This is a genomic window from Myxococcota bacterium, from assembly GCA_041389495.1.
Lineage (GTDB): Bacteria > Myxococcota_A > UBA9160 > UBA9160 > UBA4427 > JAWKRT01.
Genome location: JAWKRT010000001.1, coordinates 1,254,648 through 1,312,318, shown reverse-complemented (window position 1 = coordinate 1,312,318; position 57,671 = coordinate 1,254,648). Strand labels below are relative to the sequence as shown.

At 74.7% G+C, this 57,671-nt stretch carries 48 protein-coding genes and 1 pseudogene (2 of these 49 cut by a window edge); 16 read left to right on the top strand and 33 right to left on the bottom strand.

The features are described from left to right. From R3E88_05820 to R3E88_05810, 3 genes are all read left to right on the top strand, one after another. Nucleotides 1–248, top strand: partial view of a DUF3604 domain-containing protein gene (locus R3E88_05820; GenBank protein ID MEZ4215976.1) — the 3' portion only. 1,933 nt of this gene lie to the left of the window's left edge; only the last 248 of its 2,181 coding nucleotides appear in the window; its start codon lies off the left edge, out of view; its stop codon occupies nucleotides 246–248. A gap of 1 nt (nucleotide 249) precedes the next feature. After that, nucleotides 250–1,722 carry an alanine/glycine:cation symporter family protein gene (locus tag R3E88_05815; protein MEZ4215975.1) on the top strand — a complete coding sequence of 491 codons (1,473 nt, stop codon included), beginning with the start codon at nucleotides 250–252 and terminating at the stop codon, nucleotides 1,720–1,722. Between the two features lie 89 nt (nucleotides 1,723–1,811). Further along, nucleotides 1,812–2,717, top strand: a complete 906-nt coding sequence (locus tag R3E88_05810) for a hypothetical protein (GenBank protein MEZ4215974.1) — start codon at nucleotides 1,812–1,814, stop codon at nucleotides 2,715–2,717. Here the strand turns inward: R3E88_05810 and R3E88_05805 are convergent. Genes R3E88_05805 through R3E88_05780 form a run of 6 tightly spaced genes read right to left on the bottom strand, consistent with a single transcriptional unit; the run spans nucleotide 2,714 to nucleotide 9,161 of the window. Continuing rightward, the gene (locus R3E88_05805; GenBank protein ID MEZ4215973.1) at nucleotides 2,714–3,484 is read right to left on the bottom strand and encodes an HAD-IB family hydrolase; all 771 of its coding nucleotides are present in this window, start codon (nucleotides 3,482–3,484) and stop codon (nucleotides 2,714–2,716) included. The genes R3E88_05810 and R3E88_05805 overlap by 4 nt on opposite strands. A 25-nt stretch (nucleotides 3,485–3,509) precedes the next feature. Continuing rightward, nucleotides 3,510–4,613 (bottom strand): rod shape-determining protein RodA, encoded by a 1,104-nt coding sequence (gene rodA / locus R3E88_05800; protein ID MEZ4215972.1) that lies wholly within the window; start codon nucleotides 4,611–4,613, stop codon nucleotides 3,510–3,512. 14 nt (nucleotides 4,614–4,627) lie between these two features. Further along, complete coding sequence (gene mrdA / locus R3E88_05795; GenBank protein MEZ4215971.1) at nucleotides 4,628–6,628, bottom strand: penicillin-binding protein 2; 2,001 nt, start codon at nucleotides 6,626–6,628, stop codon at nucleotides 4,628–4,630. Beyond that, nucleotides 6,625–7,158 (bottom strand): rod shape-determining protein MreD, encoded by a 534-nt coding sequence (mreD, locus tag R3E88_05790; GenBank protein MEZ4215970.1) that lies wholly within the window; start codon nucleotides 7,156–7,158, stop codon nucleotides 6,625–6,627. Before mreD ends, mrdA begins: the two co-directional genes overlap by 4 nt. Further along, a complete protein-coding gene (mreC, locus tag R3E88_05785) occupies nucleotides 7,155–8,108 on the bottom strand; it encodes a rod shape-determining protein MreC (protein MEZ4215969.1) in 954 nt (317 codons plus the stop codon). Before mreC ends, mreD begins: the two co-directional genes overlap by 4 nt. Before the next feature lie 12 nt (nucleotides 8,109–8,120). Next, entirely contained in the window at nucleotides 8,121–9,161 is a 1,041-nt protein-coding gene (locus tag R3E88_05780) for a rod shape-determining protein (GenBank protein ID MEZ4215968.1), read from the bottom strand. A gap of 296 nt (nucleotides 9,162–9,457) precedes the next feature. Between R3E88_05780 and R3E88_05775 the strand changes: the two genes are divergently transcribed. Next, complete coding sequence (locus R3E88_05775) at nucleotides 9,458–10,975, top strand: SurA N-terminal domain-containing protein (protein ID MEZ4215967.1); 1,518 nt, start codon at nucleotides 9,458–9,460, stop codon at nucleotides 10,973–10,975. On the opposite strand, the gene R3E88_05770 is transcribed toward R3E88_05775, so the two are convergent. The 4 genes from R3E88_05770 to lexA all read right to left on the bottom strand — a co-directional run bounded on the left by R3E88_05770 (nucleotide 10,947) and on the right by lexA (nucleotide 16,009). Beyond that, nucleotides 10,947–13,676 (bottom strand): MMPL family transporter, encoded by a 2,730-nt coding sequence (locus tag R3E88_05770; protein MEZ4215966.1) that lies wholly within the window; start codon nucleotides 13,674–13,676, stop codon nucleotides 10,947–10,949. The two genes, R3E88_05775 and R3E88_05770, sit on opposite strands and share 29 nt — an antisense overlap. A gap of 117 nt (nucleotides 13,677–13,793) precedes the next feature. Then, nucleotides 13,794–14,708: an MBL fold metallo-hydrolase gene (locus R3E88_05765; GenBank protein ID MEZ4215965.1), complete on the bottom strand. Its 915-nt coding sequence runs from the start codon at nucleotides 14,706–14,708 to the stop codon at nucleotides 13,794–13,796. A gap of 1 nt (nucleotide 14,709) precedes the next feature. After that, nucleotides 14,710–15,297, bottom strand: a complete 588-nt coding sequence (folE, locus tag R3E88_05760; GenBank protein ID MEZ4215964.1) for a GTP cyclohydrolase I FolE — start codon at nucleotides 15,295–15,297, stop codon at nucleotides 14,710–14,712. A 100-nt stretch (nucleotides 15,298–15,397) separates the two neighbouring features. Continuing rightward, nucleotides 15,398–16,009, bottom strand: a complete 612-nt coding sequence (gene lexA, locus R3E88_05755; GenBank protein ID MEZ4215963.1) for a transcriptional repressor LexA — start codon at nucleotides 16,007–16,009, stop codon at nucleotides 15,398–15,400. 402 nt (nucleotides 16,010–16,411) lie between these two features. Here lexA and groES point away from each other — a divergent pair, with 402 nt between their 5' ends. From groES to R3E88_05735, 4 genes are all read left to right on the top strand, one after another. Beyond that, nucleotides 16,412–16,699 carry a co-chaperone GroES gene (gene groES, locus R3E88_05750; GenBank protein MEZ4215962.1) on the top strand — a complete coding sequence of 96 codons (288 nt, stop codon included), beginning with the start codon at nucleotides 16,412–16,414 and terminating at the stop codon, nucleotides 16,697–16,699. A 14-nt stretch (nucleotides 16,700–16,713) separates the two neighbouring features. Next, nucleotides 16,714–18,348: a chaperonin GroEL gene (gene groL / locus R3E88_05745; protein ID MEZ4215961.1), complete on the top strand. Its 1,635-nt coding sequence runs from the start codon at nucleotides 16,714–16,716 to the stop codon at nucleotides 18,346–18,348. A gap of 314 nt (nucleotides 18,349–18,662) precedes the next feature. Continuing rightward, nucleotides 18,663–19,994, top strand: coding sequence for a HAMP domain-containing sensor histidine kinase (locus R3E88_05740; GenBank protein MEZ4215960.1), 1,332 nt, complete (start codon nucleotides 18,663–18,665; stop codon nucleotides 19,992–19,994). Next, the gene (locus tag R3E88_05735) at nucleotides 19,991–20,515 is read left to right on the top strand and encodes a response regulator (protein MEZ4215959.1); all 525 of its coding nucleotides are present in this window, start codon (nucleotides 19,991–19,993) and stop codon (nucleotides 20,513–20,515) included. The genes R3E88_05740 and R3E88_05735 overlap by 4 nt, the downstream gene beginning before the upstream one ends. Here the strand turns inward: R3E88_05735 and R3E88_05730 are convergent. The 6 genes from R3E88_05730 to R3E88_05705 all read right to left on the bottom strand — a co-directional run bounded on the left by R3E88_05730 (nucleotide 20,494) and on the right by R3E88_05705 (nucleotide 26,124). Next, the gene (locus R3E88_05730) at nucleotides 20,494–21,471 is read right to left on the bottom strand and encodes an FAD:protein FMN transferase (GenBank protein MEZ4215958.1); all 978 of its coding nucleotides are present in this window, start codon (nucleotides 21,469–21,471) and stop codon (nucleotides 20,494–20,496) included. The two genes, R3E88_05735 and R3E88_05730, sit on opposite strands and share 22 nt — an antisense overlap. Further along, nucleotides 21,471–24,107: a DUF3570 domain-containing protein gene (locus tag R3E88_05725; protein MEZ4215957.1), complete on the bottom strand. Its 2,637-nt coding sequence runs from the start codon at nucleotides 24,105–24,107 to the stop codon at nucleotides 21,471–21,473. The genes R3E88_05730 and R3E88_05725 overlap by 1 nt, the downstream gene beginning before the upstream one ends. Continuing rightward, entirely contained in the window at nucleotides 24,092–24,349 is a 258-nt protein-coding gene (locus R3E88_05720; GenBank protein ID MEZ4215956.1) for a DUF4266 domain-containing protein, read from the bottom strand. Before R3E88_05720 ends, R3E88_05725 begins: the two co-directional genes overlap by 16 nt. Beyond that, entirely contained in the window at nucleotides 24,346–24,987 is a 642-nt protein-coding gene (locus R3E88_05715; GenBank protein ID MEZ4215955.1) for a TlpA disulfide reductase family protein, read from the bottom strand. Before R3E88_05715 ends, R3E88_05720 begins: the two co-directional genes overlap by 4 nt. 121 nt (nucleotides 24,988–25,108) lie before the next feature. Then, nucleotides 25,109–25,603, bottom strand: a complete 495-nt coding sequence (locus tag R3E88_05710) for a hypothetical protein (GenBank protein MEZ4215954.1) — start codon at nucleotides 25,601–25,603, stop codon at nucleotides 25,109–25,111. Next, on the bottom strand, nucleotides 25,600–26,124 hold the full coding sequence (locus R3E88_05705; GenBank protein ID MEZ4215953.1) for a hypothetical protein: 525 nt from the start codon (nucleotides 26,122–26,124) through the stop codon (nucleotides 25,600–25,602). The genes R3E88_05710 and R3E88_05705 overlap by 4 nt, the downstream gene beginning before the upstream one ends. Before the next feature lie 250 nt (nucleotides 26,125–26,374). Here R3E88_05705 and R3E88_05700 point away from each other — a divergent pair, with 250 nt between their 5' ends. The 7 genes from R3E88_05700 to R3E88_05670 all read left to right on the top strand — a co-directional run bounded on the left by R3E88_05700 (nucleotide 26,375) and on the right by R3E88_05670 (nucleotide 35,589). Further along, the gene (locus R3E88_05700; GenBank protein MEZ4215952.1) at nucleotides 26,375–27,214 is read left to right on the top strand and encodes a PEP-CTERM sorting domain-containing protein; all 840 of its coding nucleotides are present in this window, start codon (nucleotides 26,375–26,377) and stop codon (nucleotides 27,212–27,214) included. 65 nt (nucleotides 27,215–27,279) lie between these two features. Continuing rightward, nucleotides 27,280–29,661, top strand: a complete 2,382-nt coding sequence (locus tag R3E88_05695; protein MEZ4215951.1) for a cytochrome c peroxidase — start codon at nucleotides 27,280–27,282, stop codon at nucleotides 29,659–29,661. A 115-nt stretch (nucleotides 29,662–29,776) separates the two neighbouring features. After that, nucleotides 29,777–30,538 carry a hypothetical protein gene (locus tag R3E88_05690; GenBank protein MEZ4215950.1) on the top strand — a complete coding sequence of 254 codons (762 nt, stop codon included), beginning with the start codon at nucleotides 29,777–29,779 and terminating at the stop codon, nucleotides 30,536–30,538. Between the two features lie 72 nt (nucleotides 30,539–30,610). After that, nucleotides 30,611–31,351, top strand: coding sequence for an AAA family ATPase (locus R3E88_05685; GenBank protein MEZ4215949.1), 741 nt, complete (start codon nucleotides 30,611–30,613; stop codon nucleotides 31,349–31,351). A 2-nt stretch (nucleotides 31,352–31,353) separates the two neighbouring features. Continuing rightward, nucleotides 31,354–32,682 carry a hypothetical protein gene (locus R3E88_05680; GenBank protein MEZ4215948.1) on the top strand — a complete coding sequence of 443 codons (1,329 nt, stop codon included), beginning with the start codon at nucleotides 31,354–31,356 and terminating at the stop codon, nucleotides 32,680–32,682. Nucleotides 32,683–32,934: 252 nt separating this feature from the next. Further along, nucleotides 32,935–34,038: a PEP-CTERM sorting domain-containing protein gene (locus R3E88_05675; GenBank protein MEZ4215947.1), complete on the top strand. Its 1,104-nt coding sequence runs from the start codon at nucleotides 32,935–32,937 to the stop codon at nucleotides 34,036–34,038. A gap of 183 nt (nucleotides 34,039–34,221) precedes the next feature. Beyond that, complete coding sequence (locus R3E88_05670; GenBank protein ID MEZ4215946.1) at nucleotides 34,222–35,589, top strand: response regulator; 1,368 nt, start codon at nucleotides 34,222–34,224, stop codon at nucleotides 35,587–35,589. Nucleotides 35,590–35,619: 30 nt separating this feature from the next. Here the strand turns inward: R3E88_05670 and R3E88_05665 are convergent, their stop codons facing one another. From R3E88_05665 to hemW, 17 genes and pseudogenes are all read right to left on the bottom strand, one after another. Continuing rightward, nucleotides 35,620–36,408 (bottom strand): alpha/beta fold hydrolase, encoded by a 789-nt coding sequence (locus R3E88_05665; GenBank protein ID MEZ4215945.1) that lies wholly within the window; start codon nucleotides 36,406–36,408, stop codon nucleotides 35,620–35,622. Beyond that, nucleotides 36,405–37,814, bottom strand: coding sequence for a nickel pincer cofactor biosynthesis protein LarC (gene larC, locus R3E88_05660; GenBank protein MEZ4215944.1), 1,410 nt, complete (start codon nucleotides 37,812–37,814; stop codon nucleotides 36,405–36,407). The genes R3E88_05665 and larC overlap by 4 nt, the downstream gene beginning before the upstream one ends. Then, nucleotides 37,786–38,535 (bottom strand): nickel pincer cofactor biosynthesis protein LarB, encoded by a 750-nt coding sequence (gene larB, locus R3E88_05655; GenBank protein MEZ4215943.1) that lies wholly within the window; start codon nucleotides 38,533–38,535, stop codon nucleotides 37,786–37,788. The genes larC and larB overlap by 29 nt, the downstream gene beginning before the upstream one ends. Before the next feature lie 36 nt (nucleotides 38,536–38,571). Further along, entirely contained in the window at nucleotides 38,572–39,120 is a 549-nt protein-coding gene (locus tag R3E88_05650; GenBank protein MEZ4215942.1) for a chemotaxis protein CheC, read from the bottom strand. Continuing rightward, nucleotides 39,117–40,259, bottom strand: coding sequence for a chemotaxis protein CheW (locus R3E88_05645; protein MEZ4215941.1), 1,143 nt, complete (start codon nucleotides 40,257–40,259; stop codon nucleotides 39,117–39,119). Before R3E88_05645 ends, R3E88_05650 begins: the two co-directional genes overlap by 4 nt. Before the next feature lie 95 nt (nucleotides 40,260–40,354). Further along, nucleotides 40,355–40,771 carry an Hpt domain-containing protein gene (locus R3E88_05640; protein ID MEZ4215940.1) on the bottom strand — a complete coding sequence of 139 codons (417 nt, stop codon included), beginning with the start codon at nucleotides 40,769–40,771 and terminating at the stop codon, nucleotides 40,355–40,357. 19 nt (nucleotides 40,772–40,790) lie between these two features. After that, nucleotides 40,791–41,165: a response regulator gene (locus tag R3E88_05635; GenBank protein MEZ4215939.1), complete on the bottom strand. Its 375-nt coding sequence runs from the start codon at nucleotides 41,163–41,165 to the stop codon at nucleotides 40,791–40,793. A 29-nt stretch (nucleotides 41,166–41,194) separates the two neighbouring features. Continuing rightward, entirely contained in the window at nucleotides 41,195–41,713 is a 519-nt protein-coding gene (locus tag R3E88_05630; protein ID MEZ4215938.1) for a chemotaxis protein CheW, read from the bottom strand. Next, entirely contained in the window at nucleotides 41,710–43,017 is a 1,308-nt protein-coding gene (locus R3E88_05625) for a methyl-accepting chemotaxis protein (GenBank protein ID MEZ4215937.1), read from the bottom strand. Before R3E88_05625 ends, R3E88_05630 begins: the two co-directional genes overlap by 4 nt. A 70-nt stretch (nucleotides 43,018–43,087) precedes the next feature. Beyond that, nucleotides 43,088–44,092, bottom strand: a complete 1,005-nt coding sequence (gene thiL, locus R3E88_05620; protein ID MEZ4215936.1) for a thiamine-phosphate kinase — start codon at nucleotides 44,090–44,092, stop codon at nucleotides 43,088–43,090. A 75-nt stretch (nucleotides 44,093–44,167) separates the two neighbouring features. Beyond that, nucleotides 44,168–46,600, bottom strand: a complete 2,433-nt coding sequence (lon, locus tag R3E88_05615; GenBank protein ID MEZ4215935.1) for an endopeptidase La — start codon at nucleotides 46,598–46,600, stop codon at nucleotides 44,168–44,170. A 196-nt stretch (nucleotides 46,601–46,796) separates the two neighbouring features. Then, nucleotides 46,797–48,926 carry a penicillin-binding protein activator gene (locus R3E88_05610; protein ID MEZ4215934.1) on the bottom strand — a complete coding sequence of 710 codons (2,130 nt, stop codon included), beginning with the start codon at nucleotides 48,924–48,926 and terminating at the stop codon, nucleotides 46,797–46,799. 6 nt (nucleotides 48,927–48,932) lie between these two features. Continuing rightward, entirely contained in the window at nucleotides 48,933–50,099 is a 1,167-nt protein-coding gene (dnaJ, locus tag R3E88_05605; protein MEZ4215933.1) for a molecular chaperone DnaJ, read from the bottom strand. Nucleotides 50,100–50,294: 195 nt separating this feature from the next. Beyond that, nucleotides 50,295–52,091, bottom strand: a pseudogene (gene dnaK, locus R3E88_05600) (molecular chaperone DnaK). A gap of 56 nt (nucleotides 52,092–52,147) precedes the next feature. Continuing rightward, nucleotides 52,148–52,828, bottom strand: a complete 681-nt coding sequence (grpE, locus tag R3E88_05595; GenBank protein MEZ4215932.1) for a nucleotide exchange factor GrpE — start codon at nucleotides 52,826–52,828, stop codon at nucleotides 52,148–52,150. Between the two features lie 41 nt (nucleotides 52,829–52,869). Beyond that, nucleotides 52,870–53,958, bottom strand: a complete 1,089-nt coding sequence (gene hrcA, locus R3E88_05590) for a heat-inducible transcriptional repressor HrcA (protein ID MEZ4215931.1) — start codon at nucleotides 53,956–53,958, stop codon at nucleotides 52,870–52,872. A 166-nt stretch (nucleotides 53,959–54,124) separates the two neighbouring features. Further along, on the bottom strand, nucleotides 54,125–55,312 hold the full coding sequence (hemW, locus tag R3E88_05585) for a radical SAM family heme chaperone HemW (GenBank protein ID MEZ4215930.1): 1,188 nt from the start codon (nucleotides 55,310–55,312) through the stop codon (nucleotides 54,125–54,127). An 80-nt stretch (nucleotides 55,313–55,392) separates the two neighbouring features. Here hemW and R3E88_05580 point away from each other — a divergent pair, with 80 nt between their 5' ends. After that, nucleotides 55,393–57,671 carry the 5' portion of a pitrilysin family protein gene (locus R3E88_05580; GenBank protein ID MEZ4215929.1) on the top strand. It continues 316 nt past the right edge of the window, so only the first 2,279 of its 2,595 coding nucleotides appear in the window; it begins with the start codon at nucleotides 55,393–55,395; the stop codon falls past the right edge of the window.

Sequence of the window (57,671 nt, the reverse complement as noted above, 5' to 3'; positions counted from 1 at the left end):
CGTTCGCAGCCGACGGGCGCGACGCGCTCTACTACGCGCGCGCGATCGAGGCGCCGTCGATGGCGCTCAACGGCGCGCCGCTCGAGACCGAGCTCGACGCGAACGGCGAGCCGAGCGCGATCCGGCCGTGCACGCAGGCGCGCGTCGACGAGGGAGGCTGCCCGTCGCCCGTCGGCGAGCGCGCCTGGTCGTCGCCGATCTTCGTCGACTTCGCGCGCGAGGCAGCGCCGGCGCCCGGCGACGCCTGACGTGAGCGACGTCGACGCCGCGATCGACGCCGCGCTGCGGCCCTTCGCCGACGCGCTGTCGGCGTTCGTCTTCTACGCCGTTCCCGTGCTCGGGACGGACGTGCCGCTCGTCGTCGTGTGGCTCGTCGTCGCCGCCGTGTTCGCGACGGTGTACCTGCGCTTCGTGTGCGTGACGGGCTTCGCCGAGGCGCTGCGGCTCGTGACGGGGCGCGGCGCGACGCACGGCGACGACCCGTCCGGCGAGGTGTCGCACTTCCAGGCGCTCGCGACGGCGGTCTCGGGAACGGTCGGCGTCGGGAACATCGCGGGCGTCGCGGTCGCGATCTCGGCGGGCGGCCCGGGCGCCGCGTTCTGGATGGCGCTCGCGGGCGTGCTCGGCATGTCGTCGAAGTTCGCCGAGTGCACGCTCGGCGTGCTCTACCGCACCGAGCACGCGGACGGCTCGGTGTCGGGCGGCCCGATGTACTACCTCGAGCGCGGGCTCGGCGCGCGCGGCTTCCCGCGCCTCGGTCGCGCGCTCGGGCGCTTCTACGCCGCGGGCATCGTCGTCGGCTGCCTCGGCATCGGCAACATGTTCCAGTCGAACCAGGCCTACGTGCAGCTCGTCGGCGTGACGGGCGGCGACGCGAGCTGGTTCGCGCAGCGCGGCTGGCTCGTGGGACTCGTCCTCGCCGCGATCGTCGGGGCCGTGGTGTTCGGCGGCATCCGCTCGATCGCGCGCGTCACCGCGCGCGTCGTCCCCGCGATGGCCGCGTTCTATCTCGCGTTCGGCTTCGCGGCGCTCGCGATGAACGCCGAGGCCCTGCCCTGGGCGCTCGGCGCCATCCTCGACGGCGCGTTCACGAGCGAGGGCGTGGCGGGCGGCGCGCTCGGCGCGGTCGTCGTGGGCTTCCAGCGCGCCGTCTTCTCGAACGAGGCGGGGCTCGGCTCCGCGACGATCGCGCACGCCGCCGTGCGCACCGCGCGCCCCGTCACCGAGGGATTCGTCGCGCTCCTCGAGCCCTTCATCGACACCGTCGTGATCTGCTCGACGACGGCGCTCGTCGTGATCACGACCGAGTACTACGACCCGACGTTCGCCGACGGACTCGACGGCATCGCGATCACGTCGCGCGCGTTCGAGCGCAACTTCGCCGGCGCGCCGTACCTGATCGCGATCGCCGCCTCGCTGTTCGCGCTCTCGACGATGATCTCGTGGGCGTACTACGGACAGAAGGGCTGGGGCTACCTGCTCGGCGGCCTCGAGGGGCGCATCCGGCCCGGCGCCGAGCGCGTCTTCCAGGCCGTCTTCTGCCTGTTCGTCGCGCTCGGCTGCACGATCCGCCTCGATGCGGTGCTCGACTTCTCGGACGCGCTCGTCTTCGTGATCTGCATCCCCAACATCGTGGCGCTCTACGTGCTCGCGCCCGAGGTGCGGCGCGAGCTCGAGGCCTATCGCGCGCACCGCCGGAGCCCGGGCCCGCCGGCGCGGTGACGCCCCCCACGGCTCCGCCGCGCGCATCCACTATGCTCGGCGGCGCGGGGTGCGAGATGGGCGTGCGGCGCGATCGGGAAGATCGGGGCGTGGGGTGCGAGCGGAGCGCGCGGCGCATCGCGCGCCGTCCGGCTCGCGGGCCGGGCCGGACGCGCGCCGGCGCCATCGCCTGCGCGGTCGCGGCACTCGCCGCGCTCGCGGCCGCGCCCGCCGCCGCCGACGAGGTGACCGACGCCTACCTCGCCTCGCGCGCGGCCCTCGACGCGGGCGACCTCGACGCCGCCACGCGCCACGCGGAGCGCGCGCTGCGGCTCGGAAGGGCGCAGCGCGCCGACGACGACCCGGAGCTCGCGGCGCTCGGCATGAACGCGGGGCAGCTGCTGCTCGGCGGCGGCCAGACGCTCGAGGCCGTCGACGCGTTCCGCACGGCCGTGCGCGCGTACGAGCGCATCCACGGGAAGGACGCCATCGAGCTCTCCGGGCCGCTGCGCGCGCTCGCCGTCGCGCAGTCGCGCAACGGCGAGACGAGCGCCGCGCGGCTCACGCACGAGCGGCGCGTCGCCCTCGTCGCCGCCTCCGCGGGCGACCCGTCCGTCGCGCTCGCCGACGCCCTGCGCGACGCGGCCACGGCGGAGCGCGACGCGCGGCAGGGCCGGCGCGCGCGCAAGCTGCTCGAGCGCGCGATCGCCTCGTACGAGGCCGCCGGCGAGCAGGGCGAGCTGCTCGCGCGCGCGAAGATCGAGCTCGGCTTCGTCGAGCTCATGAACGCGCCGACCTCGATCGCGACGCGCAAGCGCGCCGAGACCTCGATCCGCGACGGGCTGTGGCTGCTCGAGCACGCCTTCCCGCTCGGGAGCGACGAGCTGGTCGAGGTGTACGAGCAGATCGAGCGGCGCCTCGAGCGGGCGCACGTGACGGGCGGGAGCTCGAAGCTGGCGGCGCTCGTCGAGAAGCGCCTCGAGCGCCACCGCGTCGCGCGCGCGCGTCGACGCTAGGCGCGCGCCGCCCCGCGCGACGCGCGCGCCTCCGGCGGAGCGAAGATGCGGATCGGCCAGCGCCGGCGCACGGCCGTGCGGTAGAGCATCGGGTCGGGGTTCACCGCGACCGGGTGCGCGACGAGCTCGAGCAGCGGCAGGTCGGTGATCGAGTCCGAGTAGAACCAGCTGCGCGCGAGGTCGACGTCGTGCGACGCGATGAACGCGCGCAGCCAGTGGATCTTGCCGTCCTCGAAGCAGACCGGCTCGACGACGCGCCCGGTGAGCACGCCGCCCTCGGCTTCGAGCACCGTGAACAGCGCGTGCTCGATCCCGAGGTGGCGGGCGAGCGGCTCGACCGCGTAGCGCGTCGCGCCCGACACGATCACGACGACGTGGCCGCTCTCCTGGTGGTGGCGCACGAGCGCGGCCGCATCCGGGTAGACGAGCGACTCGATGTGCGCCTGGAAGAGCTCGCGCGCCTCGGCCTCGAGCTCGGCCTCGTCGCGCCCCGCGAAGTCCTTCGCCATCGAGCGGACCCACGTGGGCAGGTCGAGCACGCCGGCCTTGTAGCGGAGGTAGGCGCCGAGCCCGGCCGCGAGCTCCCAGGCCGTGATCTCGCCGCGCTCGTAGCGGTGCTTCATGTACACCGACCCCGAGTTCTCGGCGATCAGCGTCTTGTCCATGTCGAAGAACGCGCCGACGCGCGGAACGGGCGCGCGCCGCGCGGCGCGCTCCGCATCGGGGGCGCTCGTCGCGCTCGTCGTCGGGCCGGGGTCTTCGATCACGGCGCGAGGGTAGCGGGCCGGCGGCTCAGAAGACGTAGCGCCGCATCGAGATCGAGAGCAGGAGGCCGAGGCTGATGCAGGCGGAGACCATCGCCGAGCCCCCGTAGCTGAAGAGCGGGAGGGGCACGCCGATCACCGGGGCGAGCCCGAGCACCATGGCCACGTTGATCACGGCGGGCCAGAAGAGCGCCCCGACGACGCCCACCGCGAGCATCGCGCCGAAGCCGTCGCGCGAGTTGCGCGCGATCCACAGCCCCCACAGCAGCATCGCGAGGTAGAGCCCGAGCACGGCCGTGCTGCCCGTGAAGCCCCACTCCTCGGCGAGCACGGAGTAGGCGAAGTCGGTGTGCTGCGTGGGGAGGAAGCGCAGCTGCGTCTGCGTGCCCTCCATCCAGCCCTTGCCGGTGAGCCCGCCCGAGCCGACCGCGATGCGCGACTGCATCGCCTGGTAGCCCGACGACAGCGGGTCGCGCGAGGGGTCGACGAAGTCGAGGATGCGCTTCTGCTGGTAGTCCTTGAGCCCGAACGTCCACAGCGCGGCGAGCGCGACGAGCCCGACTGCGGCGACGCCCGACCACGCGCGCAGCCGCACGCGCACGAGCGGCACGTACGTGAGCGCGACGAGCAGCGTGAGCACGGCGACGCCCATGTCCTTCTGCAGCAGGATCAGCCCGACCGGGATCGCGGCGAGCAGCGCGGGCGGGCCGAGCTGGCGCAGCTGCGTGATCTCGCTCGGCGGGTTGCGGTGGAACCAGCGCGCGATCGCGATCACCATCGCGATCTTCGCGAGCTCGGACGGCTGGAAGCGGCCGCCGAAGAGCCAGGCGCGCGCGCCGCGCGTCTCGTCGGCGAGCGCGAGCGTCGCCGCGAGCAGCGCGACGACGCCGCCGTAGATCGCGGGCGCGAAGCGCTCGACGTGCCGGTAGTCGATCGCGACGATCACTGCGATCACGAGCGCGCCGACTCCGACGGCGGAGATCTGCCTCCGCACCGTGGCGCTCAGCAGCACGTCGCTCCCGGCGTGCGACGCGGACGTGAGGTTCACGAGCCCGCACGCGACGAGCGTGGCGACGAAGGCGAGCAGCACCCAGTCGAAGTTCTGCACGGTGCGCCGATCGATGCCCAGCACGGCGTCGTCCCCCCTCAGCCCGCGCGCGGACGCGGCGCGTCCGCACGCGCTGCGCGCACGTCGTCCGCGGCGGGCGCGGTGCCCGCCGCGCGCGCCGCGGTCGCGGCCGGCGCCGGTGCGGGCACGGGCGCATCCGGCGTCGCCGCGGGCGCGAAGCGCTTGGCGTAGTAGGCGGCGAGCACCTTCTGCGCGATCGGCGCCGCGACGCCGCCCCCGCTCCCGCCGTGCTCGGCCAGCACGGCGACCGCGATCTCGGGCGCGTCGGCCGGCGCGAACGCCGCGAACCACGCGTGGTCGCGGTACTCGATCGGGACGTCCTCGTCGTTCTCGTACTGCTCGACGACCGCGAGGCTCACGACCTGCGTGGTGCCCGTCTTCCCCGCGACCTTCATGCCGGGCACGCGCGCGCGCGCGCCGGTGCCGCGCGGCGCCTCGACCACGCGCGTCAGCCCCGCGCGCACGCGCGCGAGGTGCTCGGGCGAGACCGCGACGCGCTGCGGCGCGGGGTGCTCCGGCTCCTCGACGAGGCGCCCGTCCCACGTCTCGAGCCGGTCGATCAGACGCGGCGCGTAGAGGTCGCCGCCGTTGGCGATCGCCGCGTACGCGAGCGCGAGCTGGAGCGGCGTGAGGAGGTTGTAGCCCTGCCCGATCGCCGCCGAGACCGTCTCGCCGCCGATCCACTCCTGGCCGCGCGCCTCGAGCTTCCACTTCTGGTCGGGCACGATGCCCGCGCTCTCGCCGGCGATCGCGATGCCCGTGCGGCGGCCGAGCCCGAAGCTGCGCGCCACCTCGGCCAGGCGATCGATGCCGAGCTCGACGCCGACCGCGTAGAAGAACACGTCGCACGACTGCTCGAGCGCGCGCTCGAGATCGACCTCGCCGTGGCCGCCGCGCTTCCAGCAGCGATAGGTGCGCCGGCCGAGCCGGTAGGCGCCCGTGCAGTACTCGGTGCGGCCCGGCGCGATCGTCCCGTTCTGGAGCGCGGCCGCCGCGACGATCGCCTTGTACGTCGAGCCCGGCGCGTACTGCCCCGAGACGGCGCGATTCTGCAGCGGGCGCCAGCGGTCGGTCGTGAGCCGCTTCCACGTCGCCGAGTCGACGCCGCCCGCGAAGTCGTTCGGGTCGTAGCTCGGCGCGGACGCGATCGCGAGCACGTCGCCCGAGCGCACGTCGACGGCGACGACGGCGCCCATGCGGTCGGGCTTCGCCGGGTCGTCGCTGCGGAACGCCTCCTCGGCCGCGCGCTGCAGGTCGAGGTCGAGCGTCAGCACGACGCGGCCGCCCTTCTCGGGCAGCACCTCGTCGAGCCGCTCGACCTCGCGCCCCTGCACGTCGACGACGACGTTGCGTCCGCCGGGGCGGCCGCGCAGGTGGCGGTCGAGGCGCGCCTCGAGCCCCGCCTGCCCGACGACGTCGCCCGCCCGGTAGTCCGAGAACGCCTCGTCGCGGAGCTGGTCGGCGCCGATCTCGCCGATCTGCCCGAGCACGTGCGCGGCGCGCGCGCCCTCGAGGTAGTGGCGGCGCGGATGCTCCTCGACGATCACGCCCGGCATCGCGAAGCGGTGCGTCTCGACGCGCGCGCGCTGCGCCTCGCTGACGTCGTCGTCGAGCACGATCGGCTGGAAGCGCTCGCGGCCGCGCCGCGCGGCGACGAGCTTCTCGAGCTCCGGCTCCTGCTGCGCGACGAGCGAGCTCACCGCGCGCAGCGTGCGCTCGCGGTCGCGCAGCTCGTTCGGGATGACGGCGATGTCGAAGGCCGTGCGCGACGCGACGATCGCGCGCCCTTCGCGATCGACGATCTCGCCGCGCGGCGCCTCGAGGCGCACGAGCCGCACCGAGTTGCGCTCCGAGCGATAGCGGAGGTCGGCGCCCTCGATCACCTGCAGCTGGAAGAGCCGCATCGCGAAGACGGAGAACACGAGCGCCATGCCGAGCCCGAGCACGATGACGCGGCGCGCGAGGAAGGCCTCGTCGCCGCCGCCGAGCCGGCCGTCGTGCCCCGCGCTCCCGATCACCGCGCGCCCCGCGCTTCGAGCCGCACCGTGCGGCGCGACGGATCGTCGTCGCCCGACCACGCGGCCAGCCACTCGACGAGCGCGGCGACGGGCGGCGCGAAGAGCGCGTTGACGACCGCGTGCACGAGCGTGCGTCCGACCGCGCCGACCTCGGGCGACGAGCTGGTGAAGAACGCGAGCACGGCCTGCAGGGCGGCCGCGTAGGCGACGGTGAGCCCGGCCGCGAACACGGCCAGCGGCAGCGCGCCGCGCAGGTGGATCTGGCGGCCCGTCACGCGCGCGGCCGCGAACGTCAGGAGGCGCAGCAGCGCGTGCTGTCCGAGCAGCGAGCTCGACAGCACGTCGGTCGCGTAGCCGAGCGCCGCGGCCATCGCGAAGCCGCTCGGGAGCGGCGCCCAGTGCAGGCCGAGCGCGACCACGACGAGCAGGCCGAGATCCGGACAGAAGGGATAGGGCACGACGAGCACGGCCGCGCTCTGCACGATCAGCGCGAGCAGGCCCGCCGCGAGCAGGACGGCGACGCGCCTCACGGCGCGGGCGGCTCCGCGACCGCCTGCGCCATCTCGCGCTCGACCTCGCGCGACGCGGCCGCGGCGTCGACGGGCTCCGGGTCGGCGTCGCCGAGCGCGCCGAACAGCAGGTCCATCGTCGCGCTGCGCCGCAGCACGACGAAGACCTGCTCGAGCCGGCCGAAGTCGACCGAGGGCACGAGCACGGCGGTCTGCAGCAGGCGGCCGCCGGCGTCGCTCACCGAGCGCACGACGCCGATGCGGAGCCCCTTCGGATACACGCCGCCCATGCCCGACGTGATCACGACGTCGCCTTCGCGCACGTCGCTCCCGCGCACGACGAACTCGAACTCGAGCTCGCCCGTGCCGCGCCCGCGCACGATGCCGCGCGCGCGGCTCCGCTGCACGATGCCGTCGATCGCGCTCTGGCGGTCGAGCAGCAGCATCGTCTTCGACGCGCGCTTCGACGTCGCGGTCACGAGGCCGACGACGCCCTGGTCGGTGATGACGGGGTTGCCGCTGCGCACGCCGTGCTCGCCGCCGCGGTCGAGCAGCACGCTGCGGAACCACGGCGACACGTCGAGCCCGACGATCTCGCTCGGCAGCAGCGGCGCCTCGAACTCGTCGCGCATCGAGGCGATGCGCTGCAGGTTCCCGCTCGCGACGAGCGCCTCGCGGAACTGCAGGTTCGCCTCCTCGAGCTCGGCGATGCGACCGCGCAGCTCGCCGTTCTCGTCGCGCACGCCGACGAGGTCGACATAACGCGCCCACGCGCCCTTCGCGGTGTCGACCGGCGCGAGCAGCACCTTCTGCACGGGAACGGTGATCTCGAGGACGATCGCCTGCCACCACGGGAGGTCGCGCGCGTCGTCGCGGATCGCGCGACGGTCCGAGACCATCGTCAGCACGGCGAGCAGCGCCAGCGCTCCGAACGCGATGGGCGCACCGAGCCGACGCCAGAGATCGGGCATGGGGATCCCCCGCTACTGCGAGCGGATCGTGACTTCCTTCAGCAGGCGCAGCTCGTCGAGGCAGCGCCCGGTGCCCGTGGCGACCGCGGTGAGCGGATCCTCGGCGAGCATGACCGGGAGGCCCGTCGTCTCGCGCAGCAGGATGTCGAGGTTGCGCAGGAGCGAGCCGCCGCCCGTCAGCACGATGCCCTTGTCGACGATGTCGGCGGAGAGCTCGGGCGGCGTGCGCTCGAGGGCGGCCTTCACGCTCTCGACGATCGCGCTGATCGGCTCGGCGAGCGCGTCGAGCACCTCCTCGGACTTGATCTCGAGCGTCTTCGGCACGCCGGCCACGATGTCGCGGCCCTTCACTTCCATCGACTGCGGCTCGCCGGTCGGATAGGCGGTGCCGATCTCCATCTTGATGAGCTCGGCCGTGCGCTCGCCGATCAGCAGGTTGTGGGTGCGCTTCACGTACTGGATGATCGCGTCGTCCATCTTGTCGCCGCCGACGCGCGTCGAGTTCGAGTACACGATGCCCGAGAGCGAGATCACGGCGACCTCGGTCGTGCCGCCGCCGATGTCGATGATCATGTTGCCGGAGGGCTCGGTGACGGGGAGGCCGGCGCCGATCGCGGCCGCCATCGGCTCCTCGATCAGGTAGACCTCGCGCGCACCCGCGAGCATCGCGCTCTCGCGCACGGCGCGCTTCTCGACCTCGGTGATGCCGGACGGAACGGCGACGACGATGCGCGGCCGCACCATGCGCGTGCGGTCGTGCACGCGCTTGATGAAGTACTCGATCATCGCGGCGGTGACTTCGAAGTCCGCGATCACGCCGTCCTTCATCGGGCGGATCGCGACGATGTTGGCCGGCGTGCGGCCTAGCATCTCCTTCGCCTGCTTGCCGACGGCCTTCACCTTGCCGGGGCCGCGGCCTTCCTTCTCGACGGCGACGACGCTCGGCTCCGAGACGACGATGCCGCGTCCCTTGACGTACACGAGCGTGTTGGCCGTTCCGAGATCGATCGCGAGGTCGCTGGAGAACCAGCCGAGCACGGTATCGAGGATCACGTTCGCCCCCCCTCCGAGGCGTGGTGTCGCGCGGCTCCGCAAGCCGCCGGGCGACTCCGCCGGGCGCTCGCCGGAAAGCGGGTAAGTCCGCGAATTCCCGACGCGTTTGACGCCCTCTGCGACGCGCGAGAGCCTACCAGTCGGGTTATGCGCGAGCAAGCGTTCCGGTTGCCCGCCGCGCACCCGCTCCGTACCTTGCGCGCCCTCCGCACTCCCCGCGCGCGCGCGGCGTCGGCATTCCGTCGCTTCGCGCGGCGCACCGGCGCGCGGGATGAGCGTTCCATGAGGAGGGAGCCGTGCTCGATGCGATTCGCCGAGGCCAGCGCTGGCTGACGGCGCTGCTGGTCGGCGGCGTCGGCTTCGTGTTCGTCGTGGTGTTCGGCAACCAGGGGCCGGGCAACGTGTCGACCTCGAGCGCGACGTCGATCGTCGAGCTGGGCGACTTCGTCGTCGACGCCGCCGAGTTCGATCTCGAGCGCGAGTCGCAGGCGCGCCGCCTGCGCGACCAGCTCGGCGAGCAGTTCGACGAGCGCGCCGCCGGCGCCTTCCTCGACCAGCAGGTGCTGCGCGTGATCGTCGAGCGCACGGTGCTCGCGCAGTCGGCGCACGAGCTGGGCCTCGAGGTGCCCAAGGCGGAGATCCAGCGCTACCTGCGCGACACCTACCGCAGCCCGGACGGGACGGTGGACGAGGAGGCGATCGTCCGCGGCATCGAGCGCGTGTACGGGACGCAGCGTCTCTTCCTCCAGGCGATCGAGCGCGACCTGCTCGCGCAGAAGATGCTCCGCCTGCTCGCCAGCCAGATCACCGTCAGCGAGCCCGAGCTCGAGGCGGTGGCGCGCCAGCTCGCCGAGGAGGCGCGCATCGCCTACGTGGCGCTGTCGACCGAGACGCTCCCGGCCGGCGAGGAGCCGAGCGACGAGGCGGTCGAGGCCTGGCGCGCCGACCACGAGGCGGAGCTGCGCGCCCGCTACGAGGCCGCCCTCGGCCAGTACACGACCGCAGACCGGGTCCGCGCCCGCCACATCCTCTTCCGGCTCGACCGCACCGCCGACGCCGCCGCCGTCGAGACGGCGCGCGAGGAGGCCGAGCAGGCGCGCGAGCGCATCCTCGCGGGCGCGCCGTTCGCCGACGTGGCGCGCGAGGTCTCCGAGGACGACGCCACGCGCGACGCGGGCGGCGAGCTCGGCTCGCTCTCGCGCGCCGAGATGGCGGGCGCCGTCGCGGATGCGGCCTTCGACCTCGAGCCTGGCACGCCGTCCGAGGTGCTCCGCGGCGATCGCGGCTTCCACATCGTGCTCGTCGAGGAGAAGCTCGCGGGCGGCACGCGCCCGTTCGAGGACGTGGCGCCCGAGCTCGCGCGCGACGGCGCGCGCGCCTCGATCGCCCGCGAGCGCGCGCAGCGCCTCGCCACCGAGCTCTCCGAGGCCGTGCGCGGCGGCGCCTCCCTCGAGGCCGCGGCGCGCGAGCGCGAGCTGACGCTCGGGCGCACGGCGTCGCTGCGCCGGCGCCCCGACGGCTTCATTCCCGACCTCGGCGCCGCGCCGGAGGTCATGGCCGCGGCCTTCGCGCTCCCGCCCGGCACGAGCTCGCCGCGCATCTTCGAGCTGGGCAACCGGCTCGTGCTGCTGCAGGTCTTGTCGCGCACGACGCCCTCGGAGGCGGAGCTCGCCGCGCAGGCGAGCTCCATCCGCAGCGCGGCCCTCGACCAGAAGCGCACCGATGCGATCGCGACCTGGGTGCGCGAGGCACAGACGCGCTACGAGGCCGAGGGGGAGCTGCGCCTCAACGCCGCGCTCGTGATGGGCTCGTAGGGTCGGGCTCCCCGGCTCGGGTGCGGGTGCGGGCGCGCCGTCGCGCGCGCACGGCGAGGAGCGCCGGCAGCACGACGAGGTTGGCCGCGAGCGTGAGCGCCATGCCCGCCGCGAGCAGCGCGCCGAGGCCCGCGAGCCCGCGGTGCGACGAGAGCGCGAGCGTCCCGAAGCTCACGAGCGTGGTCGCCGTGCTGTAGAGCACGGCGCGCGCGGTCGTCGTCGCGAGCAGCTCCCCGGGCGCGACGCTGCGCGCGCGCTCGACGACGTGCACGCCCGCGTCGACGCCCGCCCCGAGCATCAGCGGGATCACGACGACGTTGAAGAAGCTGAACGGGACGTCGAGCGCGACCATCGCCGCCGCCGTCGCGAGTGCGGCGAGCGCGAGCGGCGCGAGCACGAGCGCGACGTCGCCGGCGCGCCGCCAGACGAGCCCGAGCACGAGCGCGATCGCGACGACCGCCGCGGCGACGGCTTCGGCGAACGCGAGCTGCGTCGTGCGCCCGAACGCGACGAGATTGACGGCCACGCCGGTCGCGGAGGGGTCGACCGCGCGCACCGCGTCGACGAAGCGCGCCATCGCGTCGGAGTCCGAGAGGTCCTCGCGCGGGAACGTCTGCAGGCGCAGCTCGCCGTCGTCCGCGCGCATGCGGCGCACGAGGCGCGGCGGGAGCTGCGCCTCCTCGACGGGGCCGACGGCCAGGCTCGCGCGCAGCCGCTCGACGTGCGCGGGCAGCGACGACAGCAGCAGGCGCTCGAGCTCGCGCAGCGCGGGGGCCGGGTCGTCGCTCGCCGCCGCGCGCGCGAGGAAGTCGTCGAGCAGGTGCCGCAGCCGCGAGACGCTCGCCTCGAGGCCGCGCGCCGCGTCCGCGCCGCGCGCGGCGCCGAGCTCGCTGCGCGCGAGCGCATCGCGGAGCGCGCGCAGCGCAGCGACCTCCGCCTCGGGCGCGACGGGCGCGCGCGGCGCGCGCGCGCGCACCGGCGGCACGTCGAACAGGAGCGAGAGGTCGTCGAGGATCGCGAGCTTCTCGTCCTGGTCGTCCGGAACCCAGTCGTGGAGCCCGACGACGCGCGCGACCTCCGGCCGCGCGCGCAGGCGCTCCGCGAGCGCGCGCGCCGCCGCCTCGTCCGGCGCGATCGAGTTGACGAGCCACGGCGACGCGCCGTCCGCGTCGGCGAGCAGGTCCTCGAACGCCTGCACCGACTCCGTCGAGGGATCGCGCATCGCGACGATGTTGGGCTCGAAGCGCGCGCGCGGCGCGAGCGCGAGACCGGCGGCGCCGACGGCGACGGCGACGGCGAGCACCGCCGCGCGGCGCCGCTCGATCGCGCGGCCGAGCGCGAGCGCCGCCTGCTCGACCGCACCGCCCGGCCCGGGACCGAAGCGCGCGATCGCGAGCGGCCCCGCGAGCAGCGCGGGCAGGAGCGTCAGCGTGAGGAAGAGCAGCACGAGCAGCCCGACGCCCGTGATCCAGCCGAACTCGGCGACGCCGCGGTAGTCCGTCGGCAGGAACGCGAAGAAGCCGATCGACGTCGTCACTCCGCACAGCACGAGCGCGGGGCCGGTGTCGGCCGCGCTCGCGCGCATCGCGGGCGCGTGCTCGAGCCCCTCGCGCCGGAAGTGCGCGTAGCGCGTGCCGAGGTGGATCGCGTAGTCGACACCGAGCCCGAGGAAGAGCACGCCCGCGCTCAGCGAGATGACGTTGAGGCGCCCGACCGTGAGCGCGGCGAGCGCGCCGGCGATCGCGAGCCCCGCCGCGAGCGTCGCGCACGCGGCGACGACGAGGCGCGCCGACCCGAGCGCGAGCCGCAGCAGCACGGCGACCACCGCGAAGCACGCCACGCTCGCGACCCCGAGGTCGACGAGCAGCCCGAGCGTCTCCTCGTGCGCGAGCGCCGGGTTCCCCGTCACGCGCACGCGCGTCGGTGCCGGGACGTCGCGCGCGCGATCGCGCACGGCCGCGAGCGGCGCGGCGGCGGGGAGGAGCGCGGCGAAGTCGAGCACCGGCTGCGCGACGACGACCTGGCGCGTCGCGAGGTCGATCGAGGCGCCCTCGAGCAGCACGTCCTCCCACGACAGCGCGACGGGGTGCTCGGCGAAGACGTCGACGGTGGCATCGCCGACGCGGTCGAGCACGGCGGTCCACTGGCGCGCGTCGACGCCCGCCGCGTCGAGCTCGGCGAGGCCCCGCTCGATGAGGCGCGACAGCGTCGCGAGCGTCGGCGACGCGGCGAGCTCGGCCACGACGGGCTGGAGCCGGGCCATGCGGTCCGCGAACACGTCGAGCTCGTCGACCGTGCGGTAGAGGAGCGCGTGGCGCTCGAAGAACGGGTCCGCGCCCGGCACGTAGGCGTCGGTGAAGTGCGCTGCGTCGGCGCGCAGGCTCGCGGCGAGCTCGCGCGCGACCTCGCGCGCGAGCGCGGCGTTCGGTGCGTCGACGACGACGAAGAGCGCGTTCTCGAGGTCGGGGAAGAGCCGCGCGAAGCGCTCGTGGTGGACGCGCGCGGGGAGGCGCTCGGGGAAGAGGCGGATCGTGTCGGTGTCGATCCGCAGGCGCCCGCTCGCGCACACGACGAGCGAAGCGGCGACCGCCGCGCCGACGAGCGCGAGCACGAGGCGCCGCGAGCGCCCGGCCGCATCGACCCAGCGCGCGATCGCGCGGCCGAGGCGGCTCGTCTGCTCGTCGTCGGCTCCCGCCGTCACCGCCGCCTCGCGCCCCCCGCCGCCGCCGCGCCGCGACCGTCGCGCGTCCCGCGCCGCGCGACGACCCCGAGCGCCCGACGCGCGGGCCGCGCGCGTCGAACGAGCGCGCGCGGGCGGCTACCCGGCGGGAGGGATCTCCTCGATGCCGGCCGCACGGATCGCTCCGAGGTCGTGCGCGACGACGACGACCACGTCGCTGCGCGCGTCGAGCGCGCCGAGGAAGCGGCGGAGCGCGCCGAGCCGGGTGCGATCCTCGGGCGTGATCAGCAGGCTGTACCAGAGCGGCTTCGGGACGTCGCCCACCAGGCTCGCGCGGTCGTTCGCGACGTCGCCCGCGAAGATCCAGCGCACGCCCGCGACGTTCGCGACGAAGGCCGTGCTCCCCGGCGTGTGCCCGGCGACGGCGAACGCGGCGAGCCCCGGGAAGCCGTCGACCGGCGCGAGCGGAGCGGCGTCGGTGCGCAGGCGCACGCGCTCGACGCAGCCGGCGCGCTCGAGGTCGGCGCGCCCGGGTGCCGTTCCGTAGTTCCCGCGCTCGGCCTGGTCGGCGGTCTGGAAGACGCGCAGCGGCGCGGCGCGACCGGCGCAGAGCCCGGGCAGGCCGCCCGTGTGGTCCTGGTGGAGGTGCGTGAACGCGACGCCCGCGACGCGCGCCGCGTCGTCGCCGAGGAGCGCGGCGAGCTCGCCGTGGGGCTCCATCGCGGCCGCGCCCATCGCGAGCCGCGTGAGTCGCCCGAACGCGATCGCGCCCTCGGGCGTCATGCCCGCGTCGATCGCGAACAGCCGACCGTCGGGCCACTCGAGCACGAAGCCGCCGAAGGTCCCGACGACGCCGGGCACGAGGCCGGCCTGCGTCGCGGTGTTCGCGTAGCGGACGCGGACGGGGCCGGCGTCGCCGCCGTCGACCGCGAGGATCGCCGCCGGCGCGGGCAGCGCGGGCGCGACGCGGCGGATCTCCCAGTGCGCCTCGCCGAGCAGCGCGGCGACCGCGAGCAGCGCGAGCCCGGCCGCGATCGCCACCGCGCGCGCCACGCTAGGCGTAGGCGTCCTTGCGGTGGCCGATCAGGTTCATGAACTCGGCGCGCGTCTTCGGATCGGTCTGGAACTCGCCGCGCATCGAGCTCGTGATGGCGTAGCTGCTCTGCTTCTGCACGCCGCGCATCACCATGCACAGGTGCTTGCTCTCGACGACGACCGCGACGCCCTTCGGCCGCAGCACGTCCTCGAGCGTCTGCGCCACCTGCATCGTGAGCCGCTCCTGCACCTGGAGGCGCCGCGAGAACATCTCGACGAGGCGCGGGATCTTCGAGAGGCCGACGACCTTGCCGTTCGGGATGTAGCCGACGTGCACGTGCCCGAAGAACGGAACCATGTGGTGCTCGCACAGGCTGTAGAACTCGATGTCGCGCACCATCACCATCTCGTCGTAGTCGACGTCGAAGAGCGCGTTGTTCAGGATCTCGACGGGGTCGCCCGCGTAGCCGTTCGTCAGGAAGCGGTAGGCCTTCGCGACGCGGCTCGGCGTCTTCAGCAGGCCGTCGCGCGCGGGGTCCTCCCCGAGCTCCTTCAGGATGGATTCGACGTGGGACTCGATCGGGTCCGGCGCGGACGGCTCGCTCATCGCTGCGGCTTCCTCGGCTGGCCCCCGGGAGCGGGGCTGGGGCGCTCTGGCGCAGCACCCTAGCAGGCCGGACGGACGCGGAGCGGACGCTCCGCGCGCCTCAGTAGCTGCGCAGCAGGCCGCGCAGGACGCCGCGGATCTCGACGTCGGCGGCGGCGACCTCGATCGGGGCCATGTCGGCGTTCGCCGGCACGAGGCGGACGCGATCCCCGCGGCGGTAGAAGCGCTTGAGCGTCGCCTCGCTCCCGCCCACGAGCGCCACGACCGTCTCGCCGTTGCGCGCCTCGCTGCGGCTCTCGACCACGACCAGATCGCCGTCGGCGATCATGTCCTCGATCATCGAGTCGCCCCGCACGCGCAGCACGAAGCGCTCGCCCGGGCGGCCCGCCATGTCGGCCGGCACGGCCACCCGGTCGTCGCCCTCGATCGCCTCGATCGGGCGCCCCGCGGCGACGACGCCGAGGAGCGGGAGGTCGGCCACCCCGCCGTCGGCCACCGTGTCGGCGCCCACGGGCTCGACCGAGCGCGACCGGTTCCACGCCTTCTGGAGCAGGCCCTTCTCGACGAGGTGCTGCACGTGCTTGTGGACGGTGGCGACGGAGCGGAGCCCGAAGTGCGAGCCGATCTCCTCGAGGCTCGGCGAGTAGCCGTGCTCGCGCACGAACCCGCGCACGAACTCGTAGATCTCGCGCTGGCGGCGCGTGAGGGCCATGGGCGGGGCCTCCTGCTCTCGGGCGGCTTCGGTGCTCGCGGCGCGGCGACGGCCGGCGCGCGAGCTCGGCGTCCTCTCCTTCCCCTTCCCAGTCCTTCTTTGGGAGACGGGGGAGACGCCACCTTCGCCCGAGTTTCGCCGGACTCTCGCGAAGCGACGGCGAAAGTGCAAGCGCCCTCGCGAGCGGCGCCGGATCGACGCGCGATCGAACGCGACGCGTGAATTTTTCGATCGCCTCGGTTGACGCTCCGGGGGCAGTGACGAATGCTCCGCGCCGCTTTGGCACTCCCGACGTGCGAGTGCCAGGGCGGGAGGAGCCGAGCGCTCCTCCGAACCACAGACCGGACACAACGGGTCGGCGAGCGCGCATCGCGCGGTCTCGCGCCAGGAGGAATCGGACTCATGAAGATCCGTCCGCTCCACGATCGCATCCTCGTGAAGCGCGTCGAGGAAGAGGCGAAGACGTCGGGGGGCATCATCATCCCCGACTCGGCCAAGGAGAAGCCCCAGGAGGGCAAGGTCGTCGCCGTCGGCGGCGGCAAGATCGGCGAGGACGGCAAGGTCACGCCGCTCGACGTCAAGAAGGGCGACAAGATCCTGTTCAGCAAGTACTCGGGCACCGAGGTCAACCTCGACGGCGTCGAGCACCTGATCATGCGCGAGGACGATGTCCTCGCCGTCATCGAGTAGAGGAGCCCCCCACGATGGCCAAGGAAATCAAGTTCGACCAGGACGCCCGCGCGAAGATCCTGCGCGGCGTCGACGCGCTCGCGAACGCGGTGCGCGTCACCCTCGGTCCGAAGGGCCGCAACGTCATCATCGAGAAGAGCTTCGGCTCGCCGACGGTCACCAAGGACGGCGTCACCGTCGCCAAGGAGATCGAGCTCGAGGACAAGTTCGAGAACATGGGCGCCCAGATGGTGAAGGAGGTCGCGAGCAAGACCTCCGACGTCGCGGGCGACGGCACGACGACGGCCACGGTGCTCGCGCAGGCGATCTACGCCGAGGGCAGCAAGCTCGTCGTCGCGGGCATGAACCCGATGGACCTCAAGCGCGGCATCGACAAGGCGGTCGACGCCCTCATCGGCGAGCTCGGCAAGCTCTCGAAGCCCACGCGCGACTCGAACGAGATCGCGCAGGTCGGCACCATCTCCGCCAACAGCGACGAGACGATCGGCAAGATCCTCGCGGACGCGATGGAGAAGGTCGGCCGCGAGGGCGTCATCACGGTCGAGGAGGGCAAGAGCCTCGAGACCGAGCTCGACGTCGTCGAGGGCATGCAGTTCGACCGCGGCTACCTGTCGCCCTACTTCGTGACCGACCCCGAGGCGATGGAGGCCCACCTCGAGGAGCCGCTGATCCTCCTGCACGAGAAGAAGATCAGCAACATGAAGGACCTGCTGCCCCTGCTCGAGCAGGTGGCGCGCCAGGGCCGGCCGCTCCTCATCGTCGCCGAGGACATCGAGGGCGAGGCGCTCGCGACGCTCGTCGTCAACAAGATCCGCGGCACGCTCCAGGTCGCCGCGGTGAAGGCGCCGGGCTTCGGCGATCGCCGCAAGGCGATGCTCCAGGACATGGCGGTCCTCTCGGGCGGCCAGGTCATCGCCGAGGAGCTCGGCCTCAAGCTCGAGAACGTGACGCTGAAGGATCTCGGCAAGGCCAAGCGGATCCAGATCGACAAGGACAACACGACGATCATCGACGGCGCCGGCTCGAAGAAGGACATCGAGGGCCGCTGCCAGGAGATCCGCAACCAGATCGAGACCACGACCTCCGACTACGACCGCGAGAAGCTCCAGGAGCGCCTCGCCAAGCTGGTCGGCGGCGTCGCCGTGGTGAAGGTCGGTGCGGCCACCGAGACCGAGATGAAGGAGAAGAAGGCGCGCGTCGAGGACGCGCTCCACGCCACGCGAGCGGCCGTCGAGGAGGGCATCGTCCCCGGCGGCGGCGTCGCGCTCCTTCGCGCGCAGAAGGCGCTCGACGGCATCAAGACCGAGAACGAGGACCAGGAGGCGGGCGTCAACATCGTGCGCCGCGCGATCGAGTCCCCGCTCCGCCGCATCGCGGAGAACGCGGGCATCGAGGGCTCCCTGGTCGTCGACAAGGTCAAGGGGCAGAAGGGCGCGTGGGGCTTCAACGCGCGCACCGAGGAGTACTGCGACCTCCTCAAGGCCGGCGTCATCGACCCGACCAAGGTGGTGCGCACGGCGCTCCAGAACGCCGCGTCGGTGGCGTCGATGCTGCTGACGACCGAGGCCATGATCGCCGAGAAGCCCGAGCCGAAGGGCGGACACGGCATGCCCGACATGGGCGGCATGGGCGGCATGCCGCCGATGTAGGCGGCGCGCCCGTCGCACCGCGCGGCCCCTGGCCGCGCGGACCGACTCGCGGCGGCCCCCGGAGCCACGGCTCCGGGGGCCGTTTGCATTCCGGCGCCCGACGCGGTCGCGCGACGCGGTTGCAGGCGCGCGACGCGGTTCCGGGCGTCCGACGCGGTCACGGGTGCGCGACGGCGTCGGCGCGCCGCGCGCGCGCCTAGCAAGGCGCAGGGCCGCTGGGCGCGCGCCGCGCGCGTCCGGCGCGCGGCGACACAGCTTCTCCGCCGCGCCGCCTTGCCGCACCGGCCGCGCGCGCGCCGGCTACCATCGGCCCGATGCGCGCCACGCCCTCGCCCTCCCCGCTCGGCGACCCGCGGATCGTCCTCCCCTGGCTGGTCGGGCTGCGCTGGGTCGCGGCCGCCGGCCAGGCCGTGGGCCTCCTCGCGCTCGACCGGCTCGCGCCGACGCCGCAGGTCGCGCGCGTGCTCTGGGCCGTGCTCGTCGTGACGGCCGGAAGCAACGTCGCGCTCGCCCTCGCCGCGCGCCGCGCGCGCCGCGTCTCCGAGGCCGCGATCGCGGGCGTCCTGATCCTCGACGTCGCGATCCTCACGGCCGCGCTCGCCGCGACCGGCGGGCCCGAGAACCCGTTCGCGATCCTGTACGTCGTGCACATCGCGATGGCGGTCGCGACGGGGGGCGGCGCGGCGTCGTGGGCCGTCGTCGCGTGCGCGGTGCTGGGATACGCGGCGCTCTTCGCGTGGCACGCCGAGACGCACCTGTGGCACCGCGAGATCGCGCTTCCCTTCGCGTTCCCGGGCCCCGCCGCGTCCGCGATCCGTATCCATCTCGCCGGCATGTGGGCCGCGACGGCTGCCGCGGCGGTGTCGATCACCTACTTCATGCGCCAGATCCTGCGCGCGGCGGCGTCGCACCGCGCGTCGCTGCGCGACGCGGAGCGGCGCCTCGAGCGCACGCGGCACCTCGCGTCGCTCGCGACGCTCGCGGCGGGCGCCGCGCACGAGCTGAGCTCGCCGCTCGGCGCGGTCGCCGTGCTCGCGCGCGAGCTCGAGCGCGACGCGGACGCGAGCGACATCGCGAGCGTGCGCGCGGACGCCCTCGAGATCCGCGAGGCGGTCGAGCACTGTCGCGCGATCCTCGACCGCATGCGCGCCGACGCCGCCGAGGAGCTGCGCCCCGTCGGCGGTGGCGCGACGGTCGATGCGCTCGAGGCCCTCGTCGATCGCGAGCTCGGTGCGGCGGGCGAGCGCGTCGTCTGGCGCGCCGCGCCCGAGACGACCGTCGACGCGAGCCTCCCGCACCTCGCGCAGCTCGTGCTGCCGCTCGTGCGCAACGCGCTGCAGGCGTCGGACGGCGAGAGGGTCGACGTGCACCTCGCGGCCTCGACGGCGGGGCTGCGCGTCGAGGTCACCGACCGCGGCGTCGGCATGACGCCCGAGGAGCTCGAACGCGCGGTCGAGCCCTTCTACACGACGAAGCCGCCCGGCGCGGGAATGGGGCTCGGCCTGCACCTCGTGCGCATCGTGGCCGAGGCGCTCGGCGGACGGCTCGCGCTGCGCTCCGAGCCGGGCCGCGGCACGACGGCGGTGCTCGAGCTTCCGCCGGCGGGCGCCGCCGGCGCGGTCGGCCCGGAGGCGCGCGCGCGATGAGGCGGCTGCTCGTGCTCGAGGACGACGAGCGGCTGCGCGGCGCGCTCGTGCGCGCGCTCGCGAAGCGCGGCTACGAGGTCGAGCAGGCGGCCGAGCTCGCCGCGCTCGCGAGCGTCGACGGCGCGCGGCTCGACGGCGCGATCGTCGACCTCGCCCTTCCCGACGGCTCGGGCATCGATGCGATCCGCGCGCTCTCCGCCGCGAACCCGGCGCTGCGCATCGTCGTGCTGACGGGGTACGGGAGCATCGCGTCGGCCGTCGACGCCGTGCGCGGCGGCGCGGTCGACTACCTGACGAAGCCCGCGGACGTCGACCAGATCCTCGCCGTCCTCGACCCGGGTGCGGCGGCCCGCGAGCCCGCGCGCGCGCTCGCGCCGCCGAGCCTCGGCCGCGTCGAGTGGGAGCACATCCAGCGCGTGCTGCACGATTGCGACGGCAACGTCACGCGCGCCGCGAAGGCGCTCGGCATCCACCGCCGCACGCTGCAGCGCAAGCTCGCCTACCGGCCTCCCGAGCGCTGAGCGCGCGCCGCGCACGCGCGCTGCGGCGGCGCGTTCGCGAGCGCGCCGCCGACCTCTCCGTCGACGTCGGTCCACGCGTGCGCGAGGCCCGACGCGGCGAGCCAGGCCGGCCCGTCGGCGTCGGCGAGCATGCCGATCGTGGCGACGCTGCCCGCCACGACGCACAGGTCGGCGACGACGCTCACCGAGGCCATGCGCGCGACCGGCCAGCCGCTGCGCGGATCGAGGATGTGGCCGTAGCGAACGCCGTCGACCTCGAGGCAGCGCTCGTAGTCGCCGCTCGTCGCGAGCGCGCCGGCACGCAGGGCGACCGTCGCCAGCACGGCGTCGCGATCGCGCGGGTGGCGGATGCCGATGCGCCACGGCGCGCCGTCGGGGCGCGCGCCGCCGACCGCGACGTCGCCGCCGAGGTTGACCATCGCGCTCGCGACGCCGCGCGCGCGCAGGAGCTGCGCGAGCACGCGATCGACCGCGTACTCCTTCACGATGCCGCCGAAGTCGATCTCCATGCCCGCGACCGGGAACGCGAGCCGCGGCCGGCGCCAGTCGACGCGGTCCCAGCCGACGCGCGGCAGCAGCGCCTCGATGCACGCCGCGTCGGGCAGCGCGCCGCGATCGAAGCGCCACGCGCGGCGGAGCACGCCCGAGGTGACGTCGAAGCGCCCGTCGCTCTGCGCGAAGCAGGCCTGCGCGTAGTCGAGCAGCGTCGCCGTCTCGTCGTCGACGTCGACGGCGCCTCCGGCCGCGGCCGCGCGGTTGATCGCGGCGACGATGCTGTCGGGCCGGTAGCGGGAATAGCGCGCCTCGAGCAGCTCGACGTCGGCGCGCGCGGCGACGAGCGCCGCGCGCGCGGCCTCGGGACGGCGCGCGAAGACCTGGATCTCGCACGGCGAGCCCATCGCGCGGAACGCCGCGCGGTGCAGGTCGGACGGACGCGCGCGGCCGGCGATCGCCATCAGAACTGCGCGCTCCAGGCGACCGAGAGCTCGCCCCTGCGGTCGAGCTGATAGCCGTTCACGTGCGTGGCGACCGGGTGCATCCACTCGATGCGCAGCGTCTGGCCGGCGAGCAGCCCGCTCGGCGCGCGCGCCGCGAGCCCGGCGCCCACGTCCCAGAAGCGCCCGCCGTAGTTGGCCGGGAAGTCCATCGGCCCCGCGTCGTCGTGGAGCCGATCGTAGGCGCCGCGGATGTCGCCCTGCGCGCGGAACGCCGCGCGCGCGGAGGCCGAGAGCCACGACGTGAGCGGGTGGCTCGCCCACGCGGTCGCCTCGACGACGTCGCCGAGCGCGTAGCCGACGGCGTTCTCGTCCTCGAGCCGCACGACGCCGCGCAGCTGCGCGCCGAGCGCCGCGCGGCCGAGCGCGCTCGTGTACGTGACGCTCGGCAGGAGGTCCCACGTCCCGCTGCCGAGCTGCATGGCGTAGTGGACGAGCCCGCGGTCGAGCTGGTGCGTGCGGCGCAGCTCCTGCCGCACGCTCCCGAGCGGGATGCCGACGCCGAGGCCCGCGTGCACGTGGTGCGCGCCCGCGTCGAGCACGCGCACGAGCGCGAGCAGGTCGGCGTCGCCGAGGCCGCCCGTCGCGTGCCCGTGCGAGCCGTGCGGGTCGGGCGCGCCGCCCGCGAGGTTGCGCAGCTCCATCTCCTTGCCGACGAAGCGCGGCATCAGCGCGAGCGTGAGCCAGGACGTCGGCGCCGCCATGAGCTCGAGCATCACGCCCGTCATCGACATGCGGTCGGGCGCGATGCGACAGGCGCCCGGCCCGCATCCGCCCGCGACCACCTCGGCATCCGTCGGCTCGCGCGACCCGCGCAGCAGATCGCCGCCGCGGCGGACGTGCATCGTGCGCAGCCCGACCATCACGTCGCCGGCGTCGTCGAGCATGTGCGCCGCCATCACGCCGGCCGGAAGCGCGAGCGCGTGCGACGCGGCGTGCATCGCGCCGTGCACGTCGCCGCCGGTATCGACGCCGTCGAGCACACCGCGCAGGACGCTCCCGTCGAACGCGAGCGAGAGGCCGAACATCCAGGCGTCGAAGTCGGCGAAGGACGCCTCTCCGCCGCCGCCGAGCTTCCAGTCGCCGCGGTGCGCGTAGTAGGCGGCGTCGCCGACGAGGCGGACGCCGCGTGCGAGCGCGAGCTCGGCGCTCGCGCCGGCCGAGAGCGTCCCGTAGCCCGAGAGGCGGAAATCGGTCGAGTAGTGGCGCGGGAGCAGCGCGGGATCGAACGGGACGATCGCGAGCACGTTGCCCGTCCCGGGCTCGAGCACGACGGTGCGGTAGGCCTGCTGCGACACGAGCCACGTCGTGTAGAAGTCGGCCTCGCCCTGCGTCGCATAACGAACGCGCGGCGTGACGGTGAGCCACGCGCCGAGCGGCTGCGCGAGGCTCGCCTCGAGCGCGTGCGAGCGCACGCCCCAGTCGTCCGCGTAGAAGCGATAGGCGAGCCGCGCCGACGCGTCGAGCGCGGCCACGTGCTGGACGAGCCGCGCGCTCAGGCTCGCGCGGTTGCGCTCGCGCGGGACGCGCTCGAGCAGCGCGCGCACCTGCGCGTAGGACGTGCCGGGCGGCGCGAGCGCCTGCTGCGCCGGGTCGACGAACGCCACCTGCGCGACGCGGTAGGGGCTCGCGAGGTAGCCGGACGCGCGCACCCACGCGGCCTCGAACTCGACGAACGCCGAGCGCGTCAGCACGCGCGAGAGCCCGAGGTGCACGCCGACGTCGTGCCGCTCGTCGCGCAGCGTGCGAAAGCCCGTCGACGCCTCGATGTCGATCGCGTCGGCGAAGGCCGACGTGTCGATGTACGGCTGCGCGTCGTGGTCGAGCCGCGCGCGGATCGCGCCGTTCGTGTAGCTCGCGCCGGCGACGAGCGTCGTCGCCTTGCGATCGAACGAGATGCGGCCCTCGGCCGCGATCGAGAGCGCGCGGTAGTCGGGCTCGAGCGACGCGCTCCCGCCCACCTCGAGCTGCGCCGCGTCCCACTCGTAGCCGAGCTTCGCGCCGAAGGCGTGGCGCGTCTCCGGCGACGCCGTCGACAGCGTGTGCACGAGCCGCTCGTCGACGCCGAGCACCGTTCCGAACGGGTCGACGTCGAGCGGACGCATGCGAGCGTCGAGGAAGAGGTCGCCGTTGATCATCGGCGAAGCGCTGCCCAGCGCGTCGAGCCGGGGCCGGTTGCCGCCGACGACGCGCGGCGCCGTCGTCACCGGCGTCGCGCCCGACCACGTGTCCTGCAGGTAGTCGAGCGCGAGCCGCACGCGATCGCCGAGCAGCCAGCGCCAGCGCGCCGAGATCGTCTCCGCGCGCAGCGGGTCGATGCGCGTGTCGACGCCCGCCGTGTCGCGTTCGCCCTCCTGGTAGCGCCCGAACTGCACCTCGAAGCCATCGTCGCCCGCCGCGCGCGTCGCGGTCGCGAGGCTCGGGAGCGCGAGCGCGGCGAACGTGAGCGCGCGGACCGCCGGGCTCGGCTCGACGCCGCGCCGCGGCGGCGCGGGCGCGGCGCGGCGTGCGCGCGGCCTCGACGCGCGCGAGCGCGCGCGTCGCGCGCAGCCACCACGCCCGCACGCGGGCGCAGGCGCGCCTAATAACAGCCACACCCTCCCCCTTCGGCCGCCTCGGTCTCCATGGCGGCCTCGCGGGTGGCGTGGACGTGGTCGCGGTAGGCGCGCGCGGCGGGAGCGGGGTCGGGGCTCATCTGCGGGAGTGCGAGCTGCCCGCGCTCCCACGGCGCGACCGACGCGCAGCCCGCGAGCGCGGCGGATGCGCACGCCGCGGCGGCGACGAGTGCGATGCGCCCACGCGGTGCGCCGCTCGCCGAGCGCGGGCGGCGCGGCGTCACGGGGCCACTCCGCCGTCGCGCCGCGGCGCGGCGTCGTCGCGCAGCAGGGCCTCGACGAGCGCGAGCGACGCGCGCATCTCGTCGGGCCGGAAGCCGCGGTGCACGGCGCGCACGACGCCCGCGCGGTCGATCACGTACGACTCGGGCATGCCGACGAGGTCGAACGCGCGCGCGCACGCGTCGCCCTCGGCGTCGCGCGCGAGCGCGAACGAGACGGGATGGGCCGCTGCGAAGCGCAGCGCGAGCTCGAGCCGTTCGTCGAGCCCGATGCCGAGCACCACGAGCCCCCGGTCGCGATGGGCGCGTTGGAACGAGTCGAGCAGCGGGAAGGCCTCGGCGCACGCCGGGCACCACGACGCCCAGAAGTCGACCCAGACGACGCGCCCGCGCAGGTCCGAGAGCCGCAGCTCGCCGGTTGCGGCGTCGGCAACGCCCGCGGCACCCGCGGCGCCGGCGACGCCTCCGGCGCCGGCGACGCCTCCGGCGTCGGGGGCGATCGCGACGAGCGCGCAGTCGGGCGCGACGTCGCCGACGTCGGCGGCGCGCGCGCCCGCGAGCGGTGCGGACGCGAGCGCGAGCAGGGCGCCGAACGCGAGCCGGGCGCCGAACGCGCGCGCGCGACGGCGCGTCGCGCGCATCGCGCTGCGGCGGGCGGTGGTGCGGCGGGGGTTCGGCGGGTGCGCGGACAAGCCGCGCGTGTAGCACGGCGATCGCGCGCCCGGGGCGCGGCAAGTTGCCGCGCCGCGCGCGGGCCGAGGCCTACTGGCTCTGCAGCGTCGTGAGCAGGCTGCCGGTGTGGACCCCTCCGCCGTCGGGGGCCGTCGTGCAGTGGTACTCGAGCGTGTAGAACTTGGCGCCGCTGCCCGACTTCGCGACGAGCACGTCGTAGGCGCCGCCGCTCTCGTTCACCGCGACGTCCGGGCTCGGGACGGCGTCGGCCGTCGCGTCGTCGCTCGCCGTCGCGAGCGACGACGCGCGCCGCACGTGGACGCTCACGAGCGGCAGCGCGCCCGGCGACGCATCGAGGATCGAGACGACGAGCGAGGCAGGCGCGCCGCTCCCGTCGTCGAAGCACGTGACCTGGTGATAGTCGGTGGCGGAGGCCGATGCGCCGAGCGTGCCCGGCTGCGAATGCGCGCCGGCCGCCGACGCACCGAATGCCGCGAGCGCCGCGAGCGCCGCGCCGAGCACGCCGCGCATGCGGCTGCACGGCCGCGCGAGCCCGCGGCTCGTCGCGCGCTGCGCGCCGCTCACGATCGCCTCCGCAGGCGCGCGGCGCCCGCCGACCCCAACAGGGCCGCCGCGCCGAGCCAGGCCGCTGCACCGAGCGCGGGAACGGCCGGCGGCGGCGCGAAGCCGTCGACGTCGGTGCCCGTCGCGACACCGCCGCCCCCCGCGCCCGTCCGACACTCGACGGTGAGCGCGAACGTCTCCTCGCCGGCGCCGGTCTTGTCGACGAACACCGCGTAGTCGCCCGCGCCGCCGTCGAGCGCGACGAGCGGCCCGGGCGCGCCGTCCGCATCGACGGGGTCGGTCGAGTTCGTCGCCGCGAGCCCCTTCACGACCTGCACGCTCACGAACGGCGCGACCGCGGGGCCTTCGTCGCTCACCTGCGCGACGAGCGACGCCGGCGCGCCGTTCCCGTCGTCGTAGCAGGTGACGGTGTACAGGGCGGACGCCGACGGCGCGGTGGCGAGCACGCCGCCGCCGGTGACGGCGCGCGCGGAGGGCGCGAGCAGCGCGGTGGCGAACGCCGCGATCGACGCCCCTGTCACCACGCGCGCCACTCGCGCCGCCCGCACGGCGAGCGCGCGCGGCGGAGCCGTCCCTTCCCGTTCCCCGATCCGTCCTCGTTGCCGCGCGGTCGACACGCGCGCAGCTTCGCAGCCCCGCCGCGCGCTCGCAGGCGGGTGCGACAAATCACCGCCCCGACGCGGCGCGCCGCTCTGCGATGGTCCCGCCGCCCGCCGCCGTCGCGGGCACGTCACGGGGACGCGTCACGGGCACGGCAGGGAGACACGGGCGATGGAAGCAGCAACGGGTGCAGCAACGGGTGTGGACAGGAGCGCGGCGCGCGCGATCGGCCTCGCGGTCGCGGTCGCGATCGGCGTCACGACGGGCGCGGCCGAGAGCCGCGCGATCGGCGCGATCGCGTTCTCGACGTGGGACGGTGGTGGCGCGAACGCGGTCGTGGGCGTCGGCGGCACGGCGACGGCGAGCGGCCAGGGCGCGCTCGCGGCGTCGATGGCGAACAACCCGGCGCTGAACGGCTCGGCGTGGGCGCACACGGGCGCGTGGTGGAGCGTCTACCTCGACGCCGCCCCCACGGTCTCGATCTCCGTCACCGCGCGCGACGCCCTGCAGCTCGCGCCCGGCCTCGCCGTGTGGGCGAGCGGCGCGAACGAGTTCGACGGCGGCACGACGGCCTTCGGCGGCGAGACGTCGACCGCGGGCTTCGGCACGCCGCACTCGTTCAACGCGTACGGCGCGCTCGGCGACGCGGGGACGCTCTGGATGCAGGACGGCCAGGGCGGCAACATGCTCGAGCTCCTCGGCTATGCGATCTCGGGCCCGTCCGTCGTCGGCGCGACGGGCTGGGGCGAGACGATCCTGAACGGCGCGCACGATCTGACGCCCGACGACCTGTTCGCGACGTCGGTCGGCGGCAGCACGGGCGCGGGCTTCGCCGAGCTCGTGCTCTCGGACGTGCAGGCGGGCTGGTACTCGATCTACGTCGGCGGAACGGACGCCGCGCTCTCGGGCGGCCTCTTCGACCTGCAGGTCGCCGTCGTGCCCGAGCCCTCGACCGCGCTGCTCGTGGGCGTCGGCCTGCTCGGGCTTCGCGTCGCGCGGAAGCGCGGGTGACCGGCGGCGCGCGCACGCCCACCGCCGCGCGAGGGGCGGCGCGCGCGGCCGCCCCTCGCGCGCGAATGCGCGGCGCGGCCGCGCGCACAGTCGCGTTCGCGCGCACATTCGCGTTCGCGCGCACAGTCGCGTTCGCGCGCGCATTCGCGTTCGCGGGCGCGATTGCCTTCGCGAGCGCGCTCGCGCCGCTCGCGGCCGCCGCGCACTTCGGCCCGCTCCCCGTCTCGCTCCAGGGCGTACCCGTGCCGGAGGTGCCGGGCCTCGTCGACGGCGCCGACCCGATCGTCGTCGACGCCGACGCCGCGGTCGCGCTCGGCAAGGCGCTCTTCTGGGACGTGAACGTCGGAAGCGACGGCATCGCATGCGCGTCGTGCCACTTCCACGCGGGCGCCGACGGGCGCGTGAAGAACGCACTGTCGCCGAGCGGCAAGGACCCGGGTGTGCCCGCGCCGTTCTTCGAGGCGTCGCCCGGCGGCGCGCCGCGCGGCCCGAACTACCGGCTCACGCCGGCCGACTTCCCGTTCCACCAGCGCAGCGACCCGTTCAACCCGGTCGCGCCCGTGACGTACGCCTCCGACGACGTCGCGTCGTCGTCGGGATCGTTCGGCGGCGCGTTCGAAGCGGTGACGCCCGGCGTCTCCGACGACGCCTGCGCGCGACAGCCCGACGCGCAGTTCCAGGTGAGCGGCGTCGGCACGCGCCGCGCGATGGCGCGCAATGCGCCGACCGTGATCAACGCCGTGTTCTCCTACCGGCAGTTCTGGGATGGCGCGGCGAGCCACGTCTTCAACGGGAGCAGCGCGTGGGGCGACCGCGACGCGAACGCCGGCGTCTGGGTCGAGACGAGCCCCGGCGTCGTCGCGAAGCAGCGGCTCGACCTCGTGAACGCGTCGCTCGCCTCGCAGGCGCTCGGGCCGCCCGTGAGCCCCATCGAGATGGGCTGCGAAGCGCGCACGCTCGCCGACGTCGGGCGCAAGCTCGCGCCGATGGCGCCGCTCGCCGTGCAGAAGGTGCACTGGAGCGACTCGGTGCTCGCGCCGCTCGCGCACAGCACGCCCGGCCACCTGCGCGAAGGCCTCGCGACGACCTACGGCGCGCTGATCCAGCAGGCCTTCGCGCCCCGCTACTGGGCGTACGCGGGCGCGCCCGCGTTCGGGCAGCCGAGCGGAACGGACCCGACGCCCTACACCCAGCTCGAGGCGAACTTCCCGATGTTCTTCGGGCTCGCCCTCCAGATGTACGAGTCGACGCTCGTGTCCGACGCGTCGCCGTTCGACCTGAGCGCGCGCGATGCGAACGGCGTTCCGATCGACCTGAGCCCCTCCGCGCAGCAGGGCATGGACACGTTCCGCACCGCGCACTGCAACCTGTGCCACATCGGGCCGGTCTTCACGTCGCAGGCGATCGCGACGAACGCGGCCCTCGTCGCCGCCGACCCGCTCGCGTTCGGCAACGAGACGTTCGCCGTCAGCACGAGCACGAACGTCGTCACCCGGATGTCCGTCGTCGGCGGCTTCGGCTTCATCGACACGGGCTTCGCGAGCAACGGCGTCACGCCGAACGACGCCGACCCGGGCGTCGGCGGCCTCGACCCGTTCGGCTTCCCGCTCTCGTTCGCGGCGCAGTACCTCGAGCACCTCGCGGGCCACCCGGCGGGCGTCGTCGACCGCGAGGTCGACGACGTGCGCCCGTGCGACCTCGACCTCCCGATCGCGCGCGACGTCGCGACGGCGCATCCGGCCTACTTCACGCAGGTCGAGGGCGTCGTGGCGCAGTCGCAGGGGACGGCGGGCTGCTTCGACCCGACGGGCGCCTTCGTGCCGACGCCCGCGGCGGCGGCGGCCGAGCTGCAGAGCCCGACGAACACGAAGATGCGGAGCGCGGCGCCGAACTCGTTCAAGATCCCGACGCTGCGCAACGTCGAGCTCACGGGCCCCTACATGCACGACGGCAGCATGGCGACGCTCGAGCAGGTGATCGAGTTCTACACGCGCGGCGGCAACTTCGAGACCGACGGCAAGCACTTCGGCAGCGTGTTCCCGCAGGTCGCGCTGCGCTTCGACCCGGCGCTGCGGCAGGGCCTGATCGACTTCCTCGAGAGCCTGACCGACGAGCGGGTGCGCTTCGAGCGCGCGCCCTTCGACCACCCCGAGATCTGGATCCCGGCCGGGCACCGGGGCGACGAGATCGCCGTGAATGCCGGCCACCCGCTCGACGCGAGCCTCGCGCAGGACGAGTACGTGTACGTGCCGCCCGTCGGCGCGGACGGCCGCGCGACGCCGCTCCCGACGTTCGAGGAGCTGCTCGCGCCCGGCCACGCGGCGCCTGCCGCCGGCCCGTTCGCGACGGGCGCGCTCGCACTCGCGCTCGGCGCCGCGGGCTCGCTCGCGGCGCGGCGGCGCGGCGCGCCGCGCCGCCCTCCCGGGGACGCCCCTCCTCCTCGTTAGTCGCTCGCTCCCGCGGGACACGGGTTCGCAGCGAATGCGCTCGCACGGCGCACGGCGGTCATACTGGCCGCCCACCCGAGCCGCGCCCCGCGCGCACCGAGGAGCCCCGAACCCGATGCCCCGCGTCGCCCCGTTCGTCTACTTCCGAAAGTACCGAGACCAGGTTCGTGTCGCGCAGCACGTCGACGGAACCGCCCTGCTGCACCTCGTGGCCGCCTTCGGCGCGCACGGCTACGCGTTCGGCCCGCCGCAGCTCAACCATCCGAAGCCCGACTTCAACGGGCCCGTGCGCGAGCACGCGGCACGGCCGCTGGCTTCGGACGACGTCATCGTGAGCGCGACGCGCGTCGAGCTCGGCGAGGACAACGGCTGCCGCAAGCGCGTCCTGCGCGGGAACACGACGCTCGAGTCGCACATCGAGCGCGCGTGGTCGCGCGTGCTCCTCGTCTCCGACCGCCGTCAGATCGCCACCCGTCCGTCCGTCGAGCGCTACTTCGAGGCGGGGCGCGCGAGCCGGCGCAACGTCGAGTTCTTCGTCGCGGACCACGCGCGCTACAAGGCGTTCCCGTCCGACGGCCGTGCGCGCGTGCCGTCGCCGGCGCCGACGGCCGGCTACCTGCTGCGCGTGCGCGAGCTCTTTCCCGGAGGACCGGGCTATTGCGGCGCCTTCGGCATGAACTCGTCGACCGGGCTCGTCTGGAGCGCGCTCCTCCTGACGCGCTTCCCCGAGCTCGTCGAGAAGGAGGGCTTCTTCATGGCCGAGATGCGCGGGACGATCCCCGACCGCCCGTTCGACCTCTCGTTCGTCGAAGACTGGGACTGCGAGATCGTCCTGAAGGCGCCGGCCGAACCGCCCCTCGAGGCGCACGCCGGATAGTTCGCAGCGAAGATCCACCACGCGCGCCCGAACCTAACGTCTCCTCCGAACCCCTTCACAGGAGGAGAGGCCATGGCAGACCAGCGCGAGACGAAGGATCGGGAGGAGGAGCTCCGCCACACCGCCGGCAGGGGCTGGGAGGACGCGGACGTCGCGCTCGCGAGCGCGCACTTCGGGAGGATCTACCTGTTCGGTCCGCCCGGCGTCGGGAAGACGCGCGCGGCGTACCACCGCGGGCGCATCGAGCGCGGGCTCTACGCGGTGACGCTGACGCAGGAGCTGCCGTCGGCGGAGCTCCGCGGCACGTACCTGCCGCGCGGCGAAGCGTTCGAGTGGCACGACGGCCCCGTCGTGCGCGCGATGCGCGAGGGGGCGCGACTCGTGCTCAACGAGATCGCGCACGCCTCGGAGGATGCGCTCGCGTTCCTCCACCCGGTGCTCGAGCTGGAGGACACCGCGCGCCTCACGCTGCCGTCGGGCGAAACGGTCGCACCCGCGCCGGGCTTCCACGTCGTCGTGACCGACAACGGCCCGCCCGAAGCGCTCCCGCCCGCGCTGCGCGATCGCTTCGACGCGCGCATCGAGCTGCCGGACCCGCACCCGGACGCCGTCGCGTCCCTCTCCGAGCCGCTGCGCGAGCCGGCGCGGCGCGCCGCGCTGCTCGACGAGGAGCGCCGCGTGAGCCTGCGCGCATGGCACGTGCTCGACCGCGTGCGCGTCGAGCTCGGACTCGAACGCGCGTGCCGCATCGTCTTCGGCGCCGAGCGCGGCGCCGAGATCTTCGACTCGCTCGTGCTCGCGGGGGTGGAGTAGCCATGGCGCGCAAGCTCGACCCGAACCGCTACCTGCCCTACCCCGAGATCGTCGAAGCGCGCGCCGACCGCCGTCCGTACCGCGTCTTCGACTCGCGCGCGACCGAGAACGCCGCCTCCGGTGCGGTCGACAAGCGACGGCGCCAGATGCTCGTCCCGCTCGAAGGCGAGGGGCGCGCGACGCGCCGTCACGAGCTCGGCCACGTGCGCTACTCGCCGCTGCGGCCTCCGAAGGTCGACTTCGACCGCCGCGTGCACGCGGCCGTCGAGGACGCGCGCGTGAACCTCGCGCTCGCGGGGCGCGGCGTCGCTCTCGACCTCTCCGAGGACGACGAGCTGCACGTCGCCTTCCTGCTCGCGCGCGACCAGAAGGAGCGCGACGACCTCGCCGTGTGGCTGCGGCCGATCGCATCGATCGGGACGAGCGTCGAGCCCGCACTCGCGGCGATGCTCGCGCGCTGGCCGCACGGCGACGGGCCGCGCGTCGTCGCGGAGATGCAACGGATCCGCGCGCGCCTCGAGCGCGCGCGGATCCGTTGCCGCGGCGAGGCCGCGCCCGAGCGAAGCGGACGCGAGCTGGCGCGCGAGCTCGCGCTCCGGCTGCGCGCGGAGGGGGTGCTCGACGCGCGCCTGCAGTCGAGCAGCCACTTCGAGCTCGACTGCGCGACCTGTCGGATCGCGAGGGAGGCCGAGGAGGGCGCGCCGGCGCGGCGCGCGCGCGGGCGCGAGCGGGACGAGTACGTCGCGCCCGGTCGCCTGCGCGTCACGCGCGCATTCCTCACCCGCGCGCGCGGCGGCGACGCGGCCCCGCGCGACTGGCGCGCGGCGACCGAGGGCAGCGTCCTCCGCTACCCGCACCGCTTCGCGATCGACCGCGCGATCTTCCGCGCGCGCGCCCGGCGCGCGCGCGGAACGATCCTGATCGACACGAGCGGGAGCATGCGGCTGTCGCGCGACGGGCTCGACCGCCTGGTCGCGAGCACGCGCGCGGGCCTGCGCATCGCGGTGTACGCCGGCGAGGGCGACCAGGGCGAGCTCCGCGTCGTCGCCGACGGCGGCCTGCGCGCACCCGACTCCGCACTCGGCGGCCTCGGTCGCGGCAACGTCGTCGATCTGCCCGCGCTCGAATGGCTCGCGCGCCAGCCGAAGCCGCGCATCTGGATCTCGGACGGCGGCGTGACCGGCGTCGGAGACGTCTTCTCGCGGGAGCTGCGGAACGCCTGCGAGCGCGTGCGCGCGCGGGCCGGGATCCGGCGAGTCGACACGCTCGACGAGGCGGCGGCGCTGCTCGCGGGGGCGCGCGCGGTGCGATCGGAGCACCGCCACCGCTAGCCGGCGCGCGCGACGCCTCGCCGCTTCGGCGCGCCGCGAGGTGCGCCGGGGAGCTCCACGCGGCGCGGACTGCGGCCGCGGCGCGTGGAGTTCCGCAGCGACCGCGGAAGCTCACGCGGCGCGCATCCCGATCGCGCGCCGCGCGCGCCACCGCGCCGGCGGTGCCTGGCATGCCGATTGCTCTTCCGCGGTCCAAGCGGAGACGAGCGGTCCCCCGAGCCTTCGCTCGGCGCGGCACCGAAGGAGCACGGAATGGAGCGGAGCAGGGTGGGGATCGCGCTTGCGGCGGCGGCCGGGTGGGTCGTCGCCGTCGTGTCTGCGGGCGGCGCGCAGGCACAGGTGTACGGAAGCCTCGCGAACTTCGACGTCGTCAACGACACGGGCTACGAGGCGCACGGCTTCGAGATCGAGATCGACGACCCCTCGTACGACCGTTCGAAGATCTACAGCGTCTTCGGCCTCGACCGGAACTTCGGCGTGCCGCCGGAGTCGGTCGAACGCTACGGCGCGCCGACCATCGAGGAGACGCCCGGCGTCGGCGTGAAGGTCCGCTACGAGGCGGCGTTCGCGGGCGGCCAGTGGAGCGTCGGAACGCCGACCGGGCCCTACGCCAATCCCGGCGACAGCTGCTGGCCGCGCGGCAATCCGCTCTACACGTCCGGGACGCTCACGTGCGACCACTTCGGTGTCGCGACCTACGGCCTGCCGGCGCGCGTCGTCTACTCGTGGCTCGTCGACACCGCGCCGGGAGGCCAGTCCGGCGTGCTGACACCGATCGTCGCGGAGGTGCCCGCGGTCCGGTACGCCTATCAACCGCAACCTCCCGCGCCGGGCGAGCCCCAGGCGCCGGAGCCCGTCGAGGTCGAGATCGAGGCGCACGACGAGCCGGGCCTTCCGTTCGGACCCGCCTACTGGGTGAAGGTGTACCTGCGCCACGCGGACCACGTGGTCGAGCTCGAGGACCTGATGGTCGACAACGCGGAGGTGCCCGGGGAGAGCGAGGTCGAGATCGAGTGGGAGCTCTTCCAGTCCGGCGGCGACCAGGATCGGCTGCAGGACCAGATCCTCCGCGAGCCCGAGGACGCATCGCTCGTCCTGCGCTTCGAGTTCTACGAGTACGCGGGCGCGCTGAAGCCCGACGGCGAGGCCGACTGCAGCGGCAAGAACGGGCAGCACGGCCCCGACGACTGCGGCGGCCTCGGCGACTACGTCGGCGCCCAGATGGCGGCCTTCGCGGCCGCCCTGCCGCCGGCGGCCGTCGCCGTCCCCGCCCTTCCGAGCTGGGCGCAGGCGTTCGGAACGGTGGCGCTCGGCGCGGGCGCCGCGCGCGCGAGGAGGCGGCGCGGGCGCGCGTGAGCGCGCGCGGCGAGCCGGCCGCCGGCCGGGCGCCACGCGAGGCAAACGCGAGGGGGGCGTGACCTCGATCACGCGCGCGCGACGGGGCGATCAAGCGGCCCGTTCGCCCGGCCGAAGCCTCGGGACACGCCGGTCGGCCTCCGCCGACCGGCGTTCGCGCGACGACGGGAGCAGGGCTCGCCCATGGCCGACCAGTCGGGAGGGACGCGGCGCGCGACGCCGCCGGAAGCCTGGTGCCGACGCCTCGCGGCGATGGGCATCGAGGCGCGCGTGATGCGCGGCGGGCGCGCCGCGCTCGCGAGCATGCCCCTCGACGACCGTCCGTTCCCCGCGCTCGAGCGCAGCGTGCGCTTCGAGCGCGTGCTGTTCGCGACGGTCGGCATGCACCAGATCAAGTGCCTGAAGCCGGAGGCGCTGTTCGCACTCCCGCTCGTCGACGTGCGCGGCTGCACGAGTGCGGGCGACATCGAGGAGCGCATCCGCGCCGCCTGGCGCGCGCGGCAGGACGAGCTCGGCCGCACCTGGGAGCGCCTGCGCGCGATCGGCGCGCGCGCGAGCGCCCGCGACCCCGACAGCGTCGTGCGCATCCCGATCGAGGGCGAGGGCGAGTGGGTCGCCGCGCGCGCGATCGGTCGCGGGCGCATCGTGCTGCCGAGCCGCGGCCCGCTCGAGGGCATCGCGCTCGCGTCGCCCGAGGAGCGCGTGCTCGAGCTCGAGGACCTCCCGACGACCGAGTCGGAGCTGCAGATCGCGATCACCAACCGGCTCGAGCACCTCGCGCGCGACGCCGAGAACGCGACGACGCGCTCGCGCGAGCGCGCGGTCGCGGGCGTGTCCTCGCTCGAGGTGCCGCGCATCGCGGTGCGCAGCCGCCGCATCCTGCTCGTCGGGCCGCGCCTCGCGAAGGACCGCGCCGCGCACGACTCGCTCGTCCTGCGCGGCTACAGCGTGCTGCGCGCGCGCGACGCGACCGAGGCGCTGCGACTCTTCGCGCGCACGAGCCCCGAGCTCGTCGTCACCGACGCCGACCTCGGCCGCGCCGACGGCGTCGAGCTCGTTCCGCAGCTCGCGCAGCTCGCGGGCGTCGACCACATGCCGGTGATCGTCGTCGACGCCGAGAGCCACGCGGGCCGGCGCGCCGCCGCCAAGGCCGTGGGCGCGGTCGGCTACATCGTCGGGCGACTCGACGTCGCGAGCATCGCCGACCGCCTCGCGCGCATGCTCGACGCGCCGAAGCGGCGCCGGTTCACGCGCTATGCGCAGCCGGTCGCCGTGCGCATCGCCGGCGCGCGCCACCCGGCCACGGCCACCGCGCTCTCGCGCGGCGGCCTGTACGTCGCGACCGACGAGGATCTGCCCGCGCAGAGCCTGCAGCGCTGCGAGCTCGTGCTCGCGGCGACGGGGCGCCGCGTCGAGGTCGAGGCCGAGGTGCTCTACCGCCTCGGCAACGGCGGACGCGAGCGGCGCGGGGTGGGCATGCGCTTCGACCGCTTCGGCGCCGACGGCGAGGCCGCCTACCTCGACTACCTGCGCGACGTCGCCTCGGCCTGACGCGCGCGCGCCGCGGCCCGGCGGCGGCGCCTAGCGCGCGGACTCCCGGAACCGGCCGAAGAAGCCGGCCACGTCGCGCGCGAGCGCCGGGCCGTCGACGTCCACCGGAACGACGTGCGCCGAGTGCGCATAGCGTCGCTCGACGACCTCGGCGCTCCCCACCCCGGCGGCGATCGCCACCGCGTCCTCGGGCGACGCCGTGCGATCGAGCGCGCCGTGGCCGACGAAGAGCGGCGCGCGCACGCGCGGCAGCAGCGCGCGCACGCGCTTCTGCAGCTTCACGAGCTCGTGCGCGCTCGCGAGCGGCATCATCTTCGTTCCCGGGTGACGCGCGCGCGCCGCCGGATCCGCGATGTCGGACCCGTCGCGCTTCGGGAGCATCGGCTTGACGAAGCGCCCGACCGCGATCGCGAGCACGCGCCCGGCGGTGAAGCGAAGCGGGACGCCGACGACCGCTGCCGCCGACGGCGTCGTCTCGCTCGCGAGGACGAGCGCGAGCAGTCCGCCGAGCGACATCCCGACGACGAACACCTGCCCGTGCGCGGCCGCGAGCTGCGCGTACTCGCTGCGCACGCACTCGAGCCAGTCCGCATACGCGCAGCGCGCGAGCTCCTCGGCGGGCCGCCCGTGCCCGGGGAGGAGCGGGCCGCGCGCGCGGAAGCCGCGCGCGACGAGCGCCTCGGCGACCGGCCGCACCTCGTAGGGCGTGCCCGTGAGGCCGTGGATGCAGAGCACGGCGGGCGGCGGGTCGCCCGCGCCCGCGCGCTCCGCGGGCGCGAGGTCGAACGGCGACGCGTCGACCGCCGCCGCCTCGCTCACGCGAGCGCCTCGCGCGCGGCGTCCTCCGCCGCGCGCACGATCTCGCGCAACGGCGCGCGCGCCCGCGCCGCCGCCCGCTTGCAGTCGTCGTACTCCGCCGACACGGACGTCGCCCCGTCGAGGTCGCGCACGACCTTCACGCGGATGCGTCCGAACGGCGTCGCGACGGCGAGCTCCCGCCGGTCGAGCACGAGGCGATCCCACTCGCTCGTGCGGACGCCGATCGCACTCGAGTGCGCGAAGAGGGCGCGCGCGACGGCGACGCGCTCCGACGGCCGCGCGAGCGCGCGCACGAGGAAGCCCGGGCGGTTCTTCTTCATCTGCACGTGCTCGAGCCCGACGTCGAGCGCACCGGCCTCGAACAGGCGCTCCATCAGGTACTCGAAGTGCTCGGGGACGAGGTCGTCGACGTTCGTCTCGAGCACCGCGATGCGGTCGCGGCCCGCGCCCGCGACGCGGCCGAGCACGGCGCGCAGCACGTTGGGCATCGGGCCGGGGCGGTCGCGTCCCGCGCCGTGCCCGATCGCCTCGATCGTCATCGCCGGCAGCGGCCCGTACTCGTCGACGCACCCGCGGAGGAGGGCCGCGCCGGTCGGCGTCACCGTCTCCCACGCGACGTGCGCGGGCTCGGTCGGCACGCCGCGCAGGAGCTCGAGCGTCGCGGGCGCGGGGAGCGGGAGGCGGCCGTGCGCGGTCTCGACGCGCCCCGCGCCGAGTGCGACGGGCGAGCAGGTCACCGTCGCCACGTCGAGGAGCGCGAGCGCCGCCACCGCCGCCGTGACGTCGACGATCGCGTCGACGGCGCCCACCTCGTGGAAGTGCACGTCGTCGACGTCGACGCCGTGGACGGTCGCCTCCGCGCGCGCCAGCCGCTCGAACACGTCGAGCGCGCGCTCGCGCACCGGGCGCGCGAGCTTCGCGCGGCGCAGGAGCGCGCGGATCTGCGCGAAGCTCCGGCCGCGGCCGTGATCGTCGTCGTGCGCGTGGCCGTGCGCGTGGTCGTGGTCGTGCGCGTGGTCGTGATCGTGGGCGTGGTCGTGATCGTGGCCGTCGCGATCGCGCCCGGGATCGCGGTCGCCGCCGCGGCGCCGCGATGCGGGGCGCGCGGGCGCGTTGCCCGAGACGTAGCGCGCACGGCCGCCCTTCCCTCTCGGCGCCGCGGCGACGAGCACGTCGAGGTAGCGCGCGGCGATCGCACCGCGGCGCACGCGCGAGACCCGCAGCTTGAAGTCGAGCCCGAGGCCGGCGAGCTCCGCTTCGAGCTCGCGCCGCGCGAGGCCCGCATCGAGCAGGGCGGCGACGAACATGTTCCCCGCGACGCCCGAGAACGCGTCGAGGTGCAGGATGCGCGCGCCGTCGGCGCGCGCGGCGCGGCGGCTAGAGCCGGTTGACGAGCGTCGCGACATGCGCGGCTCCGAATCCGTTGTCGATGTTGACGACGGCGACGTTCGAGGCGCAGCTCGTGAGCATGCCGAGCAGCGCGGCGACGCCGCCGAGCGAGGCGCCGTAGCCGATGCTCGTGGGCACCGCGATGACGGGCTTGTCGACGAGCCCGCCGACCACGCTCGGCAGCGCGCCCTCCATGCCCGCGACGACGATCAGCACGCGCGCCTCGCGCAGCGTCGCGTGCGCGGCGAGGAGCCGGTGGAGCCCGGCGACGCCGACGTCCTGCACCAGCGCGACCTCGTTCCCGAAGCAGCGGGCGACGGCCGCGGCCTCGGCCGCGACGGGCGCGTCCGAGGTGCCGGCCGAGACCACGGCGATCGTGCCCTTGCCGACGATCGGCACCTCGTCGGGCCCGAACCACAGGAGGCGCGCGACCGCGTCGTGCCGGCCGTGCGGAAGCGCCGCGCGCACGGCGCGCGCGACGTCCTCCTCGACGCGCGTCACGAGCACATGGTGCCCCTCGCGCTCGAGCGCGCCGACGATGTCGATGATCTGTGCGGGCGTCTTGCCGAGGCCGAACACGACCTCGGGGAGCCCCTGCCGGAGCGCGCGGTGCGTGTCGACGCGGGCGAACTCGGTGTCGACGAACGGCAGGCGCGCCAGCCGTTCGAGCGCGTCGTCGACGCTCACGTCGCCGCGGCGCAGGCGGTCGAGCAGGTCGCGCAATCGGTCGGGGTGCACGGGGCGGGACGGTATCGCAGTGCCGGCCGCGCGCCGCTACCGCGTCGGAGCGAGCACGAGGAGCGCGCCGAGCTCGCCGCCCGGCTCCCCCAGCTCGCACGAATAACGAGGCGCGTCAGGGCGCGCGCGTTCGCCGAGGAACGCCTCGATCTCGCCCGCGGCGCCCTCCGCGAACAGCATCGGCACCGACGGAAGGAGCCGCTCGCCGAGCGCATCCGCGATGCCCGACGCGACGTGCGATGCCAGGATGTTCGCGACCTCGGTGAGCGTCGCCTCGACCGCGAGCGGCCCGAGCGCCTTCGGGCTCTCGCCCATCATGCGTTCGACGAGTGCGTCGCGATGCTCGGCGCGGAAGAGCAGCGCCACGCACGCGTCGAGGCAGCCCTCGAGCTCGAACAGGACGCCCGCGTCCCACGCCGCGTCGATCGGCCGCCGCGCGTCCGGCGACGCGACCGCGACGTCGCCCATCTCGATCGCGCGATCGGCGAGCAGCGTGAAGGCGCTCTCCGCGTTCTCGAAGCCGATGCGCGCGGTCTCGCGCAGCCGCGTCGCGTTCGCGTCGTCGTGGGTCGCCGCGCGCGTCATGCGAGGTGGTTCAGGTCGAGCAGGAAGGCGGGCGTCCCGTCTCCCAGCACGGTGAGCCCCGCGAGCAGGCGAACGCTCGCCAGCAGCGCGGGAATCGGCTTCACGTAGATCTCCTGCTGCCCGCAGAAGCGGTCGACCCGCAGCGCGACGCGCTCGCCGCGCACCTCGGTGATGACGAGCTGCGCGACGGCCTCGGCGTCGTCGGCCGCACCCGCCGCGCGCGCGCGGAAGCGCTCCGCGAGCTCGATCACGAGCAGCGGCTCGTCGTCCACGAGCACGAACGCCTCGCGGCCGCTGCGCTCGACCGCGCCCGCGTCGAGCTCGAGGATGCGCTCGACCTTCACGATCGGGAGCGCCGCGCGCTCGCCGCCGACGTCGACGAGCAGCACGCGCTGGACGGCGGCGGTGATCGGGACGACGAGGGTCGTACACGTGCCCTGGCCGGGCGTCGTGCGCAGCTCGACCGCGCCGCCGAGCGATTCGATCGTCGCGCGCACGGCGTCCATCCCGACGCCGCGGCCCGAGATGTCCGACACCTCGCCCGCGGTCGAGAGCCCGGGGCGGAACACGAGCTCGGCGACCTCCTCGGGCGGGAGGTCGTCGGCGAGGTCGGGGTGCACGAGGCCCGCGTCGACGGCGCGCGCGAGCACCTTCGCGAGGTCGATGCCGCGGCCGTCGTCGCGCACGTCGATCACGATCGCGTTCTTCACGCGGCGCGCCTCGATCACGACGCGGCCGACGGCGGGCTTGCCCGCCGCCGCGCGCGCGTCGGCGCGCTCGAGTCCGTGGTCGACGGCGTTGCGCACGAGGTGGAGGAGCGGATCGGAGAGGCGGTCCAGGATCGAGCGGTCGAGCTCGAGCTCGGCGCCGACGAGCTCGACCTCGACGCGCTTGCCGGCGCGCTCGGCGACGCCGCGCGCCGCGCGCGGCAGCGCCTCCATCACGCGCGCGAGCGGGGTCGTCCGCAGGTCGAGCACGCGCCGCTGCAGCTCGGCGACGCGACGCTCGACGTGGTCGAAGCCCGCCGCGACGTCCGGGCTCGCGTCGACCGCGCCGCCCACGAGCGTGCGCAGCTGGCTCGTCGAGAGGATCACCTCGCCGACCGCGCCGAGGAAGCGATCGAGCGACTCGGTGCGCACGCGGACCGAGCCGCCGGGCGCGGGCGCGCCCGCGCGCACGTCGGCCGCGCGCGGCGCGTCGCCGTCCCGCCGGGCCGCGAAGGGCTCGGCCGCCTCTAGGTCCGGGCTTTTTTTGGGGGCGGGGTCTCCGCCGGGGCACGCGCCGCGAGGCGCGCGACGAGCGCGGGGTCCGCGGCCGGCGCGGCGTCCTCGTCGCGCACGACGGCCAGCATGCGCTCGAGACCCTCGAGGCCGACGAAGAGGAGCGCGAGACCGTCGGGCCCCTCGACGCGGCCCGCGCTGCGCACGCGCTCCATCCGGTCCTCGAGCGCGTGCGCGACCTCGCTCACCGCGTCGTAGCCGACCGAGGCCGCCATCGACTTGATCGAGTGCGCCATGCGGAAGACGAGGTCGATCGACTCCGTCGACGCCGCGTCCTTCTCGAGCTCGATCAATGCACGGCTCATCTCCGCGAGGTGCTCGGTGGCCTCCTCGAGGAAGAGCGCGCGGTACTTCGCCATGTCGAGCGCCATCGGGGACCCGCGACGCTCGTCAGTCCTGCGACTTCTCGACGAGCTTCTGCAGCGTCGAGAGCACGGCGTCGGGCTTGAAGGGCTTGACGATGAAGTCCTTCGCGCCCGCCTGGAGCGCCTCCATCACGAGCGTCTCCTGTCCGAGCGCGCTGCACATCACGACGCAGGCGTTCGCGTCGGCGGCGAGGATCTGCTTCACCGCGTCGATCCCCGAGCGCTTGGGCATCACGATGTCCATCGTGACGATGTCGGGCTGGACCGACTTGTACTTCTCGACGGCCTCGACGCCGTCGGCCGCTTCGCCGACGATCTCGAAGCCCTCGGGCTCGATGATCTCGCGGATCATCTGACGCATGAACGACGCGTCGTCGGCGATCAGGACTCGAGCCTTCATGGGACCCTCCGTGCGAGTGCGCGACGACCTCAGGCGGCCAGCCGCTCGATGACTTCCCGGGCCCGCGCCACGAGGCGGCGCGGATCGAGCACGCTCACGACGCGCCCGTCGACCTGACGGCGCTCCACGACGACCTGCGTGCCCGTGCCGACGTGTCCGCGCGGCGCGTCGGGCACGAGCCCGAGCACCGCGTCGATGGGGAGGCCGAAGCTCGGCGTCTCGCCGCTGCGGCTCGACACGACGAGCACGTGCGCAGCGGCGAGCTCGTCTCGCGCGGCGTCCTCCGCGGCGTCGACCGCGGGCGCGGGCGTGTCGGACGCGTCCTCGTCCGCCTCGGTGCGCTCGACGAGGAGCCGCGGCGCGACGATCGGCAGCGCCTCGCCGTGCCAGTTCATGACGCCCGCGAGCGAACGCGGGAGCGTCGGGACACCGCATAGCGCCGTCGGCTCGGCGACCTCGAGGATGCCGTGGATCGGGAGCGCCCAGACGTGCCCCAGCACCTCGAACGTGAGGAGCCGTCCGCTCTCGGGCCGCGCGGGCGCGTTCACGACGTGCTCCCGGTGGACGCGGAAGGCTCGTCGCCGGGCGCGGCCGGCCCGTCGGTGCGGAATCCGCGCAGCACCTCGCGCAGCGACTGCGCGAGGTCGGCCATCGTGCGCGAGGACTCGACCATCTCGGAGACGGCGGCGAGCTGGTCGTTCGCCGTGCGCGACACCTCGGCGATCGACTCGGCGCTGCCACTCGCGCCCATCGCGATCTCCTGCATCGAGGCGACCATCCGCTCCGCGTTCATCGCGTGGCTGTCCGCGCCGTGGAAGATCTCCTCGCTGCGGGCCGCGGCCTCGCCCACGGCCATCGAGATCTGCGACAGCGCGTCGGCGATCGTGTTCACGTCCTCGCGCCCCTCGTCGATCACGAGGCTCGACTTCCGCATCTCGTCGGCGACCTGGTGCGTGTCGGACTGGATCTCGTGGATCAGCTTGGAGATCTCGTCGGCGCTGCGGCCCGCGTTCTCGGAGAGCTTGCGGATCTCGTCGGCCACGACGGAGAAGCCGCGCCCGGCCTCGCCCGCGCGCGCGGCCTCGATCGACGCGTTGAGCGACAGCAGGTTCGTGCGGTGCGCGACGCTCGTGATGATCTCGGTGATCTGGTGGACGTGGCGCGTCTTCGCCTCGAGGTCGAACACCATCTGGCTCGTCTGCTCGACGCGCTCGAACATCGTTCCCATCTTCTCGATCGCGAGCCGCGAGACCTCGACGCCCGTTCCCGCCTTCTGGTTCGCCTCGGCCGCGAAGCCGAACGCCTCGCGAGCGCGTCCGGCGTTGAGCTCGATGTCGCTCGCGATCTCCTGGATGATGCGCGCGCCGTTCTCGAGCACTTCCTGCTGGCGCTTCACGCGGTCGGCCACGTCGCGGACCGTGGTCGAGATCTCCTCGTTGCCGGAGGAGACGTTCTGGATCGAGGCGCTCAGGTCCTGGGCGCCGGTCGAGAGGCGGTCGGCGGTCGCCTGCAGGTGGACGACGAGCCGCGAGAGGTTGTCGTGCATCACGGTCGCGCTCTCGGCGAGCGCATCGATCTCGTCGGGGAAGCGGGCCGGAGCGCTCGCGACGAGGTCGGCGCGGAGGTCGCCGCGCCGGATGCCGTCGGTCGTGGCGCGCAGGCGCTCGAGCTTGGGGCCGAGGATGCGCGCGAAGACGAGGCCGACCCCGCCGCCCGCGCCGAGCGCGACGAAGAACGTCGCCCACGTCGGGAAGGCGACGCCGCCCGCGCGGATCAGCTCCGGCAGGCCGATCGAGGCGAAGGCGACGACGAGCGACGCGAGGACGAGCTTGTACGCGAGCGGGGTTCGCACCCGGCCCCTATCGGAGGGCGGCGGAAACGGCTTGACGACGCAGGCGCGCGCGCGGCGCGCGAGGGCCGGCTCAGAAGTGGCGCCATCCGCTCGCGCCGGGCGGGAGGCCCCGGACGCCGCGCCGCGCCGTGAGGCGCCCGATCTCCGCCACCGAGACGCCGAGCCGTCGCGCGAGACGGCCGGCGTCGGCGTGCCGCGGATCGACGGTGAACAGCAGCTCGTAGTCCTCGCCGCCCGCGCACAGCGCGAGAGCCGGGTCGAGGCCGAGTGCGCGGCACGTCGCGTCGTGGCCGCGCGAGCGCGGGAGCGCGGCGAGCTCGACCTCGGCGCCGAGGGCGGGCGGCCCGCCGATCGACCCGAGCAGGTGGGGCAGGTCGGACGCCAGGCCGTCGGAGAGGTCGACGCACGCGATGCGGGCGCCCGTGGCAGCCAGGCGCGCGAGCGCGCGGCCGGCGGCGAGCCGGCACGGCGGCACGCGGCGCCCCGGCTTCCCGCTCGACTGCGCGCGGCGACGCGCGATCGCGGCCGCGCCTAACGTTCCGGTGACGAAGAGCGCGTCTCCGGCGCGGGCCGCGTCGCGTCGGAGCGCGCCGCCGCGGGCGACGGCGCCGAGCACCGTCGCGTGCAGGGAGGTCTCGCGGGCGCGCGCGAGGTTGCCGCCGACGAGCGGCGCCCCGCGCTTCGCGGCCTCGTCGGCGAACCCGCGCATCGCCGCGTCGAGGCGCCGCAGCGCGAGCGACGGAGGCGCGGCGAGCGAGAGCGTGCACGCCAGCGGCCGCGCTCCCATCGCCGCGAGGTCGGAGAGTGCGGCCGCGAGCGCGCGGCGACCGACCGCGACGGCCGCGTCGGTCTCGAAATCGAAGTGGACGCCCTCGACGGCGGCGTCGGTCGAGACGGCGAGCTCCTCGCCGGCGCGCAGGCGCACGATCGCCGCGTCGTCACCGATGCCGAGGGAGACCGCGGCGGAAGCTCCCGCGCGCGGCCGGAGCTGGCGGCGCAGCCGCGCGATCCACGGGAACTCGCCGAGGTCGCCGAGTGTGCGGGGCGAGCGCGCTCGCCCGGAGGCCGGAGGCATTCGCGCAACGGTCGCGCCGGCGCCACGACCGCGCAAGCGCGGCGCGCTCGCGTGTGCGTGAGTGCGCGCCGTCGCCTAGCGGCGCCCCCGCGCCGTCGCGGGCGCGACGCCGCCCGCGCGCGCCTTCGCACTCCGCTTCGGCGCGCGCCACGGGAGCGGAGTCTCGAGCGCGGCGTCGAGCACGTCGCGCATCGTCGACACCGGCACGAACGTCAGCTTGCGCTTGAGCTCGCGCGGGATCTCCGCGACGTCCTGCAGATTGGCCTTCGGGAGGATCACGCGGCGAATGCCGCTGCGGAGGGCCGCGAGCGCCTTCTCGCGCACGCCGCCCACGGGCAGGACGCGGCCGCGCAGCGTGATCTCGCCCGTCATCGCGACGTCGCCGCGCACGGGGATGCCGGTCGCGAGCGAGAGCATCGCGGTCGCGATCGTGACGCCCGCCGACGGGCCGTCCTTCGGCACCGCGCCGGCCGGGACGTGGACGTGCACCTCGCGGCGCGACAGCAGCGACTCGTCGGCGTCGATCTCCGCGAGCACCGAGCGCGCGTACGAGAGAGCCGCGCGGCCGGACTCCTTCATGACGTCGCCGAGCTGGCCGGTGAGCACGAGCCCCTCGCCGCGCGTCAGCGCGGCCTCGATCTGCAGCACGTCGCCGCCGGCCTCGGTCCACGCGAGGCCCGTCGCGACGCCGACCTCGGCGTCGCCCGCGCGGCCCTGCTCGCCGGCGGTCGGCGGGCCCAGCAGCCGGCGCAGCGCGCGCTTGTCGACCGTGACGCGCGCGTCGCCCCCCTCGGCGATCCGCCGCGCGAGCTTGCGGCAGACCGCGGCGACCTTGCGGTCGAGGTTCCGGACGCCCGCCTCGCGCGTGTACTCGGTCGCGAGCGAGGCCACCGCCGTCCGCGAGAACTCGACGTCGGTCGACGCGAGGCCGTGCTCCTCGATCTGGCGCGGCACGAGGAAGCGCGACGCGATGTCGATCTTCTCCTCCGGCGTGTAGCCGGACAGCTGGATGACCTCCATCCGGTCGCGCAGCGGCGCGGGGATCGGGTCGAGCATGTTCGCCGTGGCGATGAAGAGCACCTTCGAGAGGTCGAACGGCACGGACAGGAAGTGGTCGCTGAAGTCGGAGTTCTGCTCCGGGTCGAGCACCTCGAGCAGCGCGGCCGACGGATCGCCGCGGAAGTCGGCCCCGAGCTTGTCGATCTCGTCGAGCATGAAGACGGGGTTGTTGGTTCCCGCCTGCTTGAGCGCCTGCACGATGCGTCCCGGCATCGCGCCGACGTAGGTGCGGCGGTGCCCGCGGATCTCGGCCTCGTCGCGCACGCCGCCGAGCGAGATGCGCACGAACTCTCGCCCCATCGCGCGCGCGATCGAGCGGCCGAGCGAGGTCTTGCCGACGCCGGGCGGGCCGGCGAAGCAGAGGATCGGGCCGCGCGAGTCCTGGCGGAGCTTGCGGACGCCGAGGAACTCGAGGATGCGATCCTTCACGCCCTCGAGGTGCGCGTGGTCCGCGTCGAGCACCGCGCGCGCGTGCTCGAGGTCGAGCACGTCGGTCGACTCGAGGTCCCAGGGCAGGTCGACGAGCCAGTCGAGATAGTTGCGCACGACCTGCGCCTCGGGACCGTCGGGATGCATCCGCTCCATGCGCCGAAGCTGGCGCATGGCCTCCTCGTGCGCGTCCGGCGGGAGCGCGGCGTCGTCGATCTTGCCGCGATACTCCTCGACCTCCTCGCTGCGCGGGTCGCTCTCGCCGAGCTCCTGCTGGATGGCGCGCAGCTGCTCGCGCAGGAACGCCTCGCGCTGGTCGTCGCTCGTCGGCTTCGCGCGAGTCACCGGCTGCGCCTGCAGCTCGGCCTGCGCGGACGTGACCTCGAGCTCGCGCCGCAGCACGGCGTCGACGCGCCGCAGCCGCGCGAGCGCGTCGTTCGTCTCGAGGATCTCCTGCGCCTCCGCGACGCGCAGCCGGAGGTGCGAGGCGACGAGGTCGGCGAGGCGCCCGGGCCGATCGACGTGCGCGGCGACCGCCATCACCTCGGGCGGGAGGTTCTTGATCGGGAGGAGCTCCTCGACGCGCGCGCGCACCGCGCGCACGATGGCCTCGCCCTCGACCGACCAGCCTTCCTCCTCGTCGTGCGCGAGGGGCGTCGCGCGCACCCAGTCGCAGCCCTCGCGCGGGATGAACGAGTCGATCCGCGCCTTTCGCTGGCACTGCACGAGCACCTTCACGCGGCCGTCGGCCAGGTGCATCGCGCGCAGCACGACGCCGAGCGTGCCGACGCGGTAGAGGTCGTCCGGGTCGGGGTCGTTCTGCGACGCGTCGCGCTGCGCCACGAGCAGCACCGTGCGATGGCCGGCGAGCGCGTCGTCGACGGCCGCGATCGAGCGCTCGCGCGCGGCGAAGAGCGGGAGGACCATGTACGGGAAGGCGACGAACTCGCGCAGCGGGAGGACGGGAACCTCGTCGGGAAGCGCGGGCGCGAGCTCGTCGGCGGGGGCGTCCGTGTGCATCGGACGGCCCCTTCGACGACGCAGGAGAGCGACTTGAGGCGGGCCCGCGCGTTTCCCGCATGCGGGAAGCGCGTCGCTCGCCGACGGTGGACGACGTCGGGAAACGGCCCGCGCTCCGTCGACGGAAACCCCTCGGTCGCCGCACCGCGTGTGCAACGCGATCGCAGCCCGCGATGCGGGATGCGACGCGACGCGTTCAGTCGAGCGGGACGATGCGACGTCCGTCGACGCCGAGCAGGAAGGGCCGCTTCCGCGCGTTGCCGTCGTGCAGGAACGTCGTGATCCCCGACGCACCGGGGTAGCCGTGCACGCTTCCGACGCCGTCGCGCACCGCGTCGCGACTCGTGTGTCCGGCGGCGAGCTGCACGAGGACGAGATTCGCCGCGTCGAAGGCGCTCGCCGCGAACACGTCGGGGACGGCGCCGAAGTGCGCGGAGTATCCGTCGACGAAGTCGGAGACGAACGTGTAGCTGCTCTCGGCGTGGAAGAGCGAGGCCATCACGGCGTTGCGCACGTGCTCGCGCCCGAGGGAGACGAGCTTCGGGTCGACCCACGCGGAGGTGCCGAGGAGGCGCACGCCCGTCACGTCGTGGAAGGCGAGCTGCGGCGCGATCATCACGATCTTCTCGCTCGTGTCGGGAATGAACAGCGCGTCGAAGTCGACGATCGGCGGCAGCGCCTCGCCTTCGGGCCCCGTCGTGCGGAGCAGCTCGCGACGCGCCCTCCCCGCTTCCTCGCGCGGCAGGCGGCGCAGGCGGTCGAGCGCCGCGTCGCGATCGCGCACGGCGGCCTGCTCCGCCGGCGTGAGCAGCGTGAAGCCGATCATGCGGCGGATCGGCTCCGCGAAGTCGGTCGACGACGGGTCGTAGCTCGAGGCCGCCACGACGTACCCGCCGCGCGCCTCGACGGCGTCCCAGAAGTAGCTGCGCATGCCGCGCCCGTACGTGTCGTCGGGATAGAGGACGGCGAACCGCCGCGCGTCGAGCTCGTCGACCGCGTAGTCGACGAGGAAGCGCACCTCGTCGGCGGGCGTCGTGCGCAGGCGGAACACGAAGTCGCGTCCGGCCGACACGTCCGCGCGCGAGGTCAGCGCGAGGAGCGGGATGCTCTCCGCCTGGGCGGCGGCGGCCGCCGCGTCGGCTTCGGCCGCGAGGAGCGGCCCGACGATCGCGGCGACCGAGGGGTCGGCCGCGAGCTCGTGGACGGCGCGGGCCGCGCGATCGGGCTGGCCCGCCGAGTCGCGCACGACGACGCGCACGCGGCTCGCACGCCGGGCTCGCCACGATTCGCCGCGCGGCGGTCGGACCTCGCCCTCGCCCGCCTCGTCGGCCGCGGCGCGGGCCGATTCGATGTCGTCGAAGACGCCCGCCGCGAGCAGCACGCCGCGCAGGCTCTCCTCGCCGTAGCGCGCGAACGCTCCGGTGAGCGGAAGGACGACGCCGATCGTCCCCTCGGCGCCGTCGGTGCGCGGCGCGGGCAGCGAGGCGACTTCCCGGAAGGTCGGCAGCACACCCGCCGTCGCGATCCGCTCGCGCAGCGAGGCGCGCCGCGCGACCTCGGCGCGCAGCGCGTCGTCGCGCTCGGTGCGTTCGAGGGAATCGACGCGCGCGAGCTCGCGCTCCGCGCGGTCGACGTCGGCCGCGTCGAGCGCGCGCTCGGCGATGCGCAGGCGGAGCCGCGCCGCGGGAACGCGCTTGCCGAGCGAGCTCGCGAGCGTCGCCATCTCGTCGACCGAGAGCTGCGCGACGAGCGGGTCGAGCTCGGCGTCGACGCGCTTGCGCCCGTCCACGCTCGTCTGCGCCGCGTAGAGCTCGCCGAGCCAGCGGAGCTTCTCGGCGGGGCGCGACTCGAGATCGGCGAGCATGCGGTAGCCGACCACGCGCTGCGACGCGTCCATGCGCGAGAAGCGGGCGTCGGCGAGCCATCGCTGCGCCTCGGCGACGTCGCCGCGCGAGCGCGCGAGCGTCGCGAGCGAGAGGCGCGCGGCCTCCGCGCGGTCGCCCTGCGGATGCTGCTCGACCACCCAGACGAGCCAGCGCACGGCCTCGGCCGTGCGGCCCTCGCCGAGCTCGATCGCAGCGAGCTTCTCGCCCGCGTCGTCGGCGAGCGCCCCGTCGCCGTGGGCCGTGACGAAGGCCTCGAGCCGGTCGCGCGCGGTCGTCGGATCCTGCGGGAGCGGAGCGAGGGCCTCGCCGTAGGCGAGCCGCTCCTCCTCGGTGGCGGGGCGCGTGCCGCGCGGGAGCTGGCACGCGGCGACGACGAGCACCAGCGCGCCGAGCGCCAACGCGCGCGGCGCAGCGGGTTTCGTCGTCGTCGATCGCGTCATGATTCGTTAGTCGAAGAGATCCCGCAGCTTGTCCATGAATCCCCGGGCCGCGGGCGACACGTCCTCGCCGCTCTCGCGCGCGAACTCCTCGAGGAGCTCGCGCTGCCGCGCGGACAGCTTCGTCGGAACCTCGACGAAGATGCGCACGTACAAGTCGCCGCGCATGCGCTCGAGCTGGCTGCGATCGGCTCGCGGCACGAGCGGCGGAAGGCCCTTCCCCTTGAGTCGCAAGAGCTTGCCGGACTGCGTGCCGTCCGGCACGCGCATCGTGACCCGTCCTTCGAGCGTGGGCACCTCGATCTCGTCGCCGAGCGTGGCCTGCACGAACGAGATCGGGACCTCGCAGTGCAGATCGGTGCCGTCGCGCGTGAAGAGCGGGTGAGGCTGGATGGAGATCACCACGTAGAGGTCGCCGGCCGGGCCGCCCGCGATGCCGGCCTCGCCCTCGCCGGTGAGCCGGAGTCGCGCACCGTCGTCGACGCCGGCGGGAATCGTGACGTCGAGCGTCTGCTGCCCCTCCACGCGGCCGATGCCGCGGCACTCCGTGCAGGGATCCCGGACGATCTCGCCCGCGCCCTGGCACGCGTCGCACGGGCGGTTCACGCGGAAGAACCCCTGCGTGAAGACCATCTGGCCCGTGCCGCGGCAGCGGTCGCACGTCTCCGGCGTGTGGCCCGGGCTCACGCCGCTGCCCGCGCAGCCGCCGCACCGGCGCATCTTCGGGATCTTGAGCGTCTTGCTCGTGCCGGCGAGCACCTCGGAGAGCGGGATCTCGAGGTTGTAGCGGAGGTCGGCGCCGCGCTGTCCGCGCCCGCGCCGGCGACGCCCGCCGCCTCCTCCGCCGAACACGTCGCCGAAGAGGCTCTCGAAGAGATCCTGGAAGCCGCCGAGGTCGCCGAAGTCGCCCGTGAAGCCGCCCGGCCCGGCGGCGGCGTGCCCGAAGCGGTCGTACTGCGCGCGCTTCTGCGCGTCCGACAGGACGGCGTAGGCCTCCGAGATCTCCTTGAAGCGATCCTCGGCCGCCGGATCGTCGGGATTGCGATCCGGATGGTTCTCCATGGCGAGCTTGCGATAGGCCTTCTTGAGCTCGGCCTCGCCCGCGTCGCGCGCGACGCCGAGCACCTCGTAGTAGTCGCGTTTGGCCACGCTTGCCGCTCCCGGATCCGATCGCATTCGAGGGTCGCAACGAGTGCGGCCGGCGGAGGGCCGGCCGCGGCGAATGGCGCGGGAGGCTAGTCCCACCCGCCGCCGAGGCAAGGCGCCGCGGCGACGGCGGCGAGGATCCGGGCGGAGCGGAGGGCGGGAGAGGGGCGAGCGCGAGGGCTGCGCGGGGATGCCGCGCGGCTACTCCTCGCTGCTGCCGAGGGTCGCGTAGAGCCGCTCCGTCATCTGGTAGGTGACGCCCGAGAGCTCCTCGGTGGCCTGCTTGAGCGTGCCCGCATCGTCGCCCTCGAGGGCCGCCTTCGCCTTCTCGAGCGCGGCCGAGACGGCGCTGCGGTCCTGCTCCTCGATGGCGTCGGCGAACTCCTCGAGCGTCCGCTGCGTGGAGTACACGAGACCCTTCGCCTTGTTCACGAGCTCGATCCACTCGCGGCGCGACTGGTCCTCGGCCGCGTGGGCCTCGGCCTGCTTCACCATCTTGTCGATGTCGTCCTTCGACAGGCCGCTCGAGGCGGTGACGACGATGCTCTGGCTGCGCCCCGTGCCGAGATCCTTGGCCGACACGTTGACCACGCCGTCCGCATCGATCGCGAAGGTGACCTCGATCTGCGGGACGCCGCGCGGCGCGGGCGGAATGCCGACCAGCTCGAAGCGGCCGAGCGTCATCGCATCCGCGGCCATCTCGCGCTCGCCCTGCAGGACGTGGATGCGCACGACGTCCTGGTCGTCCTCGGTGGTCGAGAAGACCTGGCTCTTCGTGGTCGGGATCGTCGTGTTCTTGTGGATGATCTTCGTCATCACGCCGCCCTGCGTCTCGACGCCGAGCGACAGCGGCGTCACGTCGAGCAGCAGGACGTCCTCGACGTCGCCCTTGAGCACACCGCCCTGGATCGTGGCACCGATCGCGACGACCTCGTCCGGGTTGACGCCGCGGTGCGGCTCCTTGCCGAAGATCGCCGAGACCTTGCGCTGCACGAGCGGCATGCGCGTCATGCCGCCGACGAGGATCACCTCGTCGATGTCGGCCTTGGTGTAGCCGGCGTCCTCGAGCGCCGTCGTGCAGGGCTGCGACAGCCGTTCGACGAGCGGCGCGACGAGGTCCTCGAGCGTCTCGCGGTCGAGGTGGATCTCGAGGTGCTTCGGGCCGCTCTCGTCCGCGCTGATGAACGGGAGGTTGATGTCCGTCTCGGTCGCGCTCGAGAGCTCGTGCTTCGCGCGCTCCGCGGCCTCCTTGAGCCGCTGGAGCGCCATCGCGTCCTGGCGCAGGTCGATGCCGGTGTCGCTCTGGAAGCGCGTCGCGAGGTGGTCGACGAGCACGTTGTCGAAGTCCTCGCCGCCGAGGAACGTGTCGCCGTTCGTGCTCTTCACCTCGAACACGCCGTCGGTGATCTCGAGGATCGAGACGTCGAACGTGCCGCCGCCGAGGTCGAAGACCGCGATCTTCTGGTCCGCATCCGCCGCGATGCCGTAGGCGAGCGCCGCCGCCGTCGGCTCGTTGATGATGCGCAGCACCTCGAGGCCCGCGATCGCGCCGGCCTCCTTCGTGGCCTGGCGCTGCGCGTCGTTGAAGTACGCGGGGACGGTGATGACGGCTTCGGTGACGGGCTCTCCGAGGTAGTCGGAGGCCGTGTCCTTGAGCTTCTTGAGGACCATCGCCGAGATCTGCTGCGGGGCGCACAGCTCGTCGCCGATCTTCACCCACGCATCGCCGTTCTGGTGCGCGACGATCTCGAACGGCGCGATCTTCGCGAACGCCGCGACCTCCTCGGCGTCCTTCTTGCGCCCGATCAGGCGCTTCACGGCGAACACGGTGCGCTCGGGATTCGTGACGGCCTGGCGCTTGGCGATCTGCCCGACGAGCTGCTCGCCGCCCGGCGTGAACGCGACCATCGAGGGGGTCGTGCGCGCCCCCTCGGAGTTCGCGATGACCTCGGGCGCGCCGGAGAGGTTGATGGCGACGCAGGAGTTCGTGGTGCCGAGATCGATGCCGATGACGTGCGACATGTCGAGGCGCTGCCCCCCACAGCGGCTGCCGGGAGGCTTCGCGACGGCCGCCCCGACTACCCTTCGGTGGTTCCCTGCCGATCCCCGTCCGCGGCCTTCGACACGACCACCCGGGCCGGTCGCAGCAGCCGATCGCGCAGCAGGTACCCCTTCTCCATCTCCGCCACGACGGTGTTCGGTGCCACCTCCGCCGCCGGCGTCTGCGCCATCGCCTCGTGCACGGCCGGATCGAACGGCTGTCCGAGGGCCTCGACCGCGATCACCCCGAAACGATCGAGCACGCCGAGCAGCTCCTTGCGAACCAGCTCGACGCCCTGCAACAGGCTCTGCAACTCCTCGGATGCGTTCCGGTCTGCGTGCTCGATAGCGCGGTCGAGGTTATCGACCGTGGGAAGCAGCTCCTTGACCAGATTCTGGTGTCCGTACAGCTGCGTCTCCTGTCTCTCCTTGAGACCGCGCCGACGGAAGTTCTCGAAGTCGGCCTGAAGCCGCAGGTGCTGGTCGCGCAGCGCATCGAGCTCGGCCTTCGCCGCCTCGTACTCCGTCTTGAGGGACTGGAGCTCGGCGCTCATCGCCTCGATCACGGCCTCGCCGGCCGTCGAGGCCCCCTTCGAGCGCGCGCGGCGCTCGTCGACCGCCTCGCTCGCGGCGGCGAGCGCGGCCTCGAGCTCGTCGCTCGGAGAGAGCGTGCCGCCGCCCTCGTCGTCGGGTTGGTCGGGTCGGTCGTCGTGGCTCATCGTATGCGCGCAGACCTCTCGGAATGGAACGCCGGCACCCGTCAGCCCGCGGACGGCGTCGGCTCATCGGCCGACTGCAGCTTGCGGCTGACCAGCACGGAGCAGTAGTCGACGAGCGGGATGACGCGACGGTAGTCCATGCGACACGGGCCGATCACGCCGAGCACGCCCTGCGGCGGCTCGCCCGCGCGTCCGTACGGCGCCGCGACCAGCGCGCAGCGGACGAGCTCCGGGGCGTCGAGCTGCTCGCCGAGCGCCACGCTCACGCCCGCGCTCTCGACGGCGCGGTCGATGATCGCGAGCAGGCGCTCGCCGGTCTCGATCGCCGCGAACAGCTCGCGGATGCGCTCCGGGTCGCGGAACTCGGGCTGGTCGAGCAGCGCGAGGCGCGTCCCCAGCAGCAGGTCGGCCGAGGCCTCGCCGTCGAGGTCGATCGCGCGCAGGCCGAGCGCGAGCGCGCGCGCGACGAGGCCATCGGCGCGGTCGCGCAGGGCGCGCAGCTCGCCCTCGAGCCGCGCGCGCAGATCGTCCAGCGAGAGCCCCTGGATGCGCTCGTTCAGCAGCGCGGCGACGCGGTCGAGCTCCGCCTGGTCGCGCCAGGTCGTCTCCTCGACGACCCGTCGGTGCACGCGCCCCGAGCGCGCGACGAGCACGACGAGGAGCCGGTCGGTCGACAGCCGCACGAAGCTCACGTGCTGGAGGCGCACGCGCGCGAGCCGCGGCGCCACGACGAAGCCGAGCTGCCGCGCGCTCTCGGACAGCACCTGACCCGCGAGACGCACGGCCGCGCTCGCGTCGACACCCTCGAACGGCTGCGCGAGCGCGCGCCGCTCGTACGGCCCGAGCTCCGGCGTGTCCATGAGCTGATCGACGAAGATCCGGATCGCCGCGGTCGTGGGGACACGCCCGGCCGACGTGTGCGGCTGGTCGACGAGCCCGATCTCGCGCAGCTCGGCCATCGTGTTGCGGATGCTCGCCGACGAGAGCGGCTGGGAGAGGAGGTGCGAGATCGTGGCCGAGCCGACGGGCGCGGCCTCCGCGATGTAGGCCGCGACGAGCGCGCGCAGGACGACGCGCTGCCGCTCCGTGAGCTCGGGTGTCGCGAGCGGCGCGGGGCGCGCCGCACGCACGCGCGCCTCCGGCTCCTCGTTCGGCCCGACTCCACCGATTCTCGCGCTGCGCGTCGCCATGGTGCGGTCGCCGATTTTCGCCATGCGAGCGGCGATCTTCAAGCGCGCGGCGCGGCGACGGGCGCTCTCGCCGCGGCGGGGCCGGCCTCGCGACCCCGAGGCGCCGCTAGACGAAGCGCTCGGCCACGCTGTCGGCGAGCCAGCGCCCGCGCGCGCTCAGCCGCAGGTCGCCCGCGGCGTCCTCGTCGAGCAGCCCGAGCCCGACCAGCTCGTCGATCTCGCGCGCGAAGAAGGCCCGCGGCGGCGCCCCGAACTCGCGCGCGAAGCCCGCCGCGCCGAGCCCGCGCGGCTCGCGCAGGGCGAGGAAGACGGCTTCGCCGCGCGCGGTCGCGGCGTCGTGCCACTCGGCGTCGGCGATCGAGCCGGCCGCCGCGCGCGCGCCCTCGACGCGGTCGAGATGGGCGCCGAGCGAGCGCGCGTTCGCCGCGCGGCCGCCGTGCGGGTGCGCCGCGGTCGGCGGGAGCGTCGACCACGCCCCCACGCCGAGCCCGAGCACGGGCGCGCGGCGCCAGTAGCGCCGGTTGTGCGCGGACTCGAACCCCGGCCGCGCATGGCTCGACACCTCGTACCGCTCGAGCCCCGCCGCCGCGAGTCGCGCGTCGACGCGCGCGAGCGCCGCGACGACGGCGCGCTCGTCCGGGCGCGCGAGCTGCCCCCGCCGCTCCGCGAGCGCGAACGGCGTGCCCTCCTCGACGGTGAGCTCGTAGGTCGAGACGTGCTCGGGCGCGAACGCGGCGACGGCGTCGAGGTCCCGATCGAGCTGGGCGCGGGTCGCGCCCGGCCCGCCCACGATCAGGTCGAGCGAGACGTTCTCGAAGCCGGCGGCGCGGGCCGCCGAGAGCGTCGCGTGCGCGTCCCGCGCGCGGTGCGCGCGGCCGAGGCGCTTCAGCATCGCGTCGTCGAACGACTGGACGCCGATCGAGAGCCGGTTCACGCCGGCCGCGCGGAAGCCGCCGAGGCGCGCGCGCTCGAGCGTGCTCGGATTCACCTCGAGCGTGATCTCGGGAGCCGCGCCGACGCGCGCGGCGAAGCGCTCGCGCACCGCGCCGACGATGCGCTCGACGCTCGCCACCGACAGCAGCGAGGGCGTGCCGCCGCCGAGGTACACGCTCGCGAGCGCGAGCCCGTCGAAGGGGCCCGCGCGCAGCGCGAGCTCGCGCACGAGCGCCTCGACGTAGCGCGCCTCGACCGACGGCTCGAGCGGCCGCGCCGCCACCACCGCGAAGTCGCAGTAGGGGCAGACGCGCTCGCAGAACGGCACGTGCACGTACACGCCGACGCTGTCGCTCGCCACGCGGGAACGGTGCCAGAGCCGCGCGCGGCGGGCACGGCCGCGGAGCACCCCGCGCGGCGCTCCGGTACTCTCCGGCGCCCTTGTCGACCCCGCCCCTCCACTACCAGGTCCTGCCGAACGGCCTCGAGATCCTCCTGCGCGAGGCGCACGCCGCCCCCGTCGCGAGCCTCCAGATCTGGGCGAAGGTCGGGAGTGCCGACGAGGGTCCGGGCGAGGAAGGGCTCGCGCACTTCCACGAGCACATGCTCTTCAAGGGCACGGAGCGCCGCGGCGTCGGCGACGTCGCCGGAGAGATCGAGGGGGCCGGCGGGCGCGTCAACGCGTACACGACGTTCGACGTCACGGTGTACTACGCGACGCTCCCGAGCGACGCACTCGACGTCGGCGTCGACGTGCTCGTCGACGCCGTCCGCCACTCGACGTTCGATCCCGCGGAGGTGAAGCGCGAGGTCGAGGTCGTGCTCGAGGAGATCCGCCGCTCCGAGGACGCGCCCGACCACGTGCTCTCCGACCTCGCCTTCGCGAACGCCTACCGCGCGCACGCCTATGGGCGGCCCATCCTCGGAAGCGCGGAGAACGTCGCGAGCTTCGACCGCGCGAAGGTCGAGCGCTTCTTCCGGCGCTGGTACGCGCCCGACAACCTGGTCGTCGTCGCGGCCGGCGACTTCGACGCGCGCGACCTCGCCGCGCGCATCGAGGCCGCCTTCGCGGGCGCGGAGCCGGCGGGCGCGCGGCGCGCGCGCGCATCCGAGCCCGCGCAGCAGGGCCTCCGCACGCGCGTCGCGGTGCGCGACTTCGAGCGCGCGCGCCTCGACCTCTCGTGGCGCGCACCATCGTTCGCGGACGACGACGCCACGCACCTCGACCTGCTGTCGTTCGTGCTCGGAGAGGCGGAGTCGAGCCGCCTCGTGCGCCGCGTGAAGGAGACGCGCGGCATCGTCGATCGCATCGACACGTCCTGCTACACGCCGCTCGACCCGGGCCTGTTCACGGTCGACGTGAAGTGCGAGAGCGAGCGCGCCGCGGAGGCGATCGAGGCCGTGGTCGAGGAGGTCGAGCGGGTGCGCGTCGAGCCGGTGAGCCTCGCCGAGCTCGAGCGCGCGCGCGCGAACTTCCTCGCCACCGAGAGCTTCGAGCGCGAGAGCGTGTCGGGGATGGCGAGCAAGCTCGGCCACTTCCACGTGCTCGCGCGCGACCACCGGCGCGAGCAGCGCTACTTCGAGCTCGTCCGGAGCGCCACGCCCGACGACCTGCTGCGCGCGGCGCGCACCTGGCTCGCGCCCGAGCACCTGTGCACGACGGCGCTGCTCGCCCGCGCCGACGTCGACGCGCTCGACGACGCGCGCGCCGCCGACGCCGTCGCGCGCGGGCTCGCGCGCGCGACGCGCCGGCGCGCCGCGCTCCCGCGCCGCACGCCGGGGCGCGACGTCGTCACGTACGACCTCGGCGGAGGCGCCGAGCTCCACGTGCTGCCGTCGCACGACGCGCCCGTCGTCGCCGGCCGGGCCGCCTTCCTCGGCGGGCTGCTCGCCGAGACGCCGGAGACGTCGGGCCTCACGAGCTTCCTGACGGCGCTCTGGATGCGCGGGACGGAGGGCCGCTCGGCGGCGGACTTCGCGCGCGCCGTCGAGAACCTCGCCGCCGAGGTCGACGGCTTCAGTGGGCGCAGCTCGCTCGGCATGACGTTCGAGTGCACGAGCGACCAGCTCGCGCCGACGCTCGACCTGTTCGCCGAAGCGCTGCTCGAGCCCGCGTTCGACGAGGCCGAGCTCGAGCGCGAGCGACGCGAGGTGCTCGCGGCCATCGACCGGCGCGCGGACCGGATCGCGCAGCGCGCGTTCCTGCTCTTCCAGCGCACGCTCTACGCGCACCACCCGTATCGCATGCCGCTCGGCGGCGAGCGCGAGAGCGTGGCCGCGTTCGACGTCGACGACGCGATCGCCCACCACGAGCGACTCGTCCGGCGCGGCAACCTCGCCTTCGGCGTCGCGGGCGACGTCGACCCCGACGCCGTCGCGCGCGCGATCGCGTCGCGCCTCGACGCCCTCGAAGGCGACGGTTTCGCCGAGCGCTGGCCCGCGGCCGACCCCGCGCCGAACGCCCCGCTCTTCGCCGAGGAGCGCGCCGACCGCGAGCAGGCGCACTACGTGCTCGGGTTCCGCGGCGTCGCGATCGACGACGCCGACCGCTTCGCGCTCGAGCTGCTCGCGCAGGTGCTCACCGGCCAGAGCGGCCGGCTCTTCCTCGAGCTGCGCGACCGGCAGAGCCTCGCCTACAGCGTGAGCGCGACGAACGTCGAAGGGCTCGCGCCGGGCTTCTTCTCGGTCTACATCGCGACCGCGCCCGCGAAGCTCGCGCA

Bases quoted from the DNA above. Each gene is read 5' to 3' on its own strand.
- mreC (MEZ4215969.1), bottom strand. From the start codon at position 8,108: ATGCCCGATCTCTGGCGTCGGCTCGGTGCGCCCATCGCGTTCGGAGCG.
- folE (MEZ4215964.1), bottom strand. From the start codon at position 15,297: ATGAGCGAGCCGTCCGCGCCGGACCCGATCGAGTCCCACGTCGAATCC.
- lexA (MEZ4215963.1), bottom strand. From the start codon at position 16,009: ATGGCCCTCACGCGCCGCCAGCGCGAGATCTACGAGTTCGTGCGCGGG.
- groES (MEZ4215962.1), top strand. From the start codon at position 16,412: ATGAAGATCCGTCCGCTCCACGATCGCATCCTCGTGAAGCGCGTCGAG.
- groL (MEZ4215961.1), top strand. From the start codon at position 16,714: ATGGCCAAGGAAATCAAGTTCGACCAGGACGCCCGCGCGAAGATCCTG.
- R3E88_05740 (MEZ4215960.1), top strand. From the start codon at position 18,663: ATGCGCGCCACGCCCTCGCCCTCCCCGCTCGGCGACCCGCGGATCGTC.
- R3E88_05735 (MEZ4215959.1), top strand. From the start codon at position 19,991: ATGAGGCGGCTGCTCGTGCTCGAGGACGACGAGCGGCTGCGCGGCGCG.
- R3E88_05730 (MEZ4215958.1), bottom strand. From the start codon at position 21,471: ATGGCGATCGCCGGCCGCGCGCGTCCGTCCGACCTGCACCGCGCGGCG.
- R3E88_05715 (MEZ4215955.1), bottom strand. From the start codon at position 24,987: ATGCGCGCGACGCGCCGTCGCGCGCGCGCGTTCGGCGCCCGGCTCGCG.
- R3E88_05700 (MEZ4215952.1), top strand. From the start codon at position 26,375: ATGGAAGCAGCAACGGGTGCAGCAACGGGTGTGGACAGGAGCGCGGCG.
- R3E88_05695 (MEZ4215951.1), top strand. From the start codon at position 27,280: ATGCGCGGCGCGGCCGCGCGCACAGTCGCGTTCGCGCGCACATTCGCG.
- R3E88_05690 (MEZ4215950.1), top strand. From the start codon at position 29,777: ATGCCCCGCGTCGCCCCGTTCGTCTACTTCCGAAAGTACCGAGACCAG.
- R3E88_05685 (MEZ4215949.1), top strand. From the start codon at position 30,611: ATGGCAGACCAGCGCGAGACGAAGGATCGGGAGGAGGAGCTCCGCCAC.
- R3E88_05680 (MEZ4215948.1), top strand. From the start codon at position 31,354: ATGGCGCGCAAGCTCGACCCGAACCGCTACCTGCCCTACCCCGAGATC.
- R3E88_05675 (MEZ4215947.1), top strand. From the start codon at position 32,935: ATGGAGCGGAGCAGGGTGGGGATCGCGCTTGCGGCGGCGGCCGGGTGG.
- R3E88_05670 (MEZ4215946.1), top strand. From the start codon at position 34,222: ATGGCCGACCAGTCGGGAGGGACGCGGCGCGCGACGCCGCCGGAAGCC.
- larC (MEZ4215944.1), bottom strand. From the start codon at position 37,814: ATGTCGCGACGCTCGTCAACCGGCTCTAGCCGCCGCGCCGCGCGCGCC.
- R3E88_05650 (MEZ4215942.1), bottom strand. From the start codon at position 39,120: ATGACGCGCGCGGCGACCCACGACGACGCGAACGCGACGCGGCTGCGC.
- R3E88_05640 (MEZ4215940.1), bottom strand. From the start codon at position 40,771: ATGGCGCTCGACATGGCGAAGTACCGCGCGCTCTTCCTCGAGGAGGCC.
- R3E88_05635 (MEZ4215939.1), bottom strand. From the start codon at position 41,165: ATGAAGGCTCGAGTCCTGATCGCCGACGACGCGTCGTTCATGCGTCAG.
- thiL (MEZ4215936.1), bottom strand. From the start codon at position 44,092: ATGCCTCCGGCCTCCGGGCGAGCGCGCTCGCCCCGCACACTCGGCGAC.
- lon (MEZ4215935.1), bottom strand. From the start codon at position 46,600: ATGCACACGGACGCCCCCGCCGACGAGCTCGCGCCCGCGCTTCCCGAC.
- R3E88_05610 (MEZ4215934.1), bottom strand. From the start codon at position 48,926: ATGACGCGATCGACGACGACGAAACCCGCTGCGCCGCGCGCGTTGGCG.
- dnaJ (MEZ4215933.1), bottom strand. From the start codon at position 50,099: ATGCGATCGGATCCGGGAGCGGCAAGCGTGGCCAAACGCGACTACTAC.
- grpE (MEZ4215932.1), bottom strand. From the start codon at position 52,828: ATGAGCCACGACGACCGACCCGACCAACCCGACGACGAGGGCGGCGGC.